A 57671-nucleotide genomic window follows, 5' to 3' on the forward strand; every position below is an offset into this window, starting at 1 on the left:
CGAACCGCCCTTCTCCTGGACCTACAACCGCAAGAAGCGCATGGCCGACGGCACGCTCAAGGAATACGCCGTCGAGGATTACGCCTGGCGCCTCTACAAGCACCAGGGCGGCGACGTCGACAACCTGCCGGACTACTTCGTCACTGCACTCGAGATTTCCGCCGAAGCGCACAAAAACATGGTCGCCGCGGTCGCGCCCTACATCGACACCTCGATCTCGAAGACGGTCAACGTCCCGGCCGACTACCCGTACGAGGACTTCCAGGACCTCTACATGAGCGCCTGGAAAGCCGGCCTCAAGGGCCTTGCCACCTACCGCCCCAACAGCGTGCTGGGTGCCGTGCTCTCGGTCGAACCGGCCAAGCCCGCCGTCGAGCAGCCGGACCCGGCCAAGGCGCCGCAGGACTTCATCAACGGCGACGCCAACCGCCGCCTGTCGATCAAGAACCTGCCGGCGCCGGTGCTCTCCAGCCTGCGCTGGCCCGGCCGCCCCAACCTGCCCGAAGGCAACATGGCCTGGACCTACATGATCGACGGCGAGCACGGCAAATTCGCCCTCTTCGTCGGCCACGTCGAACAGGAAGGCCGCTCGTGGCCGTTTGAAGCCTGGGTCAACGGCCCCGCCGCGCCACGCGGCCTTGGCGCGGTCGCCAAGACGCTGTCGATGGACATGCGCGCCAACGATCATGGCTGGCTGGCGCTCAAGCTCGAATCGCTGGCCAAGACGCCCAACGGCGACGGTTTCGACATGGCCTTCCCGCCCTTCGGCGAGAAGAAGCGCATGCCCTCGGTCGTCTCGGCGATGGCTCGCCTGATCGAATTCCGCGTCGATCAGCTCGGCTTCTTCAAGAACGAAGGCCCGACGCCGGTGCTCGACGCCCTCTTCAGCCTCAAGGAGCCGAAGACCGGCACCGACGGCACGCTGTCCTGGACGGTTGACGTCTTCAACCCGGCGACCAACGAAGACTTCGTCCTCGGCCTCAAGGAAATCACCCTGCCCGACGGCGTCACGCGCCCGTACTCGGTGTGGCTCTCGGGCAACTACCCGCGCGCCCTGGACGGCCTGACCAAGCTCCTGTCGCTCGACATGCGCGTCCTCGATCCGGCCTGGATCGGCATGAAGCTGCGCAAGCTGCTCGACTACCCCGAGCCGCTCGGCGACTTCATGGCCTTCGTGCCCGGCACCCGCAAGCAACAGACCTACCCGTCGACGGTCGCCTACATCGCACACCTCATCATTCACCGCTACGCGATGCTCGGCATCCTCGATGAACACGGTTTCCCGCTGCAGCAGATGGGCATCCTCCAGCCGCCGTCCGACACCACTTCGCCCAAGCCCACGGCCGGAAAACTGTGCGGCGAATGCGGCAACCACACGATGATCCGCAAGGACGGCTGCGACTTCTGCACCGCCTGCGGCGCCGTGGGCAGTTGCGGCTGACACACGGTACGACACCGTAGGGTGCCCACATGGCAAACGCGCACCGGCTTCGGTGCGCGTTTTTTCTTCCGCACCGCACTACAGCGTATGCACCGGCGTACGCCGACAGCCGCGGTGAATGGGTGTAGGATGCATCTTTTACAGGACGACATCATGCCCCGCATCGACACCGTCATTTTCGACATCGGCAACGTACTGATCCCCTGGAACCCCCGCTGGCTCTTTTCCCGTCTGCTGCCCGACGAGGCCGCCATCGACCGCTTCTTCGCCGAAACCGATTTCATCGCCTGGAACGCCGCGCACGATGCTGGCCAGCGCTTTGCTGACGGGGTCGCCGAGGCCAGCGCCCGCTTCCCCCACTACGCCCACCTTTTCGCCAGTTTCGTCGAGCACTGGGAAAAGACCATCGCCGCGCCGATCCAGGGCTCGGTCGACCTTGCCCGGCAACTGCGCGCCGCCGGCTACCGCACACTGGCGCTGACCAACTTCTCGGCCGAAACCTTCCCGCGCGCCATCCGCCTCAACCCCTTTCTCGAAGAATTCGAAGGCATCGTCGTCTCCGGTACGGAAAAACTGATCAAGCCCGACCCGGCCATCTACCGCCTGCTCTGCGACCGCCATGCCGTCGCTCCGGAGCACGCGGCCTTCATCGACGACAGCCTGCACAACGTCGACGGTGCGCGGGCGATCGGCATGCACGCCATCCACTTTCACTCTGCCGAACAGACGCGACTCGATCTGGCCGCGCTCGGCGTCCGCCTTTAGATTTTTCGTTCCTACCCGCGACCCTGCCCTTTCGACCCATGAACGACCCTGCTGCCCCGGACATCCGCCTGATCGCCTGCGACATGGACGGCACCCTGCTCGACAACACCGACCGCATCCACGACGACTTCTGGCCGCTGATCGAAGCCCTGCATGCGCGCGGCATCCTCTTCTGCCCAGCCAGCGGACGCCAGTACGAAAGCCTCTTGAGCCGTTTTTCCGAGATCGCCGACGAGCTCGTGTTCATTGCCGAGAACGGCACCTATGTGGTCTATCGCGGCGAGGAATTGTCGTCCGACCCGCTCGCGCACGACGACGCCCGCCGCCTGGTCGAGACCGGGCGCGCCCTGAAAGCCCGTGCCCCCGAAGTCGACATGGTCCTCTGCGGCAAGCGCTCGGCCTACATCGAGACCACCGCCCCGGCGTTCGCCGCCGAAGTCGCCAAGTACTATCACCGCCTGGAGATCGTTCCCGACCTGCAGGCCGTCGAGGACGACATCCTCAAGCTCGCGGTGTTCGCCCGCGATGCCTCCGAACGCCTCATCTATCCTGCCTTTGCGCCCTTCTGCAGCACGCATCAGGTGGCCGTTTCGGGGCCGCACTGGATGGACGTGATGGTGCCCGCCGCCAACAAGGGCAGCGGCATCCGGCATGTGCAGGAAAAATTCGGCATCACGCGCGAGCAGACGATGGCCTTCGGCGACTTTCTCAACGACCTCGAACTGATGAACGAGGCCGCGTATTCCTACGCCATGGCCAACGCCCACCCCAGGCTCAAGGCCGCGGCCCGCTACCAGGCGCCGGGCAACGACGACAACGGCGTGGTGCGCACCATTCGCAGCGTGCTGCGCCTCGAGTAAGGCTGACGCCTGCGGCAAAAACAAAGCCGGCTCGAAAGCCGGCTTTGTTTTTTTAACGCACATTCCCCACCTCACATGCCGAGGTATGCTTTCTTCACGTCCTCGTTGCTGAGCAGGTTCTCGGCCTTGTCTTCCAGCGTGATCTGGCCGTTTTCCATCACGTAGCCGCGGTGCGCGATTTTGAGCGCCTGGTTGGCGTTCTGTTCGACGAGGAACACCGTCGTCCCGCTCTCCTCGTTGATCTGTTTGATGATCTCGAAAATCTGCTTGATGATCAGCGGCGCCAGACCCAGCGACGGTTCGTCGAGCAGGAGCAGCGCCGGACGCGAGAGCAGCGCGCGCGAAATGGCCAGCATCTGCTGTTCACCGCCCGAGAGCGTGCCGCCCGCCTGGTTGCGGCGCTTGCCGAGGATCGGAAAGCGCTCGAAGGCCTGCTCGATGTCAGCCTTGATCGCCGCCTTGTCGCTGCGCAGGTAGGCGCCCATTTCCAGGTTTTCGAGCACGCTCATCTGCGGGAAGATGCGCCGCCCTTCGGGCACCTGGCAAATGCCGAGCGGCACGATGCGGTCGGCACCGAGGCCCTGGATCGGCTGCCCCCGGAACAGGATCTCGCCGTGCCGCGGCGGCGTGACGCCGGAAATCGACATCAGCGTGGTGCTCTTGCCGGCGCCGTTGGCCCCGATCAGGGTGACGATCTCGCCTTCGTTGATGGTCAGGGAAACGTTCTTCAGCGCCTGGATGTTGCCGTAGTAGGTCTGGATGTTGCGGACTTCAAGCATGAGCATCCTCGCCGAGATAAGCTTCGATGACGCGCGGATTTTCCTTGATCTCGCGCGGCGTCCCGTTCGCGATTTCCTTGCCGTATTCCATCACGTAGATGCGGTCGGAGATGTTCATCACCAGTTTCATGTCGTGTTCGATGAGCAGGATGGCGACCTCGCCCTCGGCGCGGATGCGCGCGATGAGCTCGTCGAGTTCCAGCGTTTCTTGCGGGTTCATCCCGGCCGCCGGCTCGTCGAGCAGCAGCAGGAAAGGATCGGTGGCCAGTGCGCGGGCAATCTCCAGTCGGCGCTGGGCGCCATACGAGAGGTTGCGCGAGTACTCGTTGGCCACCTGCGCGAGCCCCACCTTTTTGAGCAGTTGGTAGCTCTTCTCGACCGTTTCCCGCTCTTCGCGTCGCACCTTGGCGCCGCCAAAGATGACGTCGAGCATGTTGGTGCGCGTCCGGCAGTGGCGGCCGATCATCACGTTCTCGAGCACGGTCATCGCCGGAAACAGGCGGATGTTCTGGAAGGTCCGCGCCATCCCGAGCTCGGTGATGCTGTTCGGCTTCATGCCGTTGATCCGGCGTGTCTGCCCATGCGGCGGGTGGATCAGCACGTCGCCGGAGGTCGGCGTGTAGATGCCCGTCACGCAGTTGAAGAAGGTCGTCTTGCCGGCGCCGTTGGGGCCGATCAGGGCGACGATCTCGCCGGCATGGATGTCGAGGCCAACGTTGTCGATGGCGCGCAGGCCACCGAAATCCATCGTCAGGCCGCGCACTTCAAGCAGCTTTTTCTTTTCACTTGCCGCCATCGTCGCGCCCTCCTTCCAGCGTGTCGTATTCGTATTTGCGACGCATATTGTTGATCAGCCCCTGCGGCCGGAAAATCATCATCAGCACCATCACCAGGCCGAAGATCAGCATCCGGTATTCGGCGAAAGCGCGCAGGTATTCGGGGAGGAGCTTCAAAGCCAGAGAGGCGATGATCACCCCGAGGATCGAGCCCATGCCGCCCAGCACCACCATCGCCAGGATCATCGCCGAGTCCATGAAGGTGAAGCTGTCCGGGTTGATGAAGTTGTTGTGCGCAGCGAAGACCACGCCGACGAGGCCGGCCCAGAAAGCGCCGAGCGCGTAGGCCGAGAGCTTGGTCCGCGCCATATCCACCCCCATCGCCACGCTGGCGATCTCGTCCTCGCGCAGCGCCATCCAGGCGCGGCCGATGCGCGAATTCTTCAGCCGATTGGTGGCAAAGATGGTCAGCCCGACCAGCGCCAGCACGATGTAGTACGTGTAAACCGCCTTCTGGCGCCCGTCCAGGTCAATGCCAAAGAAATCCGGACGCGGAATCCCGGCAATGCCGGCGGCACCGCCGAAGACGGTGTCCCAGTTCTCGAGCACGATCTTGGTGATCGAGCCGAACCCGAGGGTGACGATGGCCAGGTAATCGCCGCGCAGTCGCAGAATGGGAAAGCCGAGGACGATGCCGAAAAGCATGCCCATCAGCCCGCCGAGCGGCAGGCAGGTCCAGAAGCCGAGGTCGAAGTGCTTGCTGAGCAGCGCGTAGGTGTAGGAACCGACCGCGAAAAAGGCGATGTAGCCAAGGTCCAGCAGGCCGGCGAGCCCCACCGTGATGTTGAGTCCGAGCCCGAGCACGACGAAGATCAGCGCGCTGACCATCACGTTGACGTGGTAGTAGTTCTGCCCGGTCGACACCAACCATGGGAAGACGATGGCCACGATGGCCGCGACGTAGAGCACGCGCCGCATCAGCACCGGATCGTCGGCCAGGCGCTGGGCCACGGTCGGCTTGTCTTGCTCGGGGTGCGCCTCGGCGGAGACCGCGGCGCGCTTGTTGGCCCGGCGTTCGATCATGAACTGCCAGAGCCAGGCGATGGCAAAAGCGCCGCCGCCCATCCACGCCAGGTTGGACCAGCGCCAGATAACTTCATTGGTGAGCGTATTGACCTTGACCACCATCAGCGGCAAGGTGAGGAACATGAACCAGAGGGCAATGCCCAGCGAACGTTTCAGATGCGCCATGGCCTTACACCTTCTGTTTCACGGCCTTGCCGAGCAGGCCGGCGGGGCGCAGGATGAGGATCAGGACGAGCAGGCCGAAAGCGAAGACGTCCTCGTAGGCGCTCGAAATGTAGCCGGCACCGAGGGTTTCCGCGATGCCGAGGACCAGGCCACCGAGCACCGCGCCGGGAATGTTGCCGATACCGCCGAGCACCGCCGCAGTAAAGGCCTTCAAGCCGGCCATGAAGCCGATCGCGGTGTTGATCTGGCCGGTGCGCGAGGCGATCAGCACGCCGCCGATGGCCGCCAGCACCGAACCGATGATGAAGGTCGATGAGATCACCCGGTCGACGTTGATCCCGACCAGGCGCGCCATCACCATGTCCTGCTGCGTTGCGCGCATGGCCTTGCCGACCTTGGTGTACTTGATGAGCACGCTCAGCGCGATCATGGTCAGCGTGGTGACGATGAGGATGACCAGGTCGACGGCGCTGACGAATTGCGCGATCGGCTCCAGGAAAGGCAGGTCCGGAACGAGTTCCGGGAAAGGCAGGAAGTCCGGGGTCTGCGCCAGCTGGACGTAGTTCATCAGGAAGATCGAGGCCCCGATCGCGCTGATCAGCGGCGACAGGCGCGGCGCGTTGCGCAGCGGCCGGTAGGCGATTTTCTCCAGCGTGTAACCGTAGGCGGCGGCGTAGATCGCCGCGCCGATGGCCGCCAGCAACAGCACCGTCATGCCGCTGTAGCCGGAGAGCGTGAGCATCCCGGCCACGATCAGGGCGACGAAGGCGCCCACCATGTAGATTTCGCCGTGGGCGAAGTTGATGAGCTGGATGATCCCGTAGACCATCGTGTAGCCGAGCGCGATCAGGGCATAGATGCTGCCCTTGACGATCCCGCCGCAGAGCAGCTCGAAAAAGTATGAGAAATTCATGAAAAAATGCTTACCTTTAGAACTCGATTCGATGAGTGCCGCCCATGGCCGGACACTCGGATGCACGCCCCATACGGTGTCGCCCTCACCCGTCCAAACTCGTCGGCCCGACTGACCGCGCTTCAGCACGATCTTCGGCACACCGCCGGCTTATCCGACTGAATGCAACTCCGGTTCGGATCTCTCTCGGATCCGTTAAAAAAATCAGGGAGACGGTCGTCGACCGCCTCCCGGACCACAACTTCAATGACGGCGTAGCCCGCGGTCAGCCGGGCTCGCCAGGAAGACGTCTTACTTCACTTCGGCGAACTTGCCGCCCTTCACCTGATAGACGGCGAAGCCCACGCCCTCGGCGTCGCCCTTGGCGTCGAACTTGATCTTGCCGACGGTGGTATCGACCGGGCTGCTCTTGAGCGCCTTGCCGAGCGCGTCGTAGTCCGTGCCGCCGGCCACCTTGATGGCGTTGAGCGCGGCCAGCGTCGCCGCATAACCTTGATCGAAGAAGGTGCCGGGTTCCTTGCCAAACTTGGCGATGTGCTCTTCGCGCGCCTTGGCGTTAAGCGGCAGCTTGGAAACGTCCTTCGGACCGGTGGCATAGACGCCCTCGGCGTCCTTGCCGGCAATCTTGAGGAAGCCGTCGCCCTTGACGCCGTCCGGGCCGACGAAGGCGACCTTGATCTTCTTCTTGTTCATCTGCGACAGGAGCTTCGATGCTTCGGGGTGATACCCGCCGAAGATCACCGTGTCAGCGCCGTCGTTGCGAATCTTCTGGATCACCGCCGAGTAGTCCATCGCGCCCGGCTGGATGCCCTCGTAGGTCACCACTTTGGCCTTGCCGCCCTTCTCGATGCTGTCCTTGGCGAAGTCGGCGAAGCCTTTGCCGTAGTCGCCCTTGTCGTGAACGATGGCCACCTTCTTCGCCTTCAGGGTCTCGGTGGCGAAGTTGGCGGCCAGGATGGCCTGGTCGTCGTCGGACGCAATGGTGCGATAGAAATTCGGATATTCGCCGCTCTTGGTCAGCGGCGGATTGGTCGCCGACGGGCTGATCACGATCACCTTGGCGCTCTTGTAGATGCCCAGCGCCGCCTTGGTCGCACCCGAGCAGATGTGCCCGATGACAACTTTGACGCCTTCGGACACCAGCTTGCTGGCCACGTTGGTTGCCAGTTCCGGCTTGCATTGCTCGTCGGCCGCCACCAGTTCGACCTTCTTGCCGTTGATCCCGCCCTTGGCGTTGGTCTCGGCGACCACCAGCTCAGCCGCCGCCTTGGTCGGCAGGCCGTAGGGCGCGAGATCGCCGGTGTGCGCGCCGGCCACCCCGATCTTGATCACGTCGTTGGCGCCCGCCTGGGGCGCCCAAAGCGCAGCGGTCAGGACAGCGAGCGCGCTCAGCGAAGCCAACATTGATTTTTTTGCATCAAAGCTCTCCTGGACAAAGGGCACCACACACAAAAAAGGCACAAAATGCCAAAACCAAGACGCAAAGTTAATATAAATATCCCAAATCGGTCAATCTTTACCCGATTATTCCCGACGCATTTCGCTTCGCCTGCCCCCGGCAAACTGCGGCCTGCCGGGGGCATCAGCCGGACTACTTGAGATCGACGAAGGCGCCGCCCTTCATCTGATAGACGGAGAAACCGACCCCTTCGACGTCGCCTTTGGCATCGAAGCGGATCTTGCCGATGGGAGTCTCGACAATGTGCGTGCGCAAGGCCTTGGCCAGTGCCACCTGCTCCGTGCCGCCGGCCAGCTTGATGGCGTTGACCGCCGTCAGCGTCGCCGCATAGGCCTGGTCGAAGTAGTTTCCGGGCTCCTGCCCGAACTGCTTGCGGTGCGCCTCACGCGCCTTGGCGTTGAGCGGGTTGCGGGTCACGTCCTGAGGCCCGGTGGCGTAAGCGCCGTCGCCGTCCTTGCCGGCGATCTTGATGAAACCGTCGCCCTTGATGCCGTCGGAGCCGACGAAATTCGGCTTCATCCGCTTTTTCTTCATCTGGGTCAGCAGCTTCGACGCTTCGGGGTGATAGCCACCGAAGATCACCGTGTCCGCGCCTTCGCTGCGGATTTTCTGAATCACTGCCGAATAGTCCATGGCGCCTGGCTGGATGCCTTCATAGGCGACGACCTTGGCCTTGCCCCCCTTGTCGATCGCGTCCTTGGCGAAGTCGGCAAAGCCCTTGCCGTAGTCACCCTTGTCGTGAATCACCGCCACCTTGGTGGCCTTGAGCGTCGTCGTCGCGAAATTCGCGGCGAGGATGGCCTGCTCGTCGTCGGAGGCGATGGTGCGGAAAAAATTGGGGTACTCACCGCCCTTGGTCAGCACCGGTGCGGTTGCCGAGGGACTGATCACCGTGACTTTCGCGCCCTTGTAGATGCCCAGCGCGGCCTTGGTCGCGCCCGAACAGGCGTGGCCGATCACCACTTTGACGCCTTCCGAAACGAGCTTGCTCGCGACGTTGGTCGCGAGCTCAGGCTTGCACTGGTCGTCCCCCGGAACCAGCACCACTTTTTTGCCGTTGATCCCGCCCGCGGCATTGACCTCGGCGATCACCATTTCCGCCGCAGCCTTGGTCGGCAGGCCATAGGGCGCCAGATCGCCGGTGTGCGGGCCGGCCAGACCAATTTTGATGACCTCGTTCGCCCATGCGGCAGACGAACAAAATGCCAGCGACAGCGCCATGACGACGGACTTGCGAACCGCTTTTTGCAACATTCTTTCCTCTCCTTGCTTCTACGGCCAAAAAACCATTGACGGTAAATTAATTCCAAGGAGAGGTCAATTTTTGGACGCAAAATCGAATCATCGCCATTAACGGGCAAGATTCTTCCGAAACAGGCAGACGCCGAAGCCGCTGCCCGTTTCGGAGTCACACCCCTCAACGCCGCTCGAGGATGGGCGGCGAAACCCCGGCGACGCCCACCAAGCCAAGCACGGTCAGGAGATTTTTCTGCACCCCGAGATAGGCGTCGGTCGGGTCGTACCATTCGCTCAGGGCGTGGTTGTCGCCGGTCGATCCACCGCGCCCGACGGTCATTGCCGGGATGCCGAGGCTGATCGGCAGGTTGGCATCGGTGCTGGCCGGCGCTTCGAGCATGGGTTTTCGGCCAATCGAGCCGATCGCCAGCATCGCCGCCTGGATGATCGGCGCATCGGCGGCCTGGCTGCCGGCCGGGCGCGAACCGACCGGTTCAATGTTGACGCTGACCTGGCGCTCGTGTTTCCAGCGCGCGTTCTCTTCGTCGACGGCCGTCCGGATCGCTTGCAGGGCCTGCGCCTCGAAGGCCAGCAACGCGTCCATCCCGACCGAGCGCATGTCGAGTTCGAAGACCGCGTCACCGGCGATCGAGTTGATCGAGGTGCCTCCGGCCACGGTGCCGACGGTAAAGGTGGTTTTCGGCTTCGCTGGCGGACGCAGCTCGGCGATCTTGGCAATCGCCCGCCCCATCGCATGGATCGCCGAGGGGCGTCCGAACGCGCCGAAACTGTGCCCGCCTGGTCCGGAAAAGCTGACCCGGTAACGGTTGCTGCCGACGGCGATGTAAGTGATGCGCTCCGGCGTCGAGCCGTCGATCGAAATGAAGCCATCGAAGTTCCGATGTTCGGCGAACAGCGCACGCACCCCGCGCAGATCGCCCAGCCCTTCCTCACCGACCGTGCCGACGAACCACAAGTCGCCGACAGTCTCGATCTTCGCCGCGTCGAGCGCCCGCACCAGCGACAGGAGTTCGACCAGCCCACGCGTATCGTCGGCGATCCCCGGGGCGTAGAGGCGGCCGTTTTTCTCGGTCACCGTCAGGTCGGTATTTTCGGGAAAGACAGTGTCGAGGTGCGCCGAGACCACCAGCTTCGGCCCGCCGCCCCGCCCCGAGCGAACGGCAATCACATTACCTTCCTTGTCGATGCGTGCGTTCGCGAGTCCAGCGGCCGCGAGGCGCTGGCGGAAATCCTCGGCACGCCGCGCTTCCTTGAAGGGCGGCGCGGGGATGGCGACGATCTGTTTCTGTTCAGCCAGCGTACGCGCTTCGTCGGCCTTGATGAAAGCCAGCGCCGTCTTGACCGAGGTGTGCCCGGCCATGGCCGCGTAAGCCTCGGTCACGGCGGGCGAAATTTCCACTGCCCCGGCCGTGCTTGCCGCGAAGAAGGCCAGGAACGAGGCCGTCCGCAGGCGGCTCCAACCCGTTCTGCTTTGCATTCTGTCGTGCATCTTGCCCTCCCTTTTCCATTCCATTGGTTTTGAATCTGCCCTTAAACCGTCCTTGAACCTTGTACCCTGCCCAGAGGGACGCGCCCGAAAGCGATCCGCTGCCGATGCGCATCGCCGCATCCACTCTGAAACCGGGGCCGACAAAACTCAAGCACCTTCGAAGTTTTGCGCCGCACCGCCCTGACGAACAGCGTAAAACGAGCAAAACGGCGGCCACACGCCGCGTTTTGCGCGATAATCGAGCGCTTCACCGTTGTTTTTGTCGTCGTCTTCCCCGTACTCATCAGCCCCGATCCGCCGTGTCGACGTCCACCTCCGCTCCGCTGCCCACGCTCTCCCAACACCTTCCGCTGCCCCTGCCGCCTGCGCGGCGGGGCGAACGCACGGCCTTGCCGCCTTATGCCGGCTCAGCCGACGCCCTGACCATCGCTCACCTCGCCCAGCTCAAGCGCCCGCCCGGCGCGGCGGCCGCGCCGGAGATGCTGGCGGTGCTCACTGCCACTGCCGCCGATGCGCAGCGCCTGCTCGAGGAAATTCCGTGGTTCGCGCCAGCGTTAAAGGTTCGCCTCTTGCCCGATTGGGAAACGCTGCCCTACGACGGCTTTTCGCCACACCACGACCTCATCTCCGAACGCCTGGCCACGCTCTACGCCATCTCGCGCGGCGAATGCGAGGTGCTGCTCGTGCCGGCCTCGACCGCCGCCTATCGTTTCGCGCCGCCGGCCTACCTCGCGGCCTACACCTTCTTCCTCAAGGTCGGCGAACGACTCGACGCCGAAGCCCTGCGCACCCAGCTGACGCTGGCCGGCTACGCCCATGTCACCCAGGTCGTCTCGCCCGGCGAATACTCGATCCGCGGCGGCCTGATCGACCTCTTCCCGATGGGTTCGCCGCAGCCCTACCGCATCGACCTGTTCGACGACGAGATCGAAGGCATCAAGACCTTCGACGTCGATAGCCAGCGCACCCTGGCGCAGGTGAACGAAATCCGCCTCCTGCCGGCACGTGAATTCCCGCTCGACGACAAAGGCCGGGCGCGCTTCCGCCAGCGCTTCCGCGAAGTTTTCGAGGGCGACCCGGCGCGCTCGGGCATCTACAAGGACATCTCGAACGGCATCGCCCCGGCCGGCATCGAATACTGGCTGCCGCTCTTCTTCGACGAGACGGCGACGCTCTTCGACTACCTGCCCGCGAACGCCAGCCTCTGCCTGCACGGCGACGTCCCCGAGGCCTTGCGGGGTTTCTGGAAGGATGCCCAGTCCCGTCATCGCCTGCTCTCGGGCGAGCCCGGCCGACCGCTGCTGCCGCCGGACGAATTATTCCTCTCCGAAGAAGCCTTCTTCGTCGCCGCCGCGCCTTACGCGCGCCTCGTCCTGCAGCGCGCCGAACTCGGCACTGCACAGGCCTCGGCCGTCTTGCCGCCGCTGGCCGTCGAGCGCCGCGCCGAAGACCCGCTCTCGCGCCTGAAAGGCTTTATCGACGGACATCCCGGCCGCATCCTGTTGCTCGCCGAATCGCCCGGGCGGCGCGAAACCCTCGCTGAACTGCTCGCCGAATATGGCCTGCGGCCGGCCGCCAGCGCCGATCTGGCGGGCTTTCTGGCCGCGGACAACCGCCTCGCGCTGGGCGTCGCACCGCTCCATGACGGTTTCATCCTCGGCGACCTGGCCTTCGTCACCGAAGCCGAGCTCTACGCCGGCAGCCCCTCGCGCAAGAGTCGTCGCAGCGCACAGCGCAAGGCCTCGCTCGACACCTGGCTGCGCGACCTGACCGAACTCAAGATCGGCGACCCGGTGGTGCACGAGCAGCACGGCATCGCCCGCTACCGCGGCCTGATCCACCTCGACCTCGGCGAAGGCGAAACCGAATTCCTCGAACTGCACTATGCCGACGAGGCCAAGCTCTACGTCCCGGTGTCGCAGCTGCACGTCATCTCGCGTTATTCGGGCGCAGACCCGGACGCCGCGCCGCTGCACGCGCTCGGCTCGCCGCAGTGGGAGAAAGCCAAGCGCCGCGCTGCGCTGCAAGCCCGCGACACCGCGGCCGAGCTCCTGGCCCTCTACGCCCGCCGCGCCGCGCGCGAAGGGCATGCCTTCGAATTCAGCGTGCATGACTACGAGGCTTTCGCCGACGGTTTCGGCTTCGAGGAAACCCCCGACCAGGCCGCGGCCATCGAGGCCGTCATCACCGACATGAAGTCGGGCAAGCCGATGGACCGCCTGGTCTGCGGCGACGTCGGTTTCGGCAAGACCGAAGTCGCGCTGCGCGCCGCTTTCTGCGCGGTGGCCGGCGGCAAGCAGGTCGCCGTGCTGTGCCCGACCACCCTGCTCTGCGAGCAGCACTTCCAGACCTTTAGCGACCGCTTCGCCGACTGGCCGGTGCGCGTTGTCGAACTCTCGCGCTTCAAGACCGCCAAGGAGACGACGCAGGCGCTGAAAGACCTCGCCGAGGGCAAGGTCGACATCGTCATCGGCACGCACAAGCTGTTGCAGAAGGACATCGTCTTCCCGCGCCTGGGGCTGGTGGTGATCGACGAGGAACACCGCTTCGGCGTGCGCCAGAAGGAGGCGCTCAAAGCGCTGCGCAGCGAGGTCGACGTGCTCACCCTGACCGCGACCCCGATCCCGCGCACGCTCGGCATGTCGCTCGAAGGCTTGCGCGACTTCTCGGTGATCGCCACCGCGCCGCAGAAACGGCTGGCGATCAAGACCTTCGTCACCAAGCTTTCCGACGGCATCCTGCGCGAGGCGCTGCTGCGCGAATTCAAGCGCGGCGGCCAAGTGTACTTCCTGCACAACGAGGTCGACACCATCGAGAACATGCGCGAGAAGCTCGCCAAGCTGGTGCCCGAGGCGCGCATCGTCGTCGGCCACGGGCAGATGAACGAGCGCGAACTCGAACGCACGATGCGCGACTTCATGCAGCAGCGCGCCAACCTGCTCCTGTGCACGACGATCATCGAAACCGGCATCGACAACGCCCACGCCAACACCATCGTCATCAACCGTGCCGACAAGTTCGGCCTCGCCCAGCTGCACCAGCTGCGCGGCCGCGTCGGGCGCTCGCACCACCAGGCCTACGCCTACCTGCTCACCCCGGGCGGAGAAGAAGCTTCCGGACTCACCAAGCAGGCCAAGCAGCGCCTCGAAGCGATCCAGGCGATGGACGAACTCGGCGCCGGCTTCTACCTCGCGATGCACGACCTCGAAATCCGTGGCGCCGGCGAAGTGCTGGGCGACAAGCAGTCGGGCGAGATGCAGGAAGTCGGCTTCAAGCTATTCACCGACATGCTCAGCCGCGCCGTGACCGCGCTCAAACAAGGGCAGGAACCGGACCTGCTGCGCCCGCTGGGCATCGCCACCGAGATCAACCTGCACATCCCGGCCCTGCTCCCCGACGCCTACGCGCCCGACGTTCACGATCGGCTCTCGCTCTACAAGCGCCTCGCCAACTGCGAATCGATCGACGACATCGCGGCGATGCACGAAGAGCTCGTTGACCGCTTCGGCGAGCTGCCGGCCCAGGCGCAGTCGCTGCTCGAAAGCCACCGTCTGCGCCTGCTCTGCCGGCCGCTCGGCATCGTCAAGCTCGACGCGACCATCGATCAGGTGCTCGTTCAGTTCGAACCCAATCCCCCGATCGAACCGATCCGCATCATCGAACTGATCCAGAAGGATCGGAACTATCGCCTCGCCGGGCAGGATAAACTCCTGCTCAAACGTCATTGCCCGACGCTCGCCGAGCGCGTCGCGGCCGTCAAGGATCTGCTGAGGAAACTGAAGCCATGAACCATCCCGACAAGACCAACCTCGACACGCCGGACATCGAGAACGTCAACGTTCTCGACTTCGAGGCCATGCCCTCGCCCGAGGACATCCACGCCCGCGTGCCGCTCTCCCCCCAAGCCAAGCATACGGTCATGGCCGGGCGCGAAGCGCTGCGCAACATCCTCGACCGCAAGGACCCGCGCTTTTTCGTCGTCGTCGGCCCCTGCTCGATCCACGACCCGATCGCCGGCCTCGATTACGCGCGCCGTCTGAAGGCGTTGGCCGACGAGCTGTCGGACACGCTGCTCCTCGTGATGCGCGTCTACTTCGAAAAACCGCGCACGACGACGGGCTGGAAGGGTTACATCAACGACCCGGACATGGACGACTCGTTCAAGATCGACAAAGGCATGGAGAATGCCCGTCGCTTTCTGCGCGACATCGCCGAACTGGGCCTGCCGGCGGCAACCGAAGCGCTCGACCCGATCTCGCCGCAATACCTCGGCGACCTGATCAGCTGGACGGCGATCGGCGCCCGCACCACCGAATCGCAAACCCACCGTGAGATGTCGTCCGGCCTGTCGACGCCGGTCGGCTTCAAGAACGGCACCAACGGCGACATCGGCATCGCCATCAACGCCATCGTCTCGGCCTCGCGGCCGCACAGCTTCCTCGGTCTGAGCAGCGAAGGCCGCTCGGCCATCGTGCGTACCCGCGGCAACCCGTACGGCCACGTCGTCCTGCGCGGCGGCGACGGCCGCCCGAACTACGACACGGTAAGCGTGCGCATGGCCGAAGAAATCCTCGAAAAAGCGGGCCTCGCGCCCAACATCGTCGTCGACTGCTCGCACGCCAACAGCTTCAAGCAGCCCGAACTGCAACCGCTGGTGCTGGCCGACGTCGTGCATCAGGTGCGGCTTGGCAGCGAATCCCTGGTCGGCGCGATGATCGAATCCAACCTCGTCGCCGGCAACCAGCCGATCCCCGCCGACCTCAAGCAACTGCGCTACGGCTGCTCGGTCACCGACGCCTGCGTCGACTGGGACACCACCGCCAACATGCTGCGCGAGGCGGCCCAACTGCTGCGCGAAGCCCTGCCCGCCCGCCTCACTACGGCCTGAGCCTCGGCGTCGGAAACGACAAACAAAGGACCAAAAAACAAGGCCGCTGACGGAATGCGTCAGCGGCCTTGTGCGTTAAACCGGGACGGCGTCGGATCGACGCTGGCTCAGGAATCAGTTGTCGTCATCGTCGCGATGACGACGGTGACCGTAGTAATAGTGATGGTGGTAGTGCTTGCCGCGCCGGTAGTACGGACCATCGCGATAGCTGTAGTAAGGCGCCGGCTGCACGACCACCACCGGCGGCCGGTAGATCACGGCGGGTGGCGGCACGTATTCAACGTAAGGGCGGTAGTACGGGCGCGGCGGAGGTGGCGGATAATAGCCGTGACGGTAATCCCCGCGATCGCTGGCGGCGATGACGGCACCGGCTGCGGCCCCCAAGGCCCCGCCGACGAGCGCGCCGTTGCGCCCGTTCACCGTATGCCCGATCACCGCGCCTGCGCTGCCGCCGATCACCGCTCCGAGCACGCGGTCGTCGGCCTGCGCCGACACGCTGAGGAGGCCGAACGCCACCCCCAGAACGGCCATCGTCCGACGTGCCCCATTAGTCCATTTGTTCATCGTTGGCTCTCCATTGCTGCCTTGCGGGCTTGCCCGGCGGGCAAGCGATTCTGCTTGTCGGTGTTAACGCCGAAGGTCGAAAAACGGAAGACACGACTTACAAACTGTTACCGAGCCGCGGCGGCGAAAAGACCAGGCGTGATGGACGCTCCCGCCAAAGGACGAGGCCGGCGGGGCCAGACCGGCTGCACTGCGTTAGAATGACGACACTCCGCCCCGGAGCCGCGGCGCACGCTTGAACGCGCCGCCACAGCAGCTTGCCCCGGGGCACCCCATTTCCATCAGGTCATGTCATCGAAGGAGAACCGCTTGACTACCGCCCGCCCCATGATCCGACCGTTCACCGGCCTGCGTCCGCAAAGCGCGCACGCCGCCGCGGTCGCCGCGCCGCCCTACGACGTCCTTTCGAGCGAAGAGGCCCGCCAGCGTGCCGCCGGCAAACCTTACTCGTTCCTACATATCTCCAAGGCCGAGATCGACCTTCCGCCAGAGGTCGACCATTACGCGCCGGAGGTTTACGCCAAGTCGGCCGAGAACCTGCGCGCCCTGATCGATCAAGGCATCCTGTTGCGCGACACCGCGCCGCGCTACTACGCCTACCGCCTGGTGATGGGCGGGCATACCCAGACCGGCCTGATCGCCGCCGCTTCCGTCGCCGACTACGACACCAACCGCATCCGCAAGCACGAATTCACCCGCCCGGACAAGGAAGATGACCGCGTGCGCCAGATCGAGGCACTCAACGCCCAGACCGGCCCGGTGCTGCTCGCCCACCCGGACAGCGACGAAGCCGAGCGCCTGGTCGCCTCGGCCACTGCAGGAACGCCGATCGCCGACCTGACGGCCGACGACGGCATCCGGCACACCGTCTGGCTGATCGACGACGCGGCGACCCTCGCCCGCATCGGCGAGGTCTTCGACGCCATGCCCAACCTCTACATCGCCGATGGCCACCACCGTTCGGCCGCCGCCTCCCGCGTCGCCGCCGCGCGGCGCGGTCAGGGCAAGCCTGACGCTGCGGAATATTTCCTGTCGGTCATTTTCCCCGCCCGCCAGATGGCCATCATGGATTACAACCGTGTGGTGCGTGACCTCAACGGCCACAGCGTCGAATCACTGCTCGCCGCCATCGGCGAGCGCTGCCGTATCGAGCCTTCGGCCGCCCCGGTCAGCCCCAAACAAGGCGGCTCCTTCGGCATGTACGTCGCCGGCCAGTGGTACGCGCTGACGATCAAGCCCGAACTCGTCCCGACTGCCGACCCGGTGCGTCGCCTCGACGTTTCGGTACTCTCCGAACAGATTCTCGCCCCCGTCCTCGGCATTGCCGACCTGCGCCGCGACACGCGCATCGATTTCGTCGGTGGCATCCGCGGCCTGGCCGAACTCGAACGGCGCGTGAACAGCGGCGAGATGGCCGTGGCCTTCGCCATGTTCCCGACCCAGATGCACGAACTGATGTCAGTCGCCGACGCCGGGCAAGTCATGCCGCCCAAGTCGACCTGGTTCGAACCCAAGCTCGCCGACGGCCTCGTCTCGCACGTCCTCGACTGATGGCTGCACCGCGTCCGGCGTCACTTGCGGCGCTGGACGCGCTCTGGGCAAACGGTGAAAAACCCGCCCATCCTTCGCCCACGGTTGCCGCCCCCCAGCGTCTCTGGCTATGATCACGTCCTGACCGGCGCAGCCCCCTCTCGGACAGCGCGGCCATTACAGCCCAGGGAGGGCGCATGCCCAACGTCGATCCGCTCGAAAAAATCCGCACCGCCGCGCAACAGGCCTCGCCGGCCCTGCGCGAAGTGGCCGACTGGATCCTGCGCCATTCCGCCCAGGCCGCCACGCTCGGCATCGTCGAGATCGCCAAGGCTTCGGGCGGCTCCACCGCCAGCATCAATCGCCTCGCGCGGGCGGCCGGCTTCACCGGCTTCGCCGAGTTGCGCGCCCGTCTGGCGCAAGAAATGCGCGCGGTCATCGACCCGATCCAGCGTCTGCGCGAAGAAAAGAACCACCCGCAGGCCGATTCGCCGGCACGCGACGTGGCCATGGCCTGCGCCAACCTCGAACGCCTGTACCAGGAAAACCCGCCCGAGACGATCCGTGCCGCAGCGCAAATGCTGTCCACGCAAGGTCGCATCTACATTCTCGGTTTCGGCCTTACCGCGCACGTCTGCAACTGGCTGGCCTACGCGCTCACCCCGTACAGCTACGCCGTATTCACCTTGACCGGTGCCGGCGGCTACGAACAAAGCGCACGCGGCCTGACCCGCATCGGCCCCGGCGACGTGCTGGTGGCAATCAGCATGCCTCGCTACTCGGCAACGACCATCGAACTTGCCCACACCGCGCGCGAGCGTGGCGCCCGGGTGCTGGCCATCGTCGACTCCCCGGCGGCACCGCTGGCCGGTGAAGCCGACCTCTGCCTCTATGCGCCGGCCGCGCACTCGGTCCTTTCGGCCAGCCTCGTCTCCCTGCAGGCGCTGTGCGAAATCCTGTTCGCCGAGGTCCTGCGCCAGAACCCGGACGCGGTCGCCCTCGCCGTCGAGCACACCGACTCGATCACGCCCTACCTCACAGGACCGAAGCCTTGAATCCTCGCTGATTCGAACCTGCCCGAGGGAAGACTCGCCTCCCCCGGGCTCGCCAAGGTTTACTTCTCGAACACGCCCTTCACCACGACTGTGGCCTCGCGCACCATGGTGCGCCCCTTGGCGAAGACGTCGCGCACCTTGAGGTCGGCATCAAGCACCACCGCGTCGGCGTCGAAGCCGACCTTGAGCGCGCCTTTGCGCGGCAACTTGAGCGAACGCGCTGGGTTGCAGGTCACCGGGCGCAGCGCGTCCTCGAGCGGCAGGATGCCGGCCTGGACGATGTCGCGCACTGCCTTGTGCAAACTGGCCGGAGACGCGGCGACGAGGCCCATCAGCTTGCCTGCGGCGTCGAACACCGGCAGGCTGCCGTTGCCGTCCGAGCTCATGGTGACGCGGTCGAGTGGCACACCTTCCTCGACGCAGATTTTCAGCGCCTCGGGCGGTTGGATGCGTCCCGGCGAGATGGTCGAACTGCTGGTGGTGATGTCAACCATGCCGCCGGCCTTGGCAAAACGCACGCCTTCCATGAACAGCGTCTTGTTCTTGTTGAAGTGCGTCGGCGTGAACTGGGTGATCGGCAGCTCGGTTTCCTTGAGCAGATCAAAGACCCAGTCGATCATCGCCTTGCCGTCGCCCAGGTGGATGTGCAGCACCCCGGCCTTGCCTGAAAGCATGCCGCCGACGCGCGCCTGCGCCGCGAGTTGAGCGAAATCGAGCTTGGTCGGCTGCGAGGAGCGGTGGTCGGACATGGCCACCTCACCGACGCCGACGACCTTGTCGACGATGATCAGGTCGGTGCGCACGCTGCCGGTCAGCGTCGGCACGGGAACGTCGTAAGCGCCGGTGTAGATCCAGGTCGAGATGCCCTCCTCCTCGAGCCCTTTGGCCTTGGCCAAGAGGGAGGTCATGTGGCGGGTGACACTGTCGGTGCCGAGCGTGCCGACCACGGTGGTGATGCCACAGGAGGTCAGGTCGCTGAGCATCACTTCCGGCGTGCGCGTCGAGAAGCTGCCTTCGCCGCCGCCACCAATGAGATGCACGTGCTGGTCGACAAAGCCCGGAACCAGGCTACAGCCAGTGCAATCGATGACCTCGACCTCGCCGTAGGCGGGATGCGCCTCGATGCGCTCGGCGATCTGCACGATGCGTTCGCCGGCGAAAAGAACGTCGAGCACACCGAGCTTTTCCGGGGCATAAACGGTAGCGTTTTTGAGCAGTTTGAACATGTGAAGCCTCCTTAGTTGATCAGGAAGAAACCGGCAACGATGTTGGCCGCCATCGCACCGGCCATCGGGATGGCGGTGCGCTTGACGACATCGAACGGGGAAACCTTGGCGATGCCGGACACGGCGACGATGACCGCGGTGATCGGCGAGACACTGCGTGCGATGCTGGCGGCAAACTGCATGGGGAGCAGCATCTGCACGGCGTTGATCGACATCTGCGACGCGACGGTCGGCACCAGGGCGGCGAAGGCGAAGAATGGGGCGTTGCCCGAGCCCATGATGATCGCCGAGATGGCGATGATCGCGGTCATCACGAAGATCATCGCCGTCGCACCGAGGCCCAGCGATTGCGCTGATTCGATCATGGCGCTGATGGCGCCGATCTTGATCAGGCCCTCGGCAAACATCTGGCCGGCGACGATCAGGGTGATCACGGTGGCGAACTGCACGCCCATGCCGTCGAAAAAGACCTGGATGCTGGCCAGCACCTTCCTGGCGTCACGATGCCGAATATATTCAAAAATCATACCGATCATGATACTGATGAGCATGGCCGTAATCACGTCCATCTTGATCGACGCGATGGCCATCTTGCTGAAGGTCAGGATCAGCACCATCGGGATGATCGGCAGCAGCGCATAGATCAGCGGCACATCATCGTTCTTTTCATCGGCGGCGACGAGCTCGCTCTTCTCAACCACATGCCCGGCACGCTGATCGAACCAGCGCTGGACGAGGAAATGCAGCACGGCGACGGTCGCCACCACGCAGAGCGCCACCGGTATCTGGTGGTCAACGAAATAGGTGGTGATGTCCATCCCCGAGTTCTTGGCCGAGAGCACGCTGTTGCCCGAGGCCGGACCGATGTCCAGCGACTGCGTGGTGCCGATCACTGCCACCGCCGAGAGACGGCTCACGCCGAGGCTGATGAGGATGGGAAAGACCGTCACCATGAGCAGCACCCCAAGACCCGAGGCGCTCGGGATGAACAGGGCGAGAAACTGGCCCAACACATAAGTGGCGCTCATCACGATGTAGGGCGAATGCAGCTTGCCGAGCGGCTTGACGGCGATGCGCACCAGCGCGCGGCTGGCGCCGATCTCGTCCATGTAACGGGCAAAACCGGCCACGGCCATGATCATCAGACCAAGGCCTGCGGTGGTACTGCTGAAGGTATTGCGCACGAACTCGAAGATGTCGAACCACTTGAAACCGGTGCTTTTGCTGCCAGGGAGGATGTCTGCCGTACCCAGCAGGATTGCCGCGGCCATGAGCACGATGCCGCCAAGAAAAAGCACCGCCTGGGCCTTGTAGTTCTTGAACACCATGTACCCCACCGTGGCGGTAACGAGAAACGCGATAAGCAATGCCATTGCCTGACCTCCAAGTCGCAAGATTGTGAAATTTGTCGATGCACCCCATGCGCCCAACCGCAAGACCGAGCATGCGGCCGACCGATGGCTGTAATTGTTTTTTTTAACAATCTATCACACTGAAAAATATTTTCCAGTCTTGCGAAAGGGTTATTCCCCTCATCTCATCGCGCGCCGCCCCTGCCAGAACACAAGATTTTTTTCAAACCAAAATGCACGGCTGCATAAGCGACAGGAATGCGGGGGCCGCCCGGCGGCTGGGCGAGACAAAGCCTCCCGCAGCTGAGCCAGGCACGAGGGAAAAGAAAATCAGGAAACGCTGAGGTGAAGATCGAGGCAGAGCCTCGATGAAAGGCAGGACGGCGGAGATTCCAGGCCGGCAACGCCCGCCCGGCAATCTCAGGTTCTCGCCTAGACGGGCCAGTAATAGATCAGCAGCCAGCCGATGAAGAGTCCGGCGATGAGCAGGCGCGACAACACCGAACGCGAACGGAAGGGCGTCTTGACCGGAGGCAGGTAGGTCGTCGTCGCCTCTTCGGTGGCGCTGGGCGCGGCGGCGCCGACTTTACCGCACTTCGGACAGGGGTTGGCAGGCCGATCGGTTTCCGGCAGGGCGGAGTGGCAGTGCGGGCAGACGCGTGACATGGCGGACGATAAAAGCAGGGAAACGCGCCAATGCGGCGCAAGAGGGCGCATCGTAGAAGCGCGCGTCAGGCGCGTCAAGCAAACGGGCATGAAAGGCGGAATCGCCACACGCACGGACCAGAAGCCGAGCCGCGCTTGCTTTGGTGCTCAATCCGGCGTAAAGGCGAGGAGGCGTGCGGCATCCTCACTCCCGAGGTAGTGGGCGTAAATGTTACGCAGGCTGCCGTCCTCACGCATCTGGCGGAGCATGCGGCGCCAGCCCTCAATCGCCTCTTCCGAGAAATGCTGGCGCGAAAATGCGAGCGCGTGCGGGATCGGCAGGTCGGCCGGAAACCAGTCTTCGATGCGCACCCGCCCCGGATCAAGCACCTCACCCAGATAGCGCGCATACGTGGCCGGCGGCGCGAGCAAAGCGGCGGTACGCCCACGCGCAAAGAGTCGGAAAACTTCGCCGATGTCCGCCGCTTCGGCCAGACGCCCGGCGCGACGAAGGGTTTCAAGGTACTGGTCGGCGCGAACACCGTGCCGATAGCCGCGTACGGCCCCCCAGCGCGCCTCGGAACCGGCGAAAAACTCCGCAGCACTGCGCGCCGGAACGGCGCGGTGGACAACAACGAAATTCTTCTGGGTCATGTAGGTCACGAAATGAGCAAAATGCCGGCGTTCCGCCGTCGCAACGGCCGATCCCGTCATCGCCACGGCGCCAACCTCGAGGTCGTGCCAGATCCGCGCCCGCGGACGAACGACGAACTCGAAACGGCAGCCGCTGCGCCGCTCCAGTTCGAGGGCGACGTCCTTGTCGATGCCACGCTCGGTGGACGCGTCGTAAAGGTAGCCGTTCTCGTAGAGTGCAAAGCGGATGGGCCCGTTGCACAGCGGCGCTGCGATGGCCGGTGCGCAAAGCACGGCGAGGAGCAGGACGGCGACAGGACGCCAGAGGCGAGGCAGGTCGCAGGGGGACATGAAGTTCATGGGCGTCTAAAGCGTAACATGCGCTCCGCCTGTTCGGCACCGACGTAACGGGCGAAGATTGCCTTCAAGGTACCGTCGGCGTGCATGCCCTCGACCAGTTCACGCCAAGCGGCAACCTGCTCGGCCGTGAAAAAGTGCTTCGAAAACGCCAGGGCACCGATCACCGGCGGATCCTCAGGAAACCAGTCGAGCACTCGCACCGCTTCCCCGGCGGAATGGGCTTCAAGATAAAGATTCAGCACGTAGGGTTGGATGAAGATCCCGTCGGTGCGCCCCTTGGCGAAGGCACGGAAGGCCGCGCGCAGGTCGCCGTCCTCGGCCAGGCGACCTTCGGCGCGCAGGGCTTCGAGGAAGCGGTCGGCCTCCTCGCCATACCGGTAGGAACGCACCGCCCCCCAGCGCAGATGCTTCGAAGCGATGAACTCGCGCGCCGAACCGATCGGCAGCGAGGCCCGGACGAGAACGTAATTTTTCACCGCCAGATAAGGCACGAACCAGGCCAGTTCACTCCGCTCTTCAGTCGGGATCGCCGAGCCGGTCATCATCAGCGCACCCGACTGCAAGTCGTGCCAGATGCGAGGGCGCGCCCGAGGCAGGAATTCGAAACGGCAGCCTGAACGTCTCGCCAGCACTTCGGCCACGTCGCGGTCGATCCCCCGGTCACGTTTCATGTCGTAGAAATGGCCGTGCTCGTACAGGGCAAAGGAGATCGGCCCGGGCGGGCACTGCGGTAACGAGCAGCCCATGACCGGCACAGCTGCAAAGCTGGCGAGTGTAAGTAGCGTCCGTCCCCAAGCCTCAATCCGCCACTTCGTCATCGTTTGTCTTTCCGCACGCCATAAGTCAGTATTGGCGCGCCTGCCGACGGCGTCAATGGGCGCTGCGCAGATTCGCTCGCAGGCCGACGCAAGGCGCCGATATAATTCCACACCCGACCCCGCCTCGACCTCCATGACGCCCCATCCGAACGCGCCGCATGCCAACCTCGACCAGCAAGCGCGCTTCCTGCTCGATCTGGCGCAGGCGCTGCACATCAGCGGCCTGCACTCGCACGAACTCGAACGACAGCTCAACGCAGTGGGCCAGCAATTGGGCGTGCGCGTCGTCTGCTTCGCCGTACTGACCATGCTCACCCTCAACCTCACCGCCGAGGACGGCACGCAGCGCGTGGTCATGACCCGATTGCCGCCCTACGACTACAACATGGCGCGGCTGATCGCCCTCGAAGAACTGCTCGGCCGCATCGACGGTCCGGCCAGCCTCGACCGCTGCGAACGCGAGTTGAAGGCAATCATGGACACCCCGCCCTTGTGGACCGGCTGGTCCTTCGTCTTCTTCGGTTTTCTGCTCTCCGCCGGCGTTGCCGTATTGCTGCGCGGCGGCTGGGCCGAAATCGTCTGCGGCGGCGCCATCGGCGCCCTCTTCGTGCGCGCCTACCTGGTCCTGGCCCGCTACCCCCGCCTCGGACCGGCGACGCCGGTCATCCTCTGCGCTTTCGCTGCCCTCGCCGCCCACCTTTCGGCGCTCGCGCTACCGCAGCAATCGCCCTTCATCACTTCGGTGGCCGCCGTTGTCTTTCTCCTGCCCGGCTTCATGCTCACCGTGGCGATGTCCGAACTCGCCACCCAGAACCTGCTCGCCGGCACCGGCCGGCTGGCCGGCGTCTTTCTCCTGCTGTTTCTGATGGGCGCGGGCCTGGGGATCGGCAACGAAATCGGCTTGCACCTCGTTCCAGACCGTGCCACCGGCACACCGCTCCCGCTGCCCGCCTGGGTGATCTGGCCGGCGATCGCCATTCTCGGCGTCTCCATGCTCGGGGTACTGCAGGCGCCCTGGCGCTCTGTGCTCGCCATGATCGCCGGCTGTGTCCTGACCTGGGGCATCTACTCCATCGTCCACGCCGGCTTCGGCATGGTCGTCGGCGCCTTTGCCGGTGCGCTGGCGGTCGGTTTCGCCGGCCACTTCTACAATGCGCTCAGCGGCCAGCCGGCCATCCTAGTCAAGATTCCCGGCATCATCACCCTGGTGCCGGGCAGCGTTGGTTTTCGCGGTCTGCACGCCCTGATGGCCCAGGACAGTGCCACCGGGGTCGGTCTGCTCACCGACATGGTGCTGACCGGCGCGGTGCTCGCCGTCGGCCTGCTGCTCGCCGACAATCTTGCGCCGCTGGCCTTTACCCGCCTGCGTCGGCGGCGCACCGCAGCCCGTCTGGCCACCACGGCCGGAGAGAGGTCGCGATGAACGCCGTCCTTTTTCTCTACGCCACCCACGACGGTCAAACCCGGCGCATCTGCGAGGCGATGGCCGACGAAGTCCGCCGCACCGGGCGCGACGCCCGTCTGTTGACGTTGACCGACGCACACGCGGCGGACGCCGCCGCCCACGCTGCGCAAGTGGTGATCGGCGCCTCGATCCGCTACGGCCATCTGCCTGAAGCGCTCTACACCTTCATTGCGGCGCAACAGGCAACGCTCGAGGCGCGCCCGAACGTCTTTTTCTGCGTCAATCTCACCGCGCGCAAGCCGGGCAAGGACACCCCCGAAGGCTCGGTGTACATGCGCAGTTTCCTCAAGAAGTCGCCGTGGCGGCCACAACGCCTCGCGGTTTTTGCCGGCGCCCTGCGCTACAGCCGTTACCCGTGGTACGACAAAGCCATGATCCGCTTCATCATGTGGATCACGGGCGGCCCGACCGACCCCGCGCACGACGTCGAGTTCACCAACTGGGAAAAAGTCCGTGCCTTCGGGCGGACGCTGTGACGGCCTGAAAGCAAAGCGGGGAAGCCCTAAGCCCGATGAACGCGGCGCGCAGGGGAAAAGCGTGCTCGACGTTCATCGTGCGCAGCGCGCGCCTTGGGGACCACCACTTTCGCCGTACGCACGCCTTCTTTTGAGGTCAAGCCGCCGCGTCCGCGGCCAGGGAACGCATCAACGCCCGTGCGCGGCACAGGTCTTCCCAAGCCTTGGCCTTATCCGGCAGGTTGCGCAGCAGGTAGGCGGGGTGGTAGGTGACGAGCACCGGGATGTCGAGGCCGGCGTCTCGATCCTGATAGCGCAGCGTCTTACCGCGTAGGCTGGCGAGCGAGACATCCTGTCCGAGCACCGATTGCACCGCGACGCGGCCGAGCAGGACGATCAGGCGCGGACGGATCAGGGCGATCTGGCGCGCCAGATAAGGGCGGCAGGCCGCCAACTCGGCGGGCTCGGGCGTGCGGTTTCCGGGCGGGCGGCACTTGACGGCATTGGCGATGTACACGTTCTCGCCACGCTCAAGGTTGATCGCCGCCAGCATCGCGTCGAGCAGACGGCCGGCCTGACCGACAAAGGGTTCGCCGCGTTCGTCCTCGTCGGCCCCCGGACCTTCGCCGATGAACAACCAGTCGGCCTCGACGTCGCCGACGCCGGGCACGGCCTGCTTGCGCCGCTCGCACAGCGGACAGGCGCGGCAGGCGCGGATCGCGTCATCGATTTGCGGCCAGGTGAGCGCGGCCGGGTTGGCATCGGCAGTGAAGCCCGGCACATCAGCGCGGGGAGGCGCCTCGAATGCGGGCGTCTCGACATCCATCGCCGTTTCGGACGGTGTAGGCTCAACAGCAGCAGGCACCGCCAAAGTTTCCGGCACCCCGACGGGCTGCGCGTCGCGGCGCACCCAGAGCGGGGCAATGCCCATTTCGGCCAACAGGCGTTCGCGCGTCAGGCTCATGCCCTCACCTCCTCGAGGGTGCGTTCGAGCACCAGCGCGTCCTCGCGTCCGCCGTCAGCAGGATAGTAGTTCTTCCTCACGCCGATCTGGCTGAAGCCGAAATGCCGGTAAAGCTCGAGCGCCCGCGCATTCGAACCGCGCACCTCGAGCAGTATCCGGCGGGCACGGGCGTGCGACGCCACCGACATCGCATGGCGCAAAAGTCGGGCGCCGAAACCGCACTTCTGCCGCCGCACGCGCACGCCGATGGTGAGCAGGTGCGCCTCGTCGAGGCTCTGCATGAGGACGAAGTAGCCGATCATTTCGGTGTCGAGCAGGCAAACCCAGGCGCTGTAACCGCTGTCGAGGGCGTCGGAGAAGTTGCCGCGCGTCCAGGGGTAGGGAAAGACCTCGGTCTCGATGGCCAGCACGGCATCCAGGTCGGTGCCTTGCATCGGCCGCAGTTCAACGTGCGGGACCAGCATTCCGCCCATCACGCGCGACCGCCTTCGGCCAGACGTTCGGCGACTGTCTTGGCCACCTTGTCGCGCACATAGACCGGTGCCGCCAGCGCCGGATCGACCGCTTCGCCGCGCGCGAGGCGCGGTGCTGCGAGGCGGACGACGCCCACGGCGCCGGGCAGCCGCTCGGGCTGCCACTCACTGACTTGGTCGACAAAACGTTCGCGTAACCGCGGATAGGCGGTGAAGGCATTGCCGCAGGCCAGCCAGCCGTCGCCATCGGGTAACGGGACCTGTTCGGGCGGATGAACGCCGATCTCACCCTGCAGGACGCCATCGACGTAACACGCGTGGTAAACCTCGCCCATGCGCGCATCGAGGGCGACGAACACACGCGCACCACCGCTCTCGCAAGCCATCGCCTCAAGTGTTCCGATGCCCAGGAGCGGAACCCCGCGTCCGAAAGCCAGGCCTTGCGCCACACCGCAGGCGACGCGCAGGCCAGTGAACGAGCCCGGGCCGGCGCCAAAGGCCACCGCATCGAGATCGGAAAAATCGAGACCGGCCTCGGCGAGCAGCGCCCGCGCTTCGGGCAGCAGGGCGGCGGAGTTGGTCTGATCGAGCGGACAGGTGCGCGCCGTCACCGTGCCGTCGCGCCAGAGCGCCACGCTGCCGGGATCGGCCGCCGTTTCAAGGGCGAGAATCTTCATCCGCGCATTTTACCCGTGATTAGCCGTGCTGCGCCGGGGCGCGTCCGACGGGAAAGCGCAGGATGAAACGCGTGGCCTCAGCATCGGATGCGACGACGGCCTGCCCGCCGTGCGCCTCAACGATGGATTTCACAATGGCCAACCCGAGGCCGGTGGTGCGCCCACCGTCGCGCTGGCGCGCCGGATCGACGCGATAGAAGCGGTCGAAGAGGTAGGGCCAGTGTTCGGCGGGAATCGGCGTGCCGCTGTTCTGCACCGTCACTTCGACCGCATCGTGGGCCTCGGACAGGCACAAGCGCACTTCGCCCCCCGCCGGGGTATGGCGCAAGGCATTCGCGAGCAGGTTGCTGAGCGCGCGGCGCAGCATCGCCCGGTCGCCCTCGACGCGCGCCTCGCCGACAACCCGCAGTTCGATGCCGCGTTCCTCGGCGGCGAGCTGGTAGAAATCGGCCAATTCGTCGGCAAGCGCCGCGAGGGCCAGCGGTTCTCGATTCGGCACCAGCCGCCCTTCCTCGGCCTGGGCGATGAACAGCATGTCGGCGATCATTCCGGAAAGGCGTTCGTATTCCTCGATGCTCGAGACCAGAACATCGCGGTATTCGTCCTCCGTACGCGCCCGGGCCAGCGTCACCTGGGCCTGCATCAGGAGGTTGCTGACCGGCGTCCGGAACTCGTGCGCCAGGTCGGAGGAAAAATCGGACAGGCGCACGAATGCCTCTTCGAGGCGCGCCAGCATCGCGTTGAGCGCGGCCACCAGTTCGGCCAACTCGGCCGGGAAGGCCTCGGGCGACAGGCGCGCGTCGAGCCGCCGTGCGGTCACCTCCTCGGCCCGGCGGCGGATTGCCTGCAGCGGGCGCAGGCCGCGGCGCACCACGATGTGGCCGAGAACGCCGATCAGTACCGCGGCAAGGCCGACGAAGGTCCAAAGGGTGGTGCGAAAGCGGTGCATGAAGTGCTCGTGATGCGAGATGTCGAGCGCCAACGCCACGCGCACTTCGCCCAGCGGGCCCGGCCCGGGCACGCGCACGGCGACGCCGCGCCAGGGCCGGTCGTCAGCATCTCGCCAGCGCCGCAGACGGGGCGGCTCGGACGGCGGTTCGTCGAGCAGAAGCTTGGGGTAATCGCCCCCCTGCCCGGCGAAAACCAGGCGATCGGGCGCAAGTTCTTTCCCTTCGCGGCCGAACGCGACCGCCAGCACCAGGCCGGAAAATCCGGCGCGCGCGTCATCGAGGCGCCGGGCCAGCGGTACGAGGTCGTCGGGCGTGGCGACGTCAGCCACCGCGCGTTCGATGAGACGGCGCTTGCCATCGAGGATTTCCAGATCCTGTTCGACGAAATGCTGCTCGACGGCGTTGGCGATCAGATAACCGAGCGCGAGCAGGACCAGGGTCGACACCAGCGCGAAGAAAGCCGTCAGGCGCAGGGTGATCGACGCGCCGGCGCCCCCCCCCGGCCCGGCCCGCATCACGCGCCGCCCTCCTCTTCGAGGACGTAGCCCATGCCGCGCACGGTGCGGATCAATTTGAGCGCGAAACCGTCGTCGACCTTGGCCCGCAGGCGGCGCACCGCAACTTCAATGACATTGGTGTCGCTGTCAAAATTCATGTCCCAGACCTGAGAGGCGATCAGTGAGCGCGGCAAAACCTCGCCCCGGCGACGCATGAGCAGTTCGAGCAGGGCAAATTCCTTGGCCGTGAGATCGATGCGCTGGCTGCCGCGCGTCGCCCGCCGGCGCATGAGGTCGAGTTCGAGGTCGGCGACCTGCAGGAACTCCGAATCCTTGCTCTTGCTTCCGCGCCGCAACAGGGTGCGCACACGGGCCAGCAACTCGGCGAAGGCAAAGGGCTTGACGAGGTAGTCGTCGGCCCCGAGTTCGAGGCCGCGCACCCGGTCCTCGACCTGGCCGCGCGCGGTCAGAAAGAGCACCGGGGTTTCGCCGCCCGCCGCCCGCAACCGGCGCAGGATGCTCCAGCCATCGAGGCCGGGGAGCATCACGTCGAGCACGATCAGGTCGTATTCGCCAGTCAGCGCAGCATGCGCGCCGTCGACGCCGTCGCGCACCAGATCGACCACGTACCCCGCCTCCAGCAGACCTTGGCGCAGGTAATCGCCGGTTTTCGCTTCGTCCTCGACCACCAAGAGTTTCACGTCACGTCCTTTTCATCGCCATGGATCAGGCCCGGATTATCCGCCGCGCCGACGTCCGGCGAGCAACATTACCGGAATGTAATCTTGTCGTCAGCTTGCCGTCGGCATCGCCTGCGTACAGTGCGCTCATTGCTCAAACCCTCACTGAAAGCCAGCCATGCCCCCGAAACCGTGTATTTTCCCCGATCGCCGGCTCGCGGCCCTGCTCCCCCTTCTTTCCTTGCTCCTGGCCTCGCCCCTGGCGCAGGCCGGCGGCGAACACAGCCAGATCGGACGCCCCGCCCCGGCCGCCGAGGCCACCCGCACCGTCGAATTGTCGATGGATGACCGCATGCGTTTCTCGACGCCTGAACTCAAGGTCAAACGCGGGGAAATCGTGCGCTTCGTGTTGCGCAACGACGGGCGCATCAAACACGAACTGGTGCTCGGCACCGACCAGGAAATCAAGGCGCACGCCAAGCTGATGGCCAAATTTCCGAACATGGAGCACGACGACCCGAACAGCGCCAGCGTCGCTCCGGGCGCGAGCGGCGAACTGACCTGGAAGTTCACCCGCGCCGGCACCTTCACTTACGCCTGCCTGTTGCCCGGCCATTTCGAAGCCGGCATGCGTGGCCGCATCGTCGTGCTTTAAACGCCCCTCCCTTCGACTATACCGATAGATTCCAACGCCGGATTTCCCATCATGTCCCAAAACGCCCCTCGTCCCTTTTTTCTCCAACGCCGCATTGCCGCCTGGCTGACCGTCTTGACCCTGCTCGGCAGCGGTGCGGTCTATGCCCAGGTCCAGCCCAAGATCGATGTTTACAAGAGCCCGACCTGCGAATGCTGCGACCGCTGGATCGAGCACTTGAAGCGCGAAGGCTTCGCGGTCGACGCGCACATCGTCGACGACCTTGGCGCCGCGCGGCGCAAGCTCGGCATGCCCGACCAGTACGGCTCCTGCCACACCGCCAAGGTCGGCCGCTACGCCGTCGAGGGCCATGTTCCGGCCAAGGACATCAAGCGCCTGCTCAAGGAACAACCTCAGGCCGTCGGCCTTGCCATGCCGGGCATGCCGGCCGGATCGCCCGGGATGGACATTCCCAACACCCCCGATTTCACCACCGTTCTGGTCCAGCACGGCGGCAAAGCCCGCCCCTACGCCACGCATCAGTCGCCCAAGGAGTAAAGCCATGCCCGCCACCCCTCGCCACGCCCCGTTCCACCTGACCCACGCCCTGCCGCTGGCCGGCGCCACGCTGTTTTTGGCCGCCGTGTTCTTCGCCGGCACGCCGGCCTACGCGCAAAGCCACGACGGCCACAGCGGCCACGCAGCGCCGGCCAGCACACTGAACCAGAGTCAGTCGCCCCTCGCCGACGGAGAGGTGAAGAAGGTCGACAAAGCGGCCGGCAAGGTCACCGTCAGCCACGGGCCGCTCAAAAACCTCGGCATGCCTCCGATGACGATGGTTTTCAAGGTCAAGGAAACCGTCTGGCTCGACACCCTGAAAGCGGGAATGAAGATTCGCTTTCAGGCCGAGACGATCGACGGCGCACTGACCATCGTGCGCTACGAACCGACGCCCTGACGCGCAGACGGTCATGAAACGCACAAGCACAGCCTTCCGCCATGCGCCTTTGCGCATGGCACTCATTCTCGGCCTGCTGGCGGGTGGAGCCAGCTGGGCGCAGGCGCAGACCCAGGCAGCGCACGTCGGCGGAGAATCCCGCCCTGGCGCGCCCTTCGTCAACGCATCTTCCACGAACGGCGCCGCGATGGCCGCGCCACCGGGCCGCACCGTCGCCAGCCTGCTCGACTACGCGCGGGAGAACAACCCCGAATACGCCGCGATGCGCTACGAGGCGCAGGCGGCGCAGGAACGCATCGAACCCGCGGGGGCGTTGATGGACCCGAAAGTCCAGATCGAATGGCGCGACATCACCAAGATGGGCGAGCAAGGTGCGACGCTCTCTCCGAGCCGCGTCGGCAGTACCAAATACCTGCTCATGCAGGACCTGCCCTGGTACGGCAAGCGCGACCTGAAACGCGAAATCGCCGAACTCGAAGCCGCTGGCGCGGAAGGGCGAGCGCGCGGCAACTGGGCCGAACTCTCGGCCAAGGTCAAAGCCCTGCACACCCAGCTCTACACCGTCGAGCACAACGCCGCGCTCGCGCGCGAAATTCTCGACCTCATGCTGCGCCTGGAGCGCCTGGCGCAGGTCCGTTACGGCAGCGGTCTCGCGGCGCAGGCCGACGTCATTCGCGCCCAGTCCGAACAGACCGCGATGCGCAATGAGCTGATCCTGCTCGACAACGAAAAGCGTCAGCTAGAAGCCCGTCTGAACGGCCTCCTGGCACGCCCGGCGGGCGCGCTCCTGGCGGCCCCCGAGCAACTGCGTCCGCTGCCCGCCCCGGCTCAGCTTGAATTCGACACCCTCGCCGAGCGGGTACGCGCCCGCAACCCGCGCCTTTTCTCGGACGGCCACGGTATCCGCGCCGCGGAAAAAAACCGAGAGCTGACGCTGAAAAACCGTTACCCCGACTTCACCGTCGGCGTCTCGCCGATCCAGTACCAGAGCGAAGTCAAGGAATGGGAAGTGATGCTCCAGTTCAACCTGCCCTTGCAGCAAGGTACCCGCCGGGCACAGGAGCGCGAAGCCGAAGCCATGCTCGCCGCCGCGCAGGCGCGCAAGGAAGCCAGCGTCAATCAGATCTTTTCCGAGCTGGCTGAAAACCTCTCGGCGCTCGATGCCGCGCGCCGCTCGGCGACGCTGATCGAAGACAGCCTGCTGCCCCAGGCCGAACTGACCCTGCGTTCGGCGCTCGCCGCGTATGAAAACGGCAAGGTCGACTTCGCCACCTTGCTCGAAGCCCAACGCCAGATCCGTCAGGCGCGCGTCAACCTCCTCAAGACCCAGGGCGACGCCCGCGTTCGCCTGGCCGAAGTCGAGCGTCTGCTCGGCGACGAACTCTGATTTTTCGACCTCACCCCCATGACCTCCAAAACTCTCCTTCTTGCCGGCAGCGCCCTGGGCGTCGCCCTCGCCGTCGGTGGCGGCTACTGGTTGGGCCAGCGCGGTGCCGCCCACCCATCCATCCCCGGCGCCCCCACGACCGCGGCCAGCCCGGCCGAAACGGCTCAACCTGCCAAACCGGCGCGTAAGCTCCTCTACTACCGCAATCCGATGGGCTTACCCGACACCTCGCCAGTGCCCAAGAAAGACCCGATGGGGATGGATTACCTCCCGGTCTATGAGGGCGAGGACGACAGCGCGAACAGCAATGCCATCCGCGTCAGCAGCGAGAAGATTCAAAAGCTCGGCGTGCGCACCGAAATCGCCGAGGCACGCGTGCTCGACCAGACGATTCGCGCCTCCGGGCGCGTCGAGATCGACGAACGGCGCGTGTATGCGGTAACGCCCAAGTTCGAGGGCTACGTCGAACGCCTGCACGTCGGTTTCACCGGGCAGGCCGTCCGCCGTGGGCAGGCCTTGTTCGAGGTCTACAGCCCCGAGCTCGTCTCCGCGCAGCGCGAATACGCGCTCGCCGCGCAAGGCGTCGAGACCCTCGCCAAATCGGGCGAGACCGCACAACTGGCCCAGGGCGGAATGCGCGAATTGGCAACGGCAAGCCTCCTGCGCCTGAAAAACTGGGACATCCCGGCCAGTCAGATCGAAGCCCTCAAGAACGGCGGCGAGGTGCGCCGCACACTCACGTTCACGGCCCCGGCGAACGGCATCGTGACCGAGAAAAAAGCCATTCAAGGCATGCGCTTCATGCCGGGCGATGCGCTCTATCAGATCGCTGACCTCTCTGCCGTGTGGGTCGTCGCCGATGTCGCCGAGCAGGACGTTGGCCAGGTGCGCACCGGCGGCAAAGCCCAGGTCCGGCTCGCCGCCTACCCGGAGAAAACCTTCACCGGCACCGTCAGCTACGTTTACCCGACGCTCAACGCCGCAACCCGCACCGTGCCCGTTCGTCTCGAGCTGCCCAACCCCGAGGGCCTGCTCAAACCGGCAATGTTCGCCCAGGTCGAATTGCCGAGCGGCAACGCCAAACCGGCCCTGAGCGTGCCCAAGTCGGCGGTGATCGACAGCGGGACGCGCCAGCGCCTGCTGGTGGCGCTCGGCGAAGGGCGTTTCGAACCGCGCGATGTCCGCCTCGGGCAACGCGGCGAACAGTACGTCGAGGTCGTCGACGGCCTCAAGGCTGGTGAGACCGTGGTCGTCGCCGCCAACTTCCTGCTCGATTCGGAAAGCAACCTCAAGGCGGCCCTGAACGCTTTCGCCCCGGGCGAAAGTCAGGCTCCGGCAAAATCGGTCAGCCACCGCACCACCGGGCGGATCGAGGGCATCGACAAGGACACGGTGATGCTCGAACACGCCCCCGTCGCCAGCCTCAATTGGCCGGCCATGACCATGGAATTCAAGCTGGCCAACCCGGCCTTGCTCAGCGGCATCAAGCCTGGAACCGCTGTCGATTTCGAATTCGTCGAGCGCGCCCCCGGCGAATGGGTGATTACCGCGATCAAGGCCGCTGCGGCGTCCGCCCCACCGGCAGCGGCCACGCCGGCCAATGCCGCCCACTCGAAACACTGACGCGGAGTTCACATCACCATGCTCTCCGCCCTCATCGACTGGTCGGGCCGTAACCGCATCCTGGTCCTGATCGCCACCCTGTTCATCGTCGCCGGCGGCATCTTCGCCGTCCTGCGCACGCCGATCGACGCCCTGCCCGACCTCTCCGACGTGCAGGTCATCGTCTACACCGAGTATCCCGGCCAGGCGCCGCAGGTCGTCGAAGATCAGGTCACCTATCCGCTGACCACGGCCATGCTCGCGGTGCCCAAATCGCGCGTCGTACGTGGTTTCTCTTTCTTTGGTGCCTCTTTCGTCTATGTCATTTTCGAGGATGGCACCGACATCTACTGGGCGCGTTCGCGCGTCCTCGAATACCTGAGCTCGGCCGCCGGTCGGCTGCCCAAAGGCGTCGCCCCGCAGCTCGGGCCGGACGCCACCGGCGTCGGCTGGGTCTACCAGTACGCGCTGATCGCCAAGGACAAGACGCTTGCCGAGCTGCGCTCGATCCAGGACTGGTTCGTCCGCTACCAGCTGGCCAAGGCGCCCGGCGTCGCCGAGGTCGCCTCGCTCGGCGGCTTCGTCCAGTCGTATCAAGTCACCGTCGACCCGGCCAAACTGCGCGCCTACGGCATCCCGCTGATGAAGGTGGCGCAGGTGCTGCGTGACTCGAACCGCGATGTCGGCGGCCGCGCGGTCGAAATGGCCGAGACCGAGTACATGGTGCGCGGCCGCGGCTACCTGCGCGGCATTGCAGACATCGAGGAACTCGCGGTCAAGAGCGAGAAAGGCACGCCGGTGCTGGTCCGCGACATCGCTCGCGTCGAACTCGTCCCCGACGAGCGGCGCGGCCTCTCCGAACTCAACGGCGAGGGCGAGGTGGTTTCAGGCATCGCCATGTCGCGCTACGGCCAGAACGCGCTTGAGGTCATCCACAACCTCAAGGCCAAAGTCGCCGAGATCGCGCCGGGGCTGCCCGCAGGCGTCACGATCGAGCCGGTCTATGACCGCTCCGAACTGATCCACAAGGCCATCGACACGCTCAAGGTCACGCTGCTCGAAGAATCCCTGATCGTCGCCCTGGTCTGCGTCGTCTTCCTGCTCCACCTGCGCAGCGCACTGGTCGCCATCCTGATGCTGCCGGTCGGCATCCTGATCGCCTTCATCGCCATGCGCCTCCTGGGCATGAATTCCAACCTGATGAGCCTGGGCGGCATCGCCATCGCCATCGGCGCGATGATCGACGCGGCCATCGTGATGATCGAGAACGCGCACAAGCACCTCGAGAAACTCTCACCCGAGCACCGCGACGAGGATCGCCGCAACGCGCTGCTCGCCGCCTGCCGCGAGGTCGGCCCGGCGCTATTTTTCTCGCTGCTGATCGTCACCGTCTCCTTCCTGCCGGTCTTCAGTCTCGAAGGCCAGGAAGGCCGGCTCTTCGCCCCGCTTGCCTGGACCAAGACCTTCGCCATGGGCGGCGCGGCCTTGCTGTCCGTCACCCTGGTACCGGTGCTGATGCTCTACTTCGTGCGCGGTCGCATCCTCCCCGAGGCGCAGAACCCGGTGAACCGCTTCCTGATCCGCGTCTATCGGCCGGTCATCGCGCGGGTCATGCGTCGGCGCCTGATCACCGTCGCCATCGCCGTCGCCGCGCTCGTCGCCACCGTTTATCCGGCCAGCCGTCTGGGCACGGAATTCATGCCCACGCTCAACGAGGGCAGCCTGCTCTACATGCCGACCGCGCTGCCCGGAATGTCGATCACCAAAGCGGCGGAAGTCCTCCAGACGCAGGACAAGATCATCAAGAGCTTCCCCGAGGTGGCCTCGGTCTTCGGCAAGGCCGGCCGCGCCAACACCGCGACCGACCCGGCGCCGACCGAGATGTTCGAGACGGTGATCAACCTGAAGCCGGAGAAGGAGTGGCGCCCGGGGATGACGGTCGACAAGCTGATTGCCGAGATGGACCAGGCGCTGCAATTCCCCGGCGTCGCCAACGCCTGGACGATGCCGATCAAGGCGCGCATCGACATGCTGTCGACCGGCATCCGCACGCCGATCGGGATCAAGGTCTTCGGCAAGGACCTCGGCGAGATGGACCGTCTGGCGCGCGAGATCGAAACCGTGGTCAAGGCCGTTCCAGGCACCACCAGCGCCTTTGCCGAGCGCATCACCGGCGGCTACTACCTCGACATCGAGCCCGACCGCAAGGCGCTCGCGCGCTACGGCCTGGCCGTCGGCGAACTTCAGGACGTGATCGGGACGGCGCTCGGTGGCGAGATGGTCACCACCACCGTCGAAGGACGCGAACGCTACGGCGTGAACGTGCGCTACCCACGCGATCTGCGCAGCGATCCACAGCGCATCGCCGCCGAAGTCCTGGTGCCGACCATGGACGGCGCCATGGTGCCGCTCGGCCAACTGGCGCAGGTCAAGGTAACCAAGGGCGCGCCGGCGATCCGTACCGAGAACGCCCTGCTCTCGGCCTACATCTACGTTGACCTCCGCGGTCGCGACATCGGCGGTTACGTCGCCGACGCCAAGCGTGCGGTCAGCGAACAAGTGGCCTTCCCCTCGGGGTATTACGTCACCTGGAGCGGACAGTTTGAATACATGGAACGCGCCATGAAGACGATGAAGGTCGTCGTCCCGCTGACTCTGGCGATCATCTTCATGCTCCTCTACCTCAACTTCCGCCGCCTCTCGGAAACCTTGATCGTCATGCTCTCGGTGCCCTTCGCCCTGGTCGGCGGCGTCTGGCTGATGTGGCTGCTCGGCTACAACCTGAGCGTCGCCGTCGCCGTCGGCTTCATCGCCCTGGCCGGGGTCGCCGCCGAAACCGGGGTGGTGATGCTGATCTACCTCGACCACGCCTGGCAGGCGATCCGCGAACGTTGCCGCGCCGAAGGCCGGGCGCCCACGCGCGCCGACCTCGAGGAAGCAATCATGGAAGGCGCCGTCGAGCGCGTGCGGCCCAAGATGATGACGGTGGTCGCGATCATGGCCGGCCTGTTGCCGATCCTGTGGAGCAGCGGCACCGGCTCCGAGGTGATGAGCCGCATCGCCGCACCGATGGTCGGCGGCATGGTCTCCTCGACCCTGCTCACGCTGGCCGTCATCCCAGCCATCTACGGCCTCGTCGAAGGCTGGCGCCTGCACCGCGGCACCTGATCTGCACCGCGCGAACGCAGCTTGCCCCGTTGCGTTCGCGCGCGTTCGCCGTCATCCTAGAGGCACGGCAACCTGCAAGGAGTATGACGATGCGCTTAAGCTTCCACGGCGCGGCCGGCGAAGTCACCGGCTCGTGCACCCTCGTCGAGATCGGCCACGGCCACGACATTGTCCGCTTCGTGGTCGATTGCGGCATGTTCCAGGGCGGCCCCGAAGCGCGCACCAAGAACCTGCATGCGCTCGATTTCGGCTTCGACGTGCGTCACCTCGACTTCGTCCTCCTCACCCACGCCCACATCGACCATTCCGGCCTCCTGCCCCGCCTCGCAGTGATGGGCTTCCGCGGCCCGGTCTACGCCACTCCGGCGACCGTCGACCTGCTCGCCGTGCTGCTTCCGGACAGCGCCCACATCCAGGAAAAGGAAAGCGAATGGCAACTGCGCCACCAGCGCCGGCACGGCAAGGGCGGGCGCATGCTTCAAGCGCCGCTATACACGGTGGCGCAGGCCCATACCGCACTCGAACGGCTCCGCCCGGTGGCCTACGGCGAACGCTTTCAACCGGCGCGCAACCTTGAAGTCAGCTTCCACGACGCCGGCCATATCCTCGGTTCGGCCTGGATCGACGTGCGCGCCCAAGAATCGGGAAAAACCCGTCGTTTGGTCTTTTCCGGCGACCTGGGCATGCCCGGCCGCCCCATCCTGCGTGATCCGCAGCCGGTTTCCGGCACCGCCGACGTGCTCCTCGTCGAATCGACCTACGGCAACCGGCTGCACCGTTCGCTCGCCGAAACCGAAGACGAGATCGTCGCCGCGATCGAACGCACGCGCGCCACGCGCGGCAACCTGATCGTGCCCTCGTTCGCCGTCGGGCGCACGCAGGAGATCATCTACGTGCTCGCCGACCTGCTGCGTCGCAACCGCCTGCCCGCGCTCAAAGTCTTCGTCGATTCGCCGATGGCCAACGCTGCAACGCGCATTACCCTGTCGCACCCCGAGGTGTTCGACCGCGAGACCAAGGACCTGATGGCCTGGCAGGCCGCCCATCCGGAACGGATGAAGGTCGAATTCATCGCCGACGTCGAAGGCTCGAAGGCGCTCAACGCCGTGCGCGAAGGCGCGATCATCATCTCCGCCAGCGGCATGTGCGAAGCCGGACGGATCAAGTATCACCTGCGCGAAAACCTGCCGCGCAGCGAGTGCGGCATCCTCATCGCCGGCTTCCAGGCCGCCGGAACGCTCGGACGGCGCCTCGTCGACGGCGCCCGTCTGGTGCGCATCTTCGGCCAGCAGGTTCCGGTGCGCGCGCACATCCACACCGTCGGCGGCCTCTCGGCCCATGCCGACCAGGCCGCGCTACTGGGCTGGCTCGGCGGTTTCCAGGCACCGCCCGGCGACACCTTCCTGGTGCACGGGGAAGCTTCTGCGCGCGCCGCTTTCGCCGAGGCCATCGACGCCCGGTTCGGCTGGTCGCGCCTGCACCAACCCGAACTCGGATCGACTCAAGCCCTCTAACGGCTTCGCTGTCGCGCCCGCTGCGCGCTTCCTATACTGAGATCGAGCGCCGTCCCGCTCTCGCGGGGTGGCGCAGCCCGCAGCTTTCCTGGTCTTTCAGGATGTACCGGCATGATCCGACGTCTGCCCCCGGCCTCCCTGTTCATGACCCGCCTGCCGAGCCGCTGGTTTTACAGCCTGCTCGGCATCTTTCTGCTGCTCACCCTGGCGATCAGCCTCGAATTCACCTACCGCCTCTACCGCGACCACCTCGAACAGCAATACGAAGCCCTGTCCAGCATCGGGCAAGTGCTGTCGATCGACTTCGACCACGAACTGGCAATCCAGGCCTTCAGCATCGAAACGCTCGAAGCGGCAGCGGATGAACTCCTGAATAACCGAGGTGGGCGAACGGAAAGCCTCACCCCTGCCTTCCAGCCCTTTCCACAACACCAAGGCTACGCGCTGCAACTGCCGTTCCCCGGCTTGCGTTTCGACATCGTCGGTGCCCTCACCGGAGCCGGATCGCCGCCACGCAACGCCAGTGCCCTGGCCAGGGAAATCGAGATGGCCATCGCCCTGACCCCGATCTTCAAACCCATACAACGCCGCAGCAGCGGGCTGACCTCGATCTATTACCTCTCGGCGCGCGGCTTCATCTACCTCTACCCGGGCTTGCCGCCCGAACGTTTCTTCTTCAGCACCGACCTGCTCACGCAACCGATGTACCTCGGGGCCACCCCCGACGCCAACCTCGAACGACAACGTTTCTGGACGCCCGTCCATCGCAGCTTCGACGATTACGACGATGCACTCAGCGTCTGCAAGCCGATCTACCGGGAGGAAAGCCACTCCTACGAGGAGGAGTTCATGGGCAGCCTGTGCATCGACGTTCCCTTGTCGATGCTTGTGCATCTGCTCGAAAACCATCAGGTCACGGAGATGCACACCCATCTGATCGACGATCGCGGCAGAACGCTGATCAAAACCGGCCACGCCGAACATACGGTCGTCGCGTCGTCCAACCCTTCACGCACCCCGACCCGGCAAGGTGAAATGGTGGTGGCTTTCTTCCCGCTGGAAACGAAATCCGGCTGGCAGATCGCCATCGACCTGCCTTACGAGATCGTGCACCGACGCGCGCTCGCTCAGGCCGTTCCCCCGGGCGCGGTGGTCTTTTCAGTCGGGTTGTTACTCACGCTGCTCCTCGCCCTCGGGCGGGCCTACGCCACGGTACGCAACCTGTCGTTGCACGACGGGCTGACCGGCGCCTTCAACCGCCGCCATTTCGACACCAGCGTCGGGCGTGAATTTGCGCGCCTGAGCCGTGCTTCCGGACATCTCGGCCTGGCCTTGATCGACGTCGACCACTTCAAGCTCTACAACGACCACTACGGCCACCAGGCGGGCGACCGCGTCCTGCGCCAGGTTTCGATGGCCATTGCCGGGGTGCTGAAGCGTGAATCCGACCGCCTGTTCCGGGTCGGCGGCGAGGAGTTCGCGGTCCTTGTGCATTGCCGCGACGAAGCCCAGTTGGTGGCCCTCTTCAACCTGATCAAGACCGCGATCGCCGCCCTGGAGATCGAACACGCCTGTAGCCCACACGAACGCATCACGATCTCGATCGGCGGCGTGCTGTTACGCTCGGGCGCCGCCCATACGGCGGAGAGCGCCTACCAGGCGGCGGACGCGGCGCTCTACGAGGCCAAGGCCAAGGGACGCAACCAAGGCGTCGTCGGCCGCCTGCCCCCGCCTCCGGCCTAAGCGTCTTTGTGGCCCATCGCCGCCGGCAACTCCCGCCAGATCAGGCTGGCCATGCGACCGCTCTGCGCGCCGTCACGCCGGTAGGAGTAAAAGCGTTCACGCTCGGTGTACGTACACAACCCGCCACCGCGCACATTCATCACACCGAGCCGCGCGAGCCGCAGGCGGGCCAGCGCATAGAGGTCGGCAAACCATTTCCCCGTCGTTCCGGGCAGGAAACAGGCCGCCGCTTCGGCGTCGTGCGCCAGGAAGGCGGCCCGCACCTCGTCACCCACCTCGAAGGCGGAGGGGCCGATGGCCGGGCCCAGGTAGGCGAGAACCCCGGCCGCAGGCACTTCAAGACGTGCCACGCAGGCCTCAAGCACCCCGGCGCAGAGCCCGCGCCAGCCGGCGTGTGCCGCGCCGACGGAACGCCCGTCGGCACTGCAAAAGAGCACCGGAAGGCAGTCGGCGGTAAGCACCGTGCAGACCACGCCGGCACGCCGGGCAACCGCCGCATCGGCGCAAGGCGGCAGCGCTCCGGGCGCGTATGCGTCCGCATCGGCCACCTGCACGCCATGCACCTGCTCCAGCCAGACCGGTTCGCCGGGCAGCTGATGCGCCAGACGCGCCCGATTTGCCGCCACGGCGGACGCGGCGTCGCCTACGTGGGTGGCGAGATTGAAGCTGTCGTACGGCGCCGCGCTGGCGCCGCCATGGCGAGTCGTGATCAGGCAGCGCACCCCGGGCGGCAAAGGCCAGTCGGGAACAAGCCACGAGACCGACGAGACCGAATCACTCGGTGTCGGGATGCTCATCGTCCTCGCCCCAGTCATCGCCGTAGGCGTAGATGATTTCCGGCCCGTCGGCGAAATCCTCGTCCCAATCGTCGTCATCGAGTTCGGCCGCAGCCCGCGCGTCGTAAGCCTCGCAGCGAACCTGCTCAAGAATGCTCAGGAAGTCTTCCGGCAAGGGCGATTTCCATTGCATCGACTTGCCGCTCGTCGGATGGATCAGCCCCAGGCGGCGCGCATGCAGGGCCTGCCGCCCGAAGACCGGTCCGCGCGGGATACGGCTCGCGCCAGTGCCATACACCGGGTCGCCGACCAGCGGATGCCCGATCGACATCAGGTGCACACGAATCTGGTGGGTGCGCCCGGTTTCGAGCGCGCAATCGACGAGGGTGCAATCGAGGAAGCGCTCGACGACGCGGTAGTGCGTGCGCGCTGGTTTGCCGTTGGCGACGACCGCCATCTTGGTGCGCTGCGCGGGGTGCCGGCCGATCGGAACATCGACCGTGCCGCCACGCTCAAGCGTCCCGCGCACCAGCGCCTGGTAGAAGCGTTTGACGGTGCGCGCCTGCAGCTGGCGTACGAGCGAGGTCTGCGCTTCCAGCGTCTTGGCGACCACCATCAGGCCGCTGGTGTCCTTGTCGAGGCGATGCACGATGCCGGCGCGCGGCACGTTCTCGAGTTGCGGGGCATGGTGCAGCAGCGCGTTCTGCAGGGTGCCGCTCCAGTTGCCGCTACCGGGGTGAACGACGAGTCCGGCAGGCTTATCGATGATGATCAGGGCTGCATCCTCGAACACGATGTCAAGTTCGATCGCCTCGGCTTGCGCGGCCTGCGCGCGCTCGTCGACGCCCTCGACGAGTTCGAGGGTTTCGCCGCCCCAGAGCTTGTGCCGCGTCTCAAGCAAAACCTCTCCGGCCAGCCGCACACGACCTTCGCGGATCCAGTGTTGCAACCGGCTGCGCGAGTGCTGTGGACACAGCTTGGCGAGCGCCTGATCGAGGCGCATGCCGGCGCACTCTGCCGGAACGTTCAAAGCGAGGCTTGGGTTTGCGCTATAATCGGCGCGCGCCGGGATGTGCCCGGCATTATTGTTGACCGGCGATTCGCCTGTCGTCTTATGTGGATTCTTCATCATGCGTAGTTTAGCGGTTATTGCGGCGCTTTTCCTCGCCAGCCTCCTCGCGGGGTGTGGGCTGCTACCGGAGCAGAAGGACGAAACCATCGGCTGGTCGGCCAACAAGCTCTTCGCCGAAGCCAAGTCGGCGAGCAGCGAAGGCCTCTACGACAAGGCGATCAAATACTACGAGAAGCTCGAGTCGCGCTACCCGTACGGCCGCTTTGCGCAACAGGCACAGATGGAAATCGCCTACGCCTATTGGAAGAGCGGTGAACTGCCCTCGGCCATCGCGGCTTGCGACCGTTTCATCAAGCTGCACCCCAACCACCCCAACGTCGACTACGTCTATTACCTGAAGGGTCTCGTCACGTTTAACGAGGACCTCGGCTTGCTCGGCCAGATCAGCCGCCAGGACATGACCGAACGCGACCCGAAAGGCGCGCGCGAATCGTTCGAGGCCTTCCGCGAACTGATCACCCGCTTCCCCGACAGCAAGTACACGCCGGACGCGGTCCTGCGCATGAAGTACCTGGTCAATGCGCTGGCTCAGCTTGAAGTGCACGTCGCCCGCTACTACATGAAGCGCGGCGCCTACCTCGCCGCCGTTAACCGCGCCCAGTTCGCACTCAAGAACTACCCCGAGGCGCCGGCGACCGAAGAAGCGCTGTTCATCATGGTCAAGGGTTACGATCAGATGGGCATGGACGACCTGCGCGACGACGCCGAACGCGTGATGCGCAAGAACTACCCGAACAGCGAATACTACGTGCGCGGCCTCGAACGCAAGGAGCCCTGGTGGAAGCTCTGGTAAGCCGCGCCGCCCCCGCACGCTGAACACCCCAGAGGCCGCCCATGAGCGGCCTCTTCTTTTTCCGGCATCCGCCTCCCGAGGCTCATCCGGCCTGCTTGATCGCCAGCACCGCCTGGTTGCGCAAGGTCCGCAGCAATGACAATTCCTTTTCCGGAATGATGATCTCGCCGGCCATCTCGCAGTCGGCGTAGATCATCGCCACCGGCGCGTTGCGGATGCAGAGCGGGAAGAGCACGAAGGTCCCGGCATTGATCCACTTGCGGTACCACTCCGGAATGCGGCCTTCGATTTTCGGATCGCGGGTGTCGGTGATCAGAATGTCGACGCCTTTGGACAAGGCGGCATGGAAGATGTCCGGCGAGAAGCTGAGCGGAAATGCCAAGCGCTTGCTCAGCTCGAGCGCGTCGGGGCCAAAGCCGTAACGCCCGACCATGAGGTTCTCGCGCACGTCGCGCACGCAGAGGATCACGCGCCGGAAGCCCTTGGCGCGGTACATCGTCTCGAGGATGATGCGCAGCACGTCGTTGAGCTTGAATTCCTCGACCAGGGTGTTGCTGATGTCCTGGATGCCGGCAAGCAGAATGGCCTCGCTGTTGCCGACCGCCGCCGAACCGCCACCCTGGCCGCCGCCCTCCTCGAGCGCCCCGGCGGGAACCGGCGCGTCGAGCACTGTCGCTGCAGCATCCGGGACTGCCTCCGCGCCGTCGGCCGCAGCTCCTCCGCCCGAAGCCACGTGCCAGCTCTTCATCAGGCGCGCGAAGGCCGACTGCTTGAGATTGACGCCGACGATTCCGGCGAATTGGGCGACATCGCGGAAGGACGACTCCAGGGTTGCGCGCAAAGCCTCCTCGCCGAGGCTCAGATTTTCCCCGAAACGGGCGGCGATCCCGCGCAAAGCCTTGTCGCGCTGCGCCGGCTCGGCATCCACCGCCAGATCGCAAAGTTCGTTGGCAAAGCTCGCCAGGACGCGCAAGCGCTCTTCCTGATTGACGGCTTTTCGCACCCGCCCGGACGGCATCCGGCGCATGCTGCCGACGATCAGTTGCGGGAAACCCCAGCTGCGCGCGATCCCGACCCCAAGTTCCTCAAAACTGATGCCCAGCACCTGCTGCGCCGCACTTTCTTCCGAGCAGTCTTTCTGCTCGACGACACGGCGAATTTCCTCGCTTTCGTCCGGAAAATAGAAACGGCTGAGCAAGCGTCCGAGACGCTGGAACATCGCGCAGATGAACACTTGTTCGACGTCGCGCGTCGCCGAGCGGTCGCCGATGTCGCGGGCCAAGATGCCGGCCAAGGTGACCAGCAGGAACTCCTCTTTAAGCTGGTTGGCATTGGCGCGGTTCTTGAGGTGCTCGAAGAGCATCACGGTGATCGCGATGTCGCGCACCGCGTTGAACCCGAGGACCAGCACGGCACGCGAGATGGTGCTGATGTTGCCGCCGCCGGCCTGGCGGAAGTAGGCCGAATTGACCAGCCGCAGGATTTTGTTGGTGAGCGAGAAGTCGCGCAAGATCGACTGCGACAGATTGGCGATGCTCTCTTTGTCCGAAGCGGCGATCTTGTTGATCGTGCTCACCGATTCCGAAAGCGCCGGAAAATCGCTCTTGTGGCGCATGCGCCGGAGAAGGAAATCGACCGTGCTCTGACGCGCCTCGCCCGAAACCGGTTCGGCTTCGGGCTCAAGGAATTCAGCCAAGGCGTCGCGCAATTGGTTCACCGAGTGGTAACGGTACGCCGGGTCGCGCGCCACCGCCTTATGCACGATGGCGGACAGGCCCTCATCTATCTCGACGTCCTCAGGCAGCCGGACGTCCTGGCGCATCAGGCGGGCAATGATCTCGCGGATCGAAGCCCCCTCGACGGCCCGCTTGCCGATCAGCATTTCGTAGAGCACCAATCCCGCGGCGAAGACGTCGCAGCCCTCGGTGCATTGGCGCAATTCAAGGTACTCGGGCGCCATGTAATTCGGCGTTCCGACCAAGGCTTCCGGGCCATCGCCGCTCGCCTCGCTGCGCACGGCAATGCCGAAATCCATGACCCGTGGCGTCCCGTCGGCGGCGATCAGGATATTGTTCGGCTTGAGGTCGCGATGAATGATCCCCGAAGCATGCGCATGCGCCACCGCGTCGAGGACCGGAATCATGATCCCGAGCGCCTTCACCGGCGACAAACGCCCCTGCCGGCGCAGGTACGCGCCCAGGTTCTCGCCGGCGACGTATTCGAACACCAGATAAAGGTCTCCGCCCTCCTCGCCAGCCTCGAAGATGGGCACGATGTTCGGGTGGCGCAAGGGGCTGACCATCCGCGCCTCGACCAGTAGCTGGCGGTTTTTTTCCGCGTCGGGCTGCGAAAAATGCAGCGTCTTGATCGCCACCTCACGTTCGAGGTGAGGGTCGCGCGCCAGATAAACGACGCTCTGCGCGCCACGACCCAGTTCGCGGAGAATTTCGAACCGTCCGATGCGTTTGAGGCTTGCCATGCCGTGCCTGCTTTGTCTTGTTGTGATCGCCGGCGGTCCGGCCCTTGCTACCGCTCCTGCAGTAGCCCTTTGATACTAGCCAGTTTTCCCCGGGCCTGCCGCGCCTTCTACGACGTCCGTCCACACTAGGCGCGGGCGCTCACCGCAACGGCCGCAGACCACGGCAAGCTGGCCGAATTCGCGCGCCAGGAGGCAAGCCGCCCGTTCGTCGATTTCGAGCACGCAGGCTCCCGGTTCGGCCGGCCAGTCGCCGGCATCGGCCAGATTGCAGGCCGGGATAGCGCAACGCCCGAGCTCCGCGAGCTGTTCGAGCAGGCGCGCGGTGCGCTCGGCGTTATCGGTCGCCAGCATTCGCGCCCCCGGATTGCAGGCCGTGATCACAGCCCACTCGCGCACGCCAAGCACTGCCAACGCGGCGTCGAAACCGGGTTGCCCGCGCCCGAGATGCAGATCGTACACGTCGCCAGCGAGCCAGACTCGATACGTCGTCGCGGCGAATGCCCCGGCCAACGCCGGATCAGGACTCGTCATCGAGCGCTTCGATCCCGGCCAAGTCGCCCAGCTTCGCTTGCGCGTCGGGCAGCGGCAGCGCCTCGACGCCTTTGAGTTTGCGCTCGATCTGGCGCGTCCGAACGCCCGCCGACTCGATGCTCTTGGTCGCCAACTCGAGCTTCTTGCGCGTCGCATCGAGCGCTTCGCCGAACTTCCCGAACTCGGTCTTGACCGCGCCGAGCACCGCCCAGACTTCGGAGGAACGACGCTCGATAGCCAGGGTGCGGAAGCCCATCTGCAGACTGTTGAGCAGCGCCGACAAGGTTGTCGGCCCGGCCAGGCTGATGCGTTGCTCACGCTGCAGGCTGTCGACCAGCCCAGGCCGGCGCAAGGCTTCAGCATACAGGCCCTCGGTGGGCAGATAGAGGATGGCAAAGTCGGTGGTGTGCGGCGGCTCCACGTATTTCTCGCGGATTTTCTTCGCTTCGTCGCGCAGTCGGGTTTCGAGCGCCTTTGCCGCGCTCTCGACGAGCAGCGGTTCGGCGCGTTCCTGCGCGTCCAGCAAACGCTGGTAGTCCTCGAGCGGGAACTTGGCGTCGATCGGCAGCCACACGGGCGGCGCATCGCGGCGTCCGGCCTCGCGCCCCGGCAGGCGGATCGCGAATTCGACACGCTCGTTCGACCCCGGACGGGTGGCCACGTTATGCGCGTACTGCTCGGCAGTCAGCACCTGTTCGAGCAGCGCCTCGAGCTGGACTTCGCCCCAGGTGCCGCGCGTCTTGACGTTGCCAAGCACGCGCTTGAGGTCGCCCACCCCGGCGGCAAGGTTCTGCATCTCGCCCAATCCTTTGTGCACCTGCTCGAGGCGTTCGCTGACCAGCTTGAACGATTCCCCCAGGCGCTGTTCGAGCGTCGCGTGCAGCTTTTCGTCGACCGTCTTGCGCATTTCCTCCAGACGATTGGCATTGTCGGCCTGGATCGCGCCGAGGCGTGCCTCAACCGCCAGGCGCAACTGTTCGAAACGCTGGTCGTTGCTCTGCGTCAGCCGGGCCAACTGCTGCGCGAAGGCCTCGAGTTGCTGCGCCTGCAGTTGCGCCAGCCGGGCGACTTGGGCCGCGAGCGTCTGGCCGAGCCGGTCGAGCGCTTGGCCCTGCTCTTCGCGCCCGCCGCGCGCCATCTGCGCCGCCTCCTGGCGTGCCCGCGCGAATTCCTCGCGCAGTTCGCGTTCGATGCGTTCTAGGCCCGCGCCCAAGGCCCGGTATTCCTCTGCCAAGGCCGGGTCGCGCTGCCCGAGTCGACGCCACACCATCACCTGCACAACCAGGATCGCCAGCAACAACAGCACGGCACCGATCAAAATCAATTCGTACATCCCTTCCCTTCATCCCTTCCCGTAAGCCGCGTTCAATGACAGGCAAGCGCGGGGCGGCCGGGCCCGCTACGCGCCCTGATTATTTCAAACCGAAAACCACGCGCGGCCCGCTGCCTTTGGCGGCATCCTTGCCTTCGCCGTCCTTCGCTCCAGCCTCAAGGCGAGCCGGCAGCACGAACACCCGTTCGGCAGCAATCTCGCGGCCTGCCAGCCAATCGCGCACTGCACCTGCCCGCTGGTTGCCGAGTTCGCGCAGGTCATCGTCGTCGATCACCGAATTGGCGAGGATCAGTTTTTCCATCTCCTCCACCGGCAGGCTCTTGACGAGGCCGATCATGTTACGCGGCTTGGGGAATTTTTCGTCGCGATAGACGCGTTCAAGCAATGCGGGATATTCCTTGTCGCTGATCTCGATGCTGTCGATCGAGCCCGTCTCGACGCCCTTGCGGGTCAGATCCTCGCGCTTTTGCGCGCGCACCTTCTGCGCCATGCGCGCCTGCTTGAGGCCCTCGCGATCCTGGTCGGCATCGACGAAGCCCTCGATCTCGAGTTTGATCGCGGGACGGTCCTGCATCGCCTTGGCGATCGCTTCGAGGCGCTTCTGGGCATCGGCATCGATGCGCGCCAGTCCCGCGGCAAAGCCCACGTGCGACAACTCCTCGCCGCCGCCGAATACCGAACCGAGCAGCGAGAACGGCGAAGCCACCGCCTTGACGAAGAGGTTGACCACCACCTTGACGATCAGTCCGCCGACGCTGAACTCGGGATCGTTGAGTGACCCCGAGATCGGCAGGTTGAGGTCGATCTCGCCGTTGCGGTTCTTGAGCAGCGAGACGGCCAGCGTCACGGGGAGCTTGGTCGCCTCGGGGCTCTCGACCGCGTCACCGAAGGTCAGCTGGTCGATGAACAGGCGATTCTCGGCGGCCAGAAGGTCGTTCTCGATCTTGTAGTTCACGAACAGCGACAACTTACCCTTGTCGATCGCATAGCCTGCATACTTGCCCGAATAGGAGGTGAAGGACGTCATTTCGATGCCTTTGACGTCGGCCTGAAGGTCAAGGTAAGGCTTGGCGGCTAAGGGGTTGATTCGGGCCACGACATTGAGCGGGGCGACATTGTCGTAAGACCCGCGGAGTTCGAGATTGGCGACGCTGCCCGGCTCCGAGGAGAGCCCTGAAATTCGGCCCGAAATCTGGCGCAGGTTGGCCGAATAGTTCGGCTTGATGAAATTGTCGGTAAAGCGGACATTTCCGCCCTGCAGGGTGATCTTCCCGATCTTGAGCGGCAGCACCGGCGCATGCTCGGGCGCCAGCGGCGCCACCGCCTTGCCTTCCGGCACCGCCCCCTGAGCAGCAGCCGGGGCTTCGGGCGAAACGACCTCGCTCGGCTTCTCTTCGTCACGACGCACGATCTGCAGAAGGTTGAGCTGGCCTTGCGGACTGACGATCACCCGGGCAAAGAAGTCGGCCAGGGCAATCTCGCCGACGGAAACCGCCAGCGGCGCCGTCCGGACGTCGATTTTGCCGAAATGGAAGGATTTCCAGCGCAGGAAGTCGGCCGAATTGAGCTTGTCGACCGCCTGAAAATCGCCCACGGTGACATCGCCATCGAAGCCGAACGCAAGCTCCGGCGCCTTGCCCACAACTTTGGCGAGATCCTCGACCTGTACCTTGCCGCCCACGCTGACCAGGCCACGCGTGACGTCGACATTGAGATGTTCGCCGAAATACGGTTGCAAGGGCAGAAGCTCCAGCGCCTTGGCATCGACGACGATTTCGGCGCGCAAAGGCTGGATCGACGCCCAGCCCTTGAGCGCCACGCCCCCCTTGCGGTTGAGCTTGAACTGCGTGCTCAGGCTGGCTTTTTCACCCGGCGCCGTGCTCAGGTTCTCCATTGTGAAACCCAAGCCTTCGATCGTCTGGACGGCCGGGGTACGCAGCGACTTGTCTTCGAAACGCAGGCCGATGCCCTCACCCGAATACTTGGCGATACGGACCGACCACGGCGTACCGGGAACGTCCTGCGTGGCCTCCGCCACCCGCAGCGACGGCGGTTTGATCCAGTCGATGCTGCCATCGGGCAGACGACGGAAGAGCAACTGTGCCCCTTTGACCTCGACGTCGTTCAGCGTCAGCGCCCGACCGCCAAGGTCGATCTCGCCCTGACGGACCGCGAAACGCTCGACCTTCAGCCAGTCGCCGGCGGCGATGCGCCAGGCCACGTCGAAGCGCCCCTTCTCACCGGCCTGACTGGAGACATCGCGCGCGTCGAAATCGATGCCGTCGATGCGCGCGTTGAAGGGAGCACCGTGCGACTCGTCATACCAGTGCACGGCACCGCCGGAGACCGTTGCCGCGGCCAACGACCAGGTCGGCACACGCGGAGCGACTTCAGCCAGAGGCGGCGTTTTGGCGGCCTCGGCGGGCGGCGCGGAACGCGCAACCGCCTTGGGTTTGACTGCAGGCTTGGCGGCGGGTTTACTCGACGTCTGCGCAGGCGCACTGGCCGCAGTCGACTCCCCGGCCAAGGCCTGGGTGAAGAACTCCAGCCAATTGACCCGCCCCTCGCGATCCACCCGGGCGTGAATCTCGGGCGCCTCGAGCGCAAAACGTTCGACGGCGAAACGCAAGCCGAGCAGGTCGCTCTCGCCCAACTGGAAATCGAGCTGTTTGAACGAAAGCAAGGGACGCTCCTGGAGGTCGAGCACGTTGAGGTCGTGCACGCCCACGCCGCCGGAGAGCTTCAGGGTCGAGGGCTGATTTTTCGTCTGGCTGAAGGCCAGCTTGAGTTGTACGTCGAGCGCCCCGGAGCGCATGCGGATCGGCAGCTTGATCGGCGAGTATTCGACGAAATCGGCGAGCTTGAGACGGCTCAGCTCAAGCGCCACCTCGCTCTCGAGCGATTCGGCAAACAGCTTGCTGCGCCCCTTGAGCCCAAGCGGAGCCTCATTGACGCGGGCCGAAAACGCCGGCTCAACAAAGCTCTCCACCGCATACGCCATGTTCGAGATCACCGGCACCGTGAGCTTCAGGTCGCGGACTTCATGCTGCTCGTGCATCGGCCGGTCGTCGAAATCGATCGATCCGCCGCTGATCTGGATGTTGTTGACCGAGAAACGCGGAGGCGGACCTTCGCTCTTCGGGCCTGCGAGAGCAGCATCGAGCAGGTCGGAAAAATTGTAGCGTTGAGCTTCGTGACGAACGACCCGCAGGCGCGGATTGACGAGCTGGACTTCGCCCAGCACCACGCCGCCACGGAACAGCGAGGTCGACTCGAGATTGAGGTAAAGACGGTCGAACGCAAAGAAAGGCTGACCGGACGCTGCCGTTTTTTCCGGCACGGGCTCCGGAACGGTGGCGGTTTCGGCGGCGACCGGCGCCGCCCGTTCGCCGATGATCAAGCCATCGACGGTCACCGACAAGGCATAGGGATTGATCGAAATGCTCTGCACCGTCACCGGACGGTGCAAGGTCTGCGCCAGCTGTTTGAGCAGCACCGATTTGACGATTGGCGGCAGCACCAGGAACCCCAGCACGCCGACCACCACGAAAGCCACTGCAAATCGGATGGCATATTTACGGGTCCGCGCCGAACGCAGGATGATCAGCGCCTTATTTTTGTCGATCATGTTTATCCGCCGATAGAAGGAAGAACGATGTCCTTAATTTAGCACGAACCCCGTCGGAGCCAGAACGACAGCAGCGCGCAGACAGGCTAGAATAGTCGGTCGAAGACAACGAACCCGAGGCCACGATGAAGACGCTCGTCATCGAAGACAGTAAAAGCAGCCTTAACCTTCTCTGCAAGTATATCCAGAAGATCGGGATCACCCCGATTCCGGCCGAGACGGGCGCCAAGGGCATCGAGCTCTTTGTCCAGGAGCGACCCGACCTCGTGTTGCTCGACATCCTGATGCCGGACATCGACGGCTTCGAGGTCGCGCGCCAGATCCGCCAGCTCGAAGCCCCGAGCGACTGGACCCCGATCATCTTCCTGAGTTCGCTGAGCAAAGATCGCGACATCGAAATGGGGATCGCCGCCGGCGGCGACGACTACCTGCTCAAACCGATCAGTGAAATCGTCCTGGCCGCCAAGATTCGCGCGATGCAGCGCATCATCCAGATGCGCCAGTCGCTCCTCGTCCTGACCCGCAAGCTTGATGCCGCCAACCAGGAATTGCGACGCTTAAGCTCGCTCGACGGCCTGACCGGCATCGCCAACCGCCGTCACTTCGACGAGGTCCTGATGCGCGAATGGCGGCGTGCGATGCGCAACGGCGAGGAAGTCGCCGTCCTGATGTGCGACATCGATTACTTCAAGCCCTTCAATGACAGCTACGGTCACCAGAGCGGCGACGAATGCCTGCGCCAGATCGCGCATACTCTGAGCCGGGCGATGGACCGCGGCGGCGACTTGCTGGCCCGCTACGGCGGCGAGGAATTCGTCGCCTTGCTTCCCGGCACCACCCTGGGCGGCGCGACCTTCGTCGCCGAGCAGATGCGGCGCACCGTCGAAGAGTTGGGGCTGCCGCATCCGGGCTCGCCCTATGGCCGCATCACCGCCAGCTTCGGCGTCGCTTCGGCCGTCGCCATGCCCGAGACAGATCCGCAAAACCTAGTCGGCGCCGCCGACCTTGCCCTCTACAAAGCCAAGCACGCCGGGCGCAACCGCGTCTTTCAGACCGCCTCGCTCGATCCACAGGACAACTGAATCCCGCCATGCCCAACCCCGCCATTCCCAAGATTCTGATCGTCGACGACAATGACCTGATGCGCTCCCTCTTGCGCGGCATCCTGCGCGGAGAAGAATGCGAGATCGTCGGCGAAGCCAGGAACGGGGTGGTCGCTCTTGAAATGCTCGACCGTCACCCAACGACCGACGTCGTCTTCCTCGATGTGATGATGCCTGAGATGGATGGCCTGGAGACGCTCCTCAACATCAAGGACACGCGTCCCGAAATCACGGTGATCATGATCACCGGCAACCCGAGCAAGGACAACGTCGAAGAATCGATCCGTGGCGGCGCCAACGGCTTCATCGTCAAACCCTTCAATTCGGCCAAGGTTCTCGACACCCTGCACAAGGCCTGGGCGACGAGCCGGTCGCGCAAGACGCAGTAGACCGCTCTACCGAGTGCGAAAGCACTAGAAGACGTTTTTCCACTCGCGCAAGGCGGCGAAGACGCTCACCGGATCGACCGCGCCAGGATCGCGCGCCCGGGCCGCCGAGGCGACGTCCGCCTGCCGGGTGCGCAAAAAGGGATTGGTCGCCTTTTCCAGCGCCAAGGTCGAAGGCACCGTACGCCGCCCTTGCGCCCGCAGCGCCGCCACCTCGGCACAACGTCCGCGTACGGCCGGATTATCCGGCTCGACGGCGAGCGCAAACCGCAGGTTGGCTTCGGTGTACTCGTGTGCGCAATAGACCAGGGTCTCATCGGGCAGCGCCGCAAGTTCGTCCAGAGAGGCAAACATTTGGGCCGGCGTGCCTTCGAACAAACGACCGCAACCGGCGCCGAACAGGGTGTCGCCGCAAAAGAGCGCCCCTTGTCCGTAATACGCCAGATGGCCGAGCGTATGCCCAGGCACCGCGAACACGCGCAAGTGCCCGCCGATGGCCTCCAGGGGAAGCGTCTCGCCCCCGGAGAGAGGGTGCGTCAAGCCTGTGATAGACTCGGCCGCCGGTCCATAAACGGGGACATTTCCACCCGTAGCCGCCAGCACTTCGGCGATGCCGCCTTGATGATCGGCGTGCTTGTGCGTCACGAGCACGGCGGCCAGTTGCAGGCCTTCGGCCTCGAGGTGGGCGAGAACCGGCGAGGCCTCCCCGGGATCAACCAAAACGGCACGGTCCCCCTTGCGCAGCAGCCAGATGTAGTTATCCTTGAACGCTTGTATTGCTGTGATCTCGAACATGGGGTGATTTTGGAAGAACTGGCGCAAAAGTCAATTGCCGGAATGGATGCCTGGCTCGCCTCGCCCCAGGGCCGCTACGTCATGAGCTGGGAGCAGGAGAAGGTCGCGGCCGTGGTCGCCGATCTCTTCGGCTACCACGCCTTGCAGTTGGGTATGCCGCAGTTCGATCTGCTGGCCCACAACCGCATCCCGCTGCGTCAGACCGTCGGCAGCTGGGGGGAGGTCGACGTCCTGTGCGACCTGCGCGAACTGCCTTTCGCCGCCAACAGCATCGATCTCGTGATCATGCCGCACGCGCTCGAATTTCACGACGACCCGCATCAGATCTTGCGCGAAGTGGAACGCATCCTGATCCCCGATGGCCAGCTTGTGGTCACCGGCTTCAACCCCCTCTCGCTCTGGGGAATGCAGCGCCGCGTGCGCCGTCACCCGACGGACTTTCCGGGCAACGGGCACTACATCTCGGTCCTTCGGCTCAAGGACTGGTTAAAATTGCTCAGCTTCGAAGTCGATCGTGGCAATTTCGGCTGCTACGCCCCACCCTGCGATCAGGAGCAGTGGCTCAAGCGCTGGCATTTCATGGAAGCTGCCGGCGACCGCTGGTGGAGCTTTGCTGGCGGCGTCTATCTGTTGCGCGCCGTCAAACGTGTCCGCGGCATGCACTTGGTCATGCCGCGGTGGCAAGGCAAGAAAGTCCGCACCAACACTCTGGGCACGGTAGCCCAGAAAGAAACTGAAAGCGTTTGAATTGAATACACTGGCAAGCTCCCGGGACGCCTCCGGGGAAACACCGAACTCCGACGCGGAGGTTCACATTTACGCCGACGGCGCCTGCCGCGGCAACCCCGGCCCTGGTGGCTGGGGGGCGTTGTTGCAATCGCCCGGCGCGGAAAAGGAACTCTGGGGCGGCGATGCTGCGACCACCAACAACCGCATGGAGCTGACTGCAGTCATTCGCGCGCTCGAAGCGCTCAAGCGTCCGGCGCGCTTGTGCGTGCATACCGACTCGCAGTACGTTCAGAAAGGGATCAGCGCCTGGATCCACGGCTGGAAGCGTAATGGCTGGAAAACCTCGGACAAAAACCCCGTGAAAAACGCCGACCTCTGGCAGGTGCTCGACGCACTCGCCCAGCGCCACGACATCCGCTGGATCTGGGTCAAGGGTCACGCCGGCAACCCGGGCAACGAGCGCGCCGACCGCCTCGCCAACCGCGGCATCGACGAACTTCCGCGGAGCGCCTGAACCATGCGCCAAATTTTCCTCGACACCGAAACCACAGGGCTTGAGCACAAGTACGGACATCGCATCATCGAAATCGGCGGCGTCGAGATGATCAACCGCCGCTTGACCCGCCGGCACTTCCACTATTACCTCAACCCGGAACGCGACATCGACGCCGGCGCCCAGGCCGTACACGGGATCAGCCGCGAGTTCTTGGAGGACAAACCGCGCTTCCGCGAAATCGCCAAGGAGTTCATTGATTTCGTTCGCGATGCCGAGTTGATCATCCACAACGCCCCCTTCGACATCGGCTTCCTTAATGCCGAGTTCGCCCGCCTCGACCTGCCGCCGATCGGCACGGTCTGCCATGGCGTGCAAGACACCTTGCGCATGGCCAAAGAGATGTTTCCGGGCAAAAAGAACAACTTGAACGCCCTTTGCGACCGCTACGGCATCGACAACTCGCACCGTGTCCTCCACGGCGCATTGCTCGACGCCGAAATCCTGGCGGAAGTCTACGTCGCGATGACGCGCGGCCAGGAAAGCTTGATGATCGAGCTTGACGCGCCCAGTGCAGCACCGGAGACCGCGAGTGTCGTCGAACAAACCCCGCTCGCGCATCGTAGCCTGCGCATTGTCCTGGCCAGCGACGAGGAATGTGCACAGCACGCTGAAATGCTCGGCGCCATTGACAAGCAATCAAAAGGCCAGTGCCTTTGGCTCAAGACGCCGACGGCACCGTCGGAGCATTGATTGATTGATTGCCCGCCAGCGGCCACCTCCACTTCTTTCTGACCTCACTTGGAGTTCATGATGATCGTTCTGGTTACCGGCGCCAGCGCCGGCTTCGGTGAAGAAATCGCGCGGGTCTTCGCCCGCAACGGACACCGGGTGATCGCGGCAGCCCGACGCGGCGATCGCCTTGCCCGCCTGCACGCCGAACTCGGCGAACGGCTGTTGCCAATCACGCTCGATGTCACGCGCAGCGAAGACATTCCCGCCGCCCTCGCCGCGCTTCCGCCGGAGTGGCGCGAAATCGACGTTCTGATCAACAACGCCGGCCTTGCCCTGGGGACCGAGCCCGCCTGGCAATGCTCGCTCGACGAGTGGGAAACGATGATCGCGACCAATGTCAAAGGCCTCGTCGCGGTCACGCGCGCCGTCTTGCCGGGAATGGTCGAACGCCACCGCGGGCTCGTCATCAACCTCGGCTCGATCGCGGGTGAAACGCCTTACCCCGGCGGCAACGTCTACGGAGCGACCAAGGCCTTCGTCGAACAATTCACCCGCAACCTGCGGGCCGACCTGGTCGGCACCGGCGTTCGCGCCACCAACCTGGCGCCGGGATTGTGCGGGGGCACGGAATTCTCCAACGTTCGCTTCCGCGGCGACGACGACGCTGCGGCCAAGGTCTATGCGGGAACGCAGCCCCTCACCGCCGCCGACATCGCCGCCACGGCTTACTGGATCGCCACCCTCCCGGCGCATGTCAATGTCAATCACATCGAACTGATGCCGACCTGCCAGGGCTACGGTCCGCTGAACATCAAACGCGAGTCTTGAGCCGCGACGGGCCGAAATCGGTCTTCGGCCCAGCATTCGGCAACGCGACGAAAGCTGCTTGCAGCCGCTTGCAACCGTCTGCCGGCCGTAAAAAAAGCCCGGAATCACCGGGCTTTGTTTGCAAAGATACGCGAAAGGCGTAGCGGTAAAGTCCTCAGGCGCTGGCCTCGCCTCCGCCTGACGCGGCCGGAGCCCCGCCACCGTCGGGCACGCCGCCGCCCTCGCCTCCTTGCGGACCACCTTGCCGCTTATGGCGGCGATGCTGGCGCTTCGAGGGCCGGTTATTGTGGCCACCACCCTCGGGACGTGGTTCCTGCGGCCGCGGAGCGGCGGCTTTCTGTCCCTGGGGTTGAGGCTGGACATGCTTGTCCTTGCGCAGCTTTTTACCCCCGCCCGCCTGCCCTTGGGGCTGACGCTTCCCGGGAGTACGCTCGGCCTGGCCGTAATAGTCGGGGTGGCCGCTCGTTCGGTTGCCCGGCGCCGTGCGGATCTCAAGCTCATTGAGCTCGTCCCATTCCGCATCGGTGCGATCCCGGTCAGGGATGGACAGCAACTCGCGGATACGGCGCCGCGGATCGATGGTCTGTGGATCATTCATGCGCCGTATTATGAACCACTCGCCGCCCTTGATTCAACCGTCGCAGCGCCCACGAAACCACGGATGGGCTCAAAAAGGCCAATTCGGCCAAGCGTACGCCGCCC

General features: G+C 65.0%; 50 protein-coding genes. 24 read left to right on the plus strand and 26 right to left on the minus strand.

Annotated features, from left to right (window positions below; translation table 11 throughout):
• The 3 genes from QMB55_RS13295 to QMB55_RS13305 all read left to right on the plus strand — a co-directional run.
• A partial coding sequence (locus QMB55_RS13295; RefSeq protein ID WP_497589202.1) for a ribonucleotide reductase barrel domain-containing protein occupies positions 1-1441 on the plus strand: 1441 nt, incomplete at its 5' end.
• A 153-nt stretch (positions 1442-1594) separates the two neighbouring features.
• Positions 1595-2206, plus strand: a complete 612-nt coding sequence (locus QMB55_RS13300; protein ID WP_497589203.1) for an HAD family hydrolase — start codon at positions 1595-1597, stop codon at positions 2204-2206.
• Between the two features lie 38 nt (positions 2207-2244).
• A complete protein-coding gene (locus QMB55_RS13305) occupies positions 2245-3066 on the plus strand; it encodes a Cof-type HAD-IIB family hydrolase (RefSeq protein WP_497589204.1) in 822 nt (273 codons plus the stop codon).
• 71 nt (positions 3067-3137) lie between these two features.
• Here the strand turns inward: QMB55_RS13305 and QMB55_RS13310 are convergent, their stop codons facing one another.
• The 7 genes from QMB55_RS13310 to QMB55_RS13340 form a co-directional block, all read right to left on the minus strand.
• Positions 3138-3845: an ABC transporter ATP-binding protein gene (locus QMB55_RS13310; RefSeq protein ID WP_497589205.1), complete on the minus strand. Its 708-nt coding sequence runs from the start codon at positions 3843-3845 to the stop codon at positions 3138-3140.
• A complete protein-coding gene (locus QMB55_RS13315; protein ID WP_497589206.1) occupies positions 3838-4641 on the minus strand; it encodes an ABC transporter ATP-binding protein in 804 nt (267 codons plus the stop codon). Before QMB55_RS13315 ends, QMB55_RS13310 begins: the two co-directional genes overlap by 8 nt.
• A complete protein-coding gene (livM, locus tag QMB55_RS13320) occupies positions 4628-5872 on the minus strand; it encodes a high-affinity branched-chain amino acid ABC transporter permease LivM (protein ID WP_497589207.1) in 1245 nt (414 codons plus the stop codon). Before livM ends, QMB55_RS13315 begins: the two co-directional genes overlap by 14 nt.
• A 4-nt stretch (positions 5873-5876) precedes the next feature.
• Complete coding sequence (locus QMB55_RS13325) at positions 5877-6785, minus strand: branched-chain amino acid ABC transporter permease (RefSeq protein WP_497589208.1); 909 nt, start codon at positions 6783-6785, stop codon at positions 5877-5879.
• A gap of 291 nt (positions 6786-7076) precedes the next feature.
• Positions 7077-8189: a branched-chain amino acid ABC transporter substrate-binding protein gene (locus QMB55_RS13330; protein WP_497589209.1), complete on the minus strand. Its 1113-nt coding sequence runs from the start codon at positions 8187-8189 to the stop codon at positions 7077-7079.
• A gap of 187 nt (positions 8190-8376) precedes the next feature.
• Positions 8377-9498, minus strand: coding sequence for a branched-chain amino acid ABC transporter substrate-binding protein (locus QMB55_RS13335; RefSeq protein WP_497589210.1), 1122 nt, complete (start codon positions 9496-9498; stop codon positions 8377-8379).
• A gap of 163 nt (positions 9499-9661) precedes the next feature.
• Positions 9662-10990: a M20/M25/M40 family metallo-hydrolase gene (locus QMB55_RS13340; RefSeq protein WP_497589211.1), complete on the minus strand. Its 1329-nt coding sequence runs from the start codon at positions 10988-10990 to the stop codon at positions 9662-9664.
• Between the two features lie 299 nt (positions 10991-11289).
• On the opposite strand from QMB55_RS13340, the gene mfd reads away from it, so the two are divergent.
• Positions 11290-14778: a transcription-repair coupling factor gene (gene mfd, locus QMB55_RS13345; RefSeq protein ID WP_497589212.1), complete on the plus strand. Its 3489-nt coding sequence runs from the start codon at positions 11290-11292 to the stop codon at positions 14776-14778.
• Complete coding sequence (locus QMB55_RS13350) at positions 14775-15878, plus strand: 3-deoxy-7-phosphoheptulonate synthase (protein ID WP_497589213.1); 1104 nt, start codon at positions 14775-14777, stop codon at positions 15876-15878. The genes mfd and QMB55_RS13350 overlap by 4 nt, the downstream gene beginning before the upstream one ends.
• A 114-nt stretch (positions 15879-15992) precedes the next feature.
• Here QMB55_RS13350 and QMB55_RS13355 read toward each other — a convergent pair whose 3' ends face one another.
• Positions 15993-16442, minus strand: a complete 450-nt coding sequence (locus QMB55_RS13355; RefSeq protein ID WP_497589214.1) for a glycine zipper 2TM domain-containing protein — start codon at positions 16440-16442, stop codon at positions 15993-15995.
• Between the two features lie 309 nt (positions 16443-16751).
• Here QMB55_RS13355 and QMB55_RS13360 point away from each other — a divergent pair, with 309 nt between their 5' ends.
• Both QMB55_RS13360 and QMB55_RS13365 read left to right on the plus strand, forming a co-directional pair.
• Positions 16752-17993 (plus strand): DUF1015 domain-containing protein, encoded by a 1242-nt coding sequence (locus tag QMB55_RS13360; protein ID WP_497589215.1) that lies wholly within the window; start codon positions 16752-16754, stop codon positions 17991-17993.
• 176 nt (positions 17994-18169) lie between these two features.
• Positions 18170-19027, plus strand: a complete 858-nt coding sequence (locus QMB55_RS13365; protein WP_497589216.1) for a MurR/RpiR family transcriptional regulator — start codon at positions 18170-18172, stop codon at positions 19025-19027.
• Between the two features lie 59 nt (positions 19028-19086).
• Here the strand turns inward: QMB55_RS13365 and iadA are convergent, their stop codons facing one another.
• The 5 genes from iadA to QMB55_RS13390 form a co-directional block, all read right to left on the minus strand.
• Entirely contained in the window at positions 19087-20253 is a 1167-nt protein-coding gene (iadA, locus tag QMB55_RS13370) for a beta-aspartyl-peptidase (RefSeq protein WP_497589217.1), read from the minus strand.
• A gap of 11 nt (positions 20254-20264) precedes the next feature.
• The gene (dcuC, locus tag QMB55_RS13375; RefSeq protein ID WP_497589218.1) at positions 20265-21626 is read right to left on the minus strand and encodes a C4-dicarboxylate transporter DcuC; all 1362 of its coding nucleotides are present in this window, start codon (positions 21624-21626) and stop codon (positions 20265-20267) included.
• Positions 21627-22037: 411 nt separating this feature from the next.
• Positions 22038-22271 carry a hypothetical protein gene (locus QMB55_RS13380; RefSeq protein WP_497589219.1) on the minus strand — a complete coding sequence of 78 codons (234 nt, stop codon included), beginning with the start codon at positions 22269-22271 and terminating at the stop codon, positions 22038-22040.
• Positions 22272-22418: 147 nt separating this feature from the next.
• Positions 22419-23243, minus strand: a complete 825-nt coding sequence (locus tag QMB55_RS13385; RefSeq protein ID WP_497589220.1) for a substrate-binding periplasmic protein — start codon at positions 23241-23243, stop codon at positions 22419-22421.
• Complete coding sequence (locus QMB55_RS13390; protein WP_497589221.1) at positions 23240-24196, minus strand: substrate-binding periplasmic protein; 957 nt, start codon at positions 24194-24196, stop codon at positions 23240-23242. The genes QMB55_RS13385 and QMB55_RS13390 overlap by 4 nt, the downstream gene beginning before the upstream one ends.
• Between QMB55_RS13390 and QMB55_RS13395 the strand changes: the two genes are divergently transcribed.
• Together QMB55_RS13395 and hemG are read left to right on the plus strand one after the other, a co-directional pair.
• On the plus strand, positions 24195-25484 hold the full coding sequence (locus QMB55_RS13395) for a threonine/serine exporter family protein (RefSeq protein WP_497589222.1): 1290 nt from the start codon (positions 24195-24197) through the stop codon (positions 25482-25484). The genes QMB55_RS13390 and QMB55_RS13395 overlap by 2 nt on opposite strands.
• The gene (hemG, locus tag QMB55_RS13400) at positions 25481-26002 is read left to right on the plus strand and encodes a menaquinone-dependent protoporphyrinogen IX dehydrogenase (protein WP_497589223.1); all 522 of its coding nucleotides are present in this window, start codon (positions 25481-25483) and stop codon (positions 26000-26002) included. Before QMB55_RS13395 ends, hemG begins: the two co-directional genes overlap by 4 nt.
• Before the next feature lie 136 nt (positions 26003-26138).
• Here the strand turns inward: hemG and QMB55_RS13405 are convergent, their stop codons facing one another.
• Genes QMB55_RS13405 through QMB55_RS13425 form a run of 5 tightly spaced genes read right to left on the minus strand, consistent with a single transcriptional unit; the run spans position 26139 to position 30243 of the window.
• On the minus strand, positions 26139-26945 hold the full coding sequence (locus tag QMB55_RS13405) for a uracil-DNA glycosylase (protein WP_497589224.1): 807 nt from the start codon (positions 26943-26945) through the stop codon (positions 26139-26141).
• A complete protein-coding gene (rimI, locus tag QMB55_RS13410; protein ID WP_497589225.1) occupies positions 26942-27409 on the minus strand; it encodes a ribosomal protein S18-alanine N-acetyltransferase in 468 nt (155 codons plus the stop codon). The genes QMB55_RS13405 and rimI overlap by 4 nt, the downstream gene beginning before the upstream one ends.
• A gap of 8 nt (positions 27410-27417) precedes the next feature.
• Positions 27418-28095, minus strand: a complete 678-nt coding sequence (gene tsaB / locus QMB55_RS13415) for a tRNA (adenosine(37)-N6)-threonylcarbamoyltransferase complex dimerization subunit type 1 TsaB (protein ID WP_497589226.1) — start codon at positions 28093-28095, stop codon at positions 27418-27420.
• A 19-nt stretch (positions 28096-28114) separates the two neighbouring features.
• On the minus strand, positions 28115-29560 hold the full coding sequence (locus QMB55_RS13420) for a heavy metal sensor histidine kinase (RefSeq protein ID WP_497589313.1): 1446 nt from the start codon (positions 29558-29560) through the stop codon (positions 28115-28117).
• On the minus strand, positions 29560-30243 hold the full coding sequence (locus tag QMB55_RS13425; RefSeq protein WP_497589227.1) for a heavy metal response regulator transcription factor: 684 nt from the start codon (positions 30241-30243) through the stop codon (positions 29560-29562). Before QMB55_RS13425 ends, QMB55_RS13420 begins: the two co-directional genes overlap by 1 nt.
• A 157-nt stretch (positions 30244-30400) precedes the next feature.
• Between QMB55_RS13425 and QMB55_RS13430 the strand changes: the two genes are divergently transcribed.
• From QMB55_RS13430 to QMB55_RS13465, 8 genes are all read left to right on the plus strand, one after another.
• Positions 30401-30877, plus strand: a complete 477-nt coding sequence (locus QMB55_RS13430) for a cupredoxin domain-containing protein (protein WP_497589228.1) — start codon at positions 30401-30403, stop codon at positions 30875-30877.
• Positions 30878-30928: 51 nt separating this feature from the next.
• Positions 30929-31414: a DUF411 domain-containing protein gene (locus QMB55_RS13435; RefSeq protein ID WP_497589229.1), complete on the plus strand. Its 486-nt coding sequence runs from the start codon at positions 30929-30931 to the stop codon at positions 31412-31414.
• A gap of 4 nt (positions 31415-31418) precedes the next feature.
• Positions 31419-31814: a copper-binding protein gene (locus QMB55_RS13440; protein WP_497589230.1), complete on the plus strand. Its 396-nt coding sequence runs from the start codon at positions 31419-31421 to the stop codon at positions 31812-31814.
• 13 nt (positions 31815-31827) lie between these two features.
• Positions 31828-33201: a TolC family protein gene (locus tag QMB55_RS13445; protein ID WP_497589231.1), complete on the plus strand. Its 1374-nt coding sequence runs from the start codon at positions 31828-31830 to the stop codon at positions 33199-33201.
• Between the two features lie 18 nt (positions 33202-33219).
• Complete coding sequence (locus tag QMB55_RS13450) at positions 33220-34824, plus strand: efflux RND transporter periplasmic adaptor subunit (RefSeq protein WP_497589232.1); 1605 nt, start codon at positions 33220-33222, stop codon at positions 34822-34824.
• An 18-nt stretch (positions 34825-34842) separates the two neighbouring features.
• Complete coding sequence (locus QMB55_RS13455) at positions 34843-37971, plus strand: efflux RND transporter permease subunit (RefSeq protein WP_497589233.1); 3129 nt, start codon at positions 34843-34845, stop codon at positions 37969-37971.
• Positions 37972-38060: 89 nt separating this feature from the next.
• Positions 38061-39485 carry an MBL fold metallo-hydrolase RNA specificity domain-containing protein gene (locus tag QMB55_RS13460; protein WP_497589234.1) on the plus strand — a complete coding sequence of 475 codons (1425 nt, stop codon included), beginning with the start codon at positions 38061-38063 and terminating at the stop codon, positions 39483-39485.
• Positions 39486-39596: 111 nt separating this feature from the next.
• On the plus strand, positions 39597-41228 hold the full coding sequence (locus QMB55_RS13465; RefSeq protein WP_497589235.1) for a sensor domain-containing diguanylate cyclase: 1632 nt from the start codon (positions 39597-39599) through the stop codon (positions 41226-41228).
• On the opposite strand, the gene pgeF is transcribed toward QMB55_RS13465, so the two are convergent.
• Together pgeF and rluD are read right to left on the minus strand one after the other, a co-directional pair.
• Positions 41225-42025 carry a peptidoglycan editing factor PgeF gene (gene pgeF / locus QMB55_RS13470; RefSeq protein ID WP_497589236.1) on the minus strand — a complete coding sequence of 267 codons (801 nt, stop codon included), beginning with the start codon at positions 42023-42025 and terminating at the stop codon, positions 41225-41227. The two genes, QMB55_RS13465 and pgeF, sit on opposite strands and share 4 nt — an antisense overlap.
• Positions 42003-43133 (minus strand): 23S rRNA pseudouridine(1911/1915/1917) synthase RluD, encoded by a 1131-nt coding sequence (gene rluD, locus QMB55_RS13475; protein WP_497589314.1) that lies wholly within the window; start codon positions 43131-43133, stop codon positions 42003-42005. The genes pgeF and rluD overlap by 23 nt, the downstream gene beginning before the upstream one ends.
• Before the next feature lies 1 nt (position 43134).
• Here rluD and QMB55_RS13480 point away from each other — a divergent pair, with 1 nt between their 5' ends.
• Positions 43135-43929 carry an outer membrane protein assembly factor BamD gene (locus QMB55_RS13480; RefSeq protein WP_497589237.1) on the plus strand — a complete coding sequence of 265 codons (795 nt, stop codon included), beginning with the start codon at positions 43135-43137 and terminating at the stop codon, positions 43927-43929.
• 82 nt (positions 43930-44011) lie between these two features.
• Here QMB55_RS13480 and QMB55_RS13485 read toward each other — a convergent pair whose 3' ends face one another.
• The 4 genes from QMB55_RS13485 to QMB55_RS13500 form a co-directional block, all read right to left on the minus strand.
• Positions 44012-46408, minus strand: a complete 2397-nt coding sequence (locus QMB55_RS13485; RefSeq protein ID WP_497589238.1) for a protein kinase domain-containing protein — start codon at positions 46406-46408, stop codon at positions 44012-44014.
• Positions 46409-46483: 75 nt separating this feature from the next.
• A complete protein-coding gene (locus QMB55_RS13490; RefSeq protein WP_497589239.1) occupies positions 46484-46939 on the minus strand; it encodes a DUF3293 domain-containing protein in 456 nt (151 codons plus the stop codon).
• Positions 46926-48272 (minus strand): DNA recombination protein RmuC, encoded by a 1347-nt coding sequence (locus tag QMB55_RS13495; protein WP_497589240.1) that lies wholly within the window; start codon positions 48270-48272, stop codon positions 46926-46928. Before QMB55_RS13495 ends, QMB55_RS13490 begins: the two co-directional genes overlap by 14 nt.
• A 79-nt stretch (positions 48273-48351) precedes the next feature.
• A complete protein-coding gene (locus QMB55_RS13500; RefSeq protein WP_497589241.1) occupies positions 48352-51900 on the minus strand; it encodes a DUF748 domain-containing protein in 3549 nt (1182 codons plus the stop codon).
• Between the two features lie 125 nt (positions 51901-52025).
• On the opposite strand from QMB55_RS13500, the gene QMB55_RS13505 reads away from it, so the two are divergent.
• Positions 52026-52982, plus strand: a complete 957-nt coding sequence (locus QMB55_RS13505; RefSeq protein WP_497589242.1) for a GGDEF domain-containing response regulator — start codon at positions 52026-52028, stop codon at positions 52980-52982.
• Positions 52983-52990: 8 nt separating this feature from the next.
• Positions 52991-53392, plus strand: a complete 402-nt coding sequence (locus tag QMB55_RS13510) for a response regulator transcription factor (protein ID WP_497589243.1) — start codon at positions 52991-52993, stop codon at positions 53390-53392.
• Between the two features lie 24 nt (positions 53393-53416).
• Here QMB55_RS13510 and gloB read toward each other — a convergent pair whose 3' ends face one another.
• Complete coding sequence (gene gloB / locus QMB55_RS13515; RefSeq protein ID WP_497589244.1) at positions 53417-54184, minus strand: hydroxyacylglutathione hydrolase; 768 nt, start codon at positions 54182-54184, stop codon at positions 53417-53419.
• Positions 54185-54226: 42 nt separating this feature from the next.
• Between gloB and QMB55_RS13520 the strand changes: the two genes are divergently transcribed.
• From QMB55_RS13520 to QMB55_RS13535, 4 genes are read left to right on the plus strand one after another with little or no spacing between them, the layout of a single operon-like run.
• Complete coding sequence (locus QMB55_RS13520) at positions 54227-54931, plus strand: class I SAM-dependent methyltransferase (protein ID WP_497589245.1); 705 nt, start codon at positions 54227-54229, stop codon at positions 54929-54931.
• Positions 54932-54941: 10 nt separating this feature from the next.
• Complete coding sequence (gene rnhA / locus QMB55_RS13525; protein ID WP_497589315.1) at positions 54942-55427, plus strand: ribonuclease HI; 486 nt, start codon at positions 54942-54944, stop codon at positions 55425-55427.
• Between the two features lie 3 nt (positions 55428-55430).
• Entirely contained in the window at positions 55431-56159 is a 729-nt protein-coding gene (gene dnaQ, locus QMB55_RS13530) for a DNA polymerase III subunit epsilon (RefSeq protein ID WP_497589246.1), read from the plus strand.
• A 57-nt stretch (positions 56160-56216) separates the two neighbouring features.
• Positions 56217-56969, plus strand: coding sequence for an SDR family NAD(P)-dependent oxidoreductase (locus QMB55_RS13535; protein WP_497589247.1), 753 nt, complete (start codon positions 56217-56219; stop codon positions 56967-56969).
• A 154-nt stretch (positions 56970-57123) separates the two neighbouring features.
• On the opposite strand, the gene QMB55_RS13540 is transcribed toward QMB55_RS13535, so the two are convergent.
• Complete coding sequence (locus QMB55_RS13540) at positions 57124-57567, minus strand: hypothetical protein (protein WP_497589248.1); 444 nt, start codon at positions 57565-57567, stop codon at positions 57124-57126.
• Positions 57568-57671 lie beyond the last annotated feature (104 nt).

The sequence above is a fragment of the Propionivibrio sp. genome (genome assembly GCF_041441355.1).
GTDB lineage: Bacteria > Pseudomonadota > Gammaproteobacteria > Burkholderiales > Rhodocyclaceae > Propionivibrio.

What these genes read in the sequence shown, in the direction of transcription:
- dnaQ (WP_497589246.1), top strand. Translation starts at nt 55,431, where the DNA reads ATGCGCCAAATTTTCCTCGACACCGAAACCACAGGGCTTGAGCACAAG.
- QMB55_RS13485 (WP_497589238.1), bottom strand. Translation starts at nt 46,408, where the DNA reads ATGGCAAGCCTCAAACGCATCGGACGGTTCGAAATTCTCCGCGAACTG.
- QMB55_RS13395 (WP_497589222.1), top strand. Translation starts at nt 24,195, where the DNA reads ATGACGCCCCATCCGAACGCGCCGCATGCCAACCTCGACCAGCAAGCG.
- rimI (WP_497589225.1), bottom strand. Translation starts at nt 27,409, where the DNA reads ATGCTGGTCCCGCACGTTGAACTGCGGCCGATGCAAGGCACCGACCTG.
- QMB55_RS13495 (WP_497589240.1), bottom strand. Translation starts at nt 48,272, where the DNA reads ATGTACGAATTGATTTTGATCGGTGCCGTGCTGTTGTTGCTGGCGATC.
- QMB55_RS13315 (WP_497589206.1), bottom strand. Translation starts at nt 4,641, where the DNA reads ATGGCGGCAAGTGAAAAGAAAAAGCTGCTTGAAGTGCGCGGCCTGACG.
- QMB55_RS13430 (WP_497589228.1), top strand. Translation starts at nt 30,401, where the DNA reads ATGCCCCCGAAACCGTGTATTTTCCCCGATCGCCGGCTCGCGGCCCTG.
- QMB55_RS13500 (WP_497589241.1), bottom strand. Translation starts at nt 51,900, where the DNA reads ATGATCGACAAAAATAAGGCGCTGATCATCCTGCGTTCGGCGCGGACC.
- QMB55_RS13460 (WP_497589234.1), top strand. Translation starts at nt 38,061, where the DNA reads ATGCGCTTAAGCTTCCACGGCGCGGCCGGCGAAGTCACCGGCTCGTGC.
- QMB55_RS13405 (WP_497589224.1), bottom strand. Translation starts at nt 26,945, where the DNA reads ATGAGCCTGACGCGCGAACGCCTGTTGGCCGAAATGGGCATTGCCCCG.
- QMB55_RS13355 (WP_497589214.1), bottom strand. Translation starts at nt 16,442, where the DNA reads ATGAACAAATGGACTAATGGGGCACGTCGGACGATGGCCGTTCTGGGG.
- QMB55_RS13455 (WP_497589233.1), top strand. Translation starts at nt 34,843, where the DNA reads ATGCTCTCCGCCCTCATCGACTGGTCGGGCCGTAACCGCATCCTGGTC.
- QMB55_RS13450 (WP_497589232.1), top strand. Translation starts at nt 33,220, where the DNA reads ATGACCTCCAAAACTCTCCTTCTTGCCGGCAGCGCCCTGGGCGTCGCC.
- QMB55_RS13325 (WP_497589208.1), bottom strand. Translation starts at nt 6,785, where the DNA reads ATGAATTTCTCATACTTTTTCGAGCTGCTCTGCGGCGGGATCGTCAAG.
- QMB55_RS13510 (WP_497589243.1), top strand. Translation starts at nt 52,991, where the DNA reads ATGCCCAACCCCGCCATTCCCAAGATTCTGATCGTCGACGACAATGAC.
- dcuC (WP_497589218.1), bottom strand. Translation starts at nt 21,626, where the DNA reads ATGGCATTGCTTATCGCGTTTCTCGTTACCGCCACGGTGGGGTACATG.
- QMB55_RS13305 (WP_497589204.1), top strand. Translation starts at nt 2,245, where the DNA reads ATGAACGACCCTGCTGCCCCGGACATCCGCCTGATCGCCTGCGACATG.
- QMB55_RS13535 (WP_497589247.1), top strand. Translation starts at nt 56,217, where the DNA reads ATGATGATCGTTCTGGTTACCGGCGCCAGCGCCGGCTTCGGTGAAGAA.
- iadA (WP_497589217.1), bottom strand. Translation starts at nt 20,253, where the DNA reads ATGTTCAAACTGCTCAAAAACGCTACCGTTTATGCCCCGGAAAAGCTC.
- QMB55_RS13330 (WP_497589209.1), bottom strand. Translation starts at nt 8,189, where the DNA reads ATGTTGGCTTCGCTGAGCGCGCTCGCTGTCCTGACCGCTGCGCTTTGG.
- QMB55_RS13505 (WP_497589242.1), top strand. Translation starts at nt 52,026, where the DNA reads ATGAAGACGCTCGTCATCGAAGACAGTAAAAGCAGCCTTAACCTTCTC.
- QMB55_RS13480 (WP_497589237.1), top strand. Translation starts at nt 43,135, where the DNA reads ATGCGTAGTTTAGCGGTTATTGCGGCGCTTTTCCTCGCCAGCCTCCTC.
- livM (WP_497589207.1), bottom strand. Translation starts at nt 5,872, where the DNA reads ATGGCGCATCTGAAACGTTCGCTGGGCATTGCCCTCTGGTTCATGTTC.
- pgeF (WP_497589236.1), bottom strand. Translation starts at nt 42,025, where the DNA reads ATGAGCATCCCGACACCGAGTGATTCGGTCTCGTCGGTCTCGTGGCTT.
- QMB55_RS13385 (WP_497589220.1), bottom strand. Translation starts at nt 23,243, where the DNA reads ATGAACTTCATGTCCCCCTGCGACCTGCCTCGCCTCTGGCGTCCTGTC.
- QMB55_RS13335 (WP_497589210.1), bottom strand. Translation starts at nt 9,498, where the DNA reads ATGTTGCAAAAAGCGGTTCGCAAGTCCGTCGTCATGGCGCTGTCGCTG.
- QMB55_RS13380 (WP_497589219.1), bottom strand. Translation starts at nt 22,271, where the DNA reads ATGTCACGCGTCTGCCCGCACTGCCACTCCGCCCTGCCGGAAACCGAT.
- gloB (WP_497589244.1), bottom strand. Translation starts at nt 54,184, where the DNA reads ATGTTCGAGATCACAGCAATACAAGCGTTCAAGGATAACTACATCTGG.
- rluD (WP_497589314.1), bottom strand. Translation starts at nt 43,133, where the DNA reads ATGAAGAATCCACATAAGACGACAGGCGAATCGCCGGTCAACAATAAT.
- tsaB (WP_497589226.1), bottom strand. Translation starts at nt 28,095, where the DNA reads ATGAAGATTCTCGCCCTTGAAACGGCGGCCGATCCCGGCAGCGTGGCG.
- QMB55_RS13440 (WP_497589230.1), top strand. Translation starts at nt 31,419, where the DNA reads ATGCCCGCCACCCCTCGCCACGCCCCGTTCCACCTGACCCACGCCCTG.
- QMB55_RS13300 (WP_497589203.1), top strand. Translation starts at nt 1,595, where the DNA reads ATGCCCCGCATCGACACCGTCATTTTCGACATCGGCAACGTACTGATC.
- QMB55_RS13350 (WP_497589213.1), top strand. Translation starts at nt 14,775, where the DNA reads ATGAACCATCCCGACAAGACCAACCTCGACACGCCGGACATCGAGAAC.
- QMB55_RS13420 (WP_497589313.1), bottom strand. Translation starts at nt 29,560, where the DNA reads ATGCGGGCCGGGCCGGGGGGGGGCGCCGGCGCGTCGATCACCCTGCGC.
- QMB55_RS13390 (WP_497589221.1), bottom strand. Translation starts at nt 24,196, where the DNA reads ATGGAGGTCGAGGCGGGGTCGGGTGTGGAATTATATCGGCGCCTTGCG.
- QMB55_RS13540 (WP_497589248.1), bottom strand. Translation starts at nt 57,567, where the DNA reads ATGAATGATCCACAGACCATCGATCCGCGGCGCCGTATCCGCGAGTTG.
- QMB55_RS13340 (WP_497589211.1), bottom strand. Translation starts at nt 10,990, where the DNA reads ATGCACGACAGAATGCAAAGCAGAACGGGTTGGAGCCGCCTGCGGACG.
- QMB55_RS13490 (WP_497589239.1), bottom strand. Translation starts at nt 46,939, where the DNA reads ATGACGAGTCCTGATCCGGCGTTGGCCGGGGCATTCGCCGCGACGACG.
- QMB55_RS13365 (WP_497589216.1), top strand. Translation starts at nt 18,170, where the DNA reads ATGCCCAACGTCGATCCGCTCGAAAAAATCCGCACCGCCGCGCAACAG.
- QMB55_RS13435 (WP_497589229.1), top strand. Translation starts at nt 30,929, where the DNA reads ATGTCCCAAAACGCCCCTCGTCCCTTTTTTCTCCAACGCCGCATTGCC.
- QMB55_RS13465 (WP_497589235.1), top strand. Translation starts at nt 39,597, where the DNA reads ATGATCCGACGTCTGCCCCCGGCCTCCCTGTTCATGACCCGCCTGCCG.
- QMB55_RS13445 (WP_497589231.1), top strand. Translation starts at nt 31,828, where the DNA reads ATGAAACGCACAAGCACAGCCTTCCGCCATGCGCCTTTGCGCATGGCA.
- hemG (WP_497589223.1), top strand. Translation starts at nt 25,481, where the DNA reads ATGAACGCCGTCCTTTTTCTCTACGCCACCCACGACGGTCAAACCCGG.
- QMB55_RS13520 (WP_497589245.1), top strand. Translation starts at nt 54,227, where the DNA reads ATGGATGCCTGGCTCGCCTCGCCCCAGGGCCGCTACGTCATGAGCTGG.
- QMB55_RS13310 (WP_497589205.1), bottom strand. Translation starts at nt 3,845, where the DNA reads ATGCTTGAAGTCCGCAACATCCAGACCTACTACGGCAACATCCAGGCG.